The 54769-nt window shown below is 68.3% G+C and carries 59 protein-coding genes and 2 pseudogenes (1 of these 61 cut by a window edge); 44 read left to right on the forward strand and 17 right to left on the reverse strand.

What is annotated here, in order from left to right; translation table 11 throughout:
• The 7 genes and pseudogenes from BMX29_RS18800 to BMX29_RS10015 form a co-directional block, all read left to right on the forward strand.
• A pseudogene (locus BMX29_RS18800) lies at positions 1 to 168 on the forward strand (S-(hydroxymethyl)glutathione dehydrogenase); the annotation flags it as partial.
• A gap of 85 nt (positions 169 to 253) precedes the next feature.
• Positions 254 to 1084, forward strand: coding sequence for an S-formylglutathione hydrolase (fghA, locus tag BMX29_RS09990; protein WP_092812376.1), 831 nt, complete (start codon positions 254 to 256; stop codon positions 1082 to 1084).
• Positions 1085 to 1107: 23 nt separating this feature from the next.
• Complete coding sequence (locus BMX29_RS09995) at positions 1108 to 1566, forward strand: c-type cytochrome (RefSeq protein ID WP_092812378.1); 459 nt, start codon at positions 1108 to 1110, stop codon at positions 1564 to 1566.
• A gap of 130 nt (positions 1567 to 1696) precedes the next feature.
• A complete protein-coding gene (locus BMX29_RS10000; protein ID WP_043845268.1) occupies positions 1697 to 3526 on the forward strand; it encodes a methanol/ethanol family PQQ-dependent dehydrogenase in 1830 nt (609 codons plus the stop codon).
• A 107-nt stretch (positions 3527 to 3633) separates the two neighbouring features.
• Entirely contained in the window at positions 3634 to 4167 is a 534-nt protein-coding gene (locus BMX29_RS10005; RefSeq protein WP_043845266.1) for a c-type cytochrome, methanol metabolism-related, read from the forward strand.
• Positions 4151 to 4993 (forward strand): substrate-binding domain-containing protein, encoded by an 843-nt coding sequence (locus BMX29_RS10010; protein ID WP_092812380.1) that lies wholly within the window; start codon positions 4151 to 4153, stop codon positions 4991 to 4993. The genes BMX29_RS10005 and BMX29_RS10010 overlap by 17 nt, the downstream gene beginning before the upstream one ends.
• Positions 4990 to 5529, forward strand: a complete 540-nt coding sequence (locus BMX29_RS10015) for a PQQ-dependent catabolism-associated CXXCW motif protein (RefSeq protein WP_092812382.1) — start codon at positions 4990 to 4992, stop codon at positions 5527 to 5529. The genes BMX29_RS10010 and BMX29_RS10015 overlap by 4 nt, the downstream gene beginning before the upstream one ends.
• Before the next feature lie 63 nt (positions 5530 to 5592).
• On the opposite strand, the gene BMX29_RS10020 is transcribed toward BMX29_RS10015, so the two are convergent.
• Genes BMX29_RS10020 through BMX29_RS10035 form a run of 4 tightly spaced genes read right to left on the reverse strand, consistent with a single transcriptional unit; the run spans position 5593 to position 8387 of the window.
• A complete protein-coding gene (locus BMX29_RS10020) occupies positions 5593 to 6393 on the reverse strand; it encodes a quinoprotein dehydrogenase-associated SoxYZ-like carrier (protein WP_092812384.1) in 801 nt (266 codons plus the stop codon).
• Positions 6390 to 7337, reverse strand: a complete 948-nt coding sequence (locus BMX29_RS10025; RefSeq protein WP_244889205.1) for a YncE family protein — start codon at positions 7335 to 7337, stop codon at positions 6390 to 6392. The genes BMX29_RS10020 and BMX29_RS10025 overlap by 4 nt, the downstream gene beginning before the upstream one ends.
• Positions 7321 to 7872 carry an SRPBCC family protein gene (locus BMX29_RS10030; protein WP_092812386.1) on the reverse strand — a complete coding sequence of 184 codons (552 nt, stop codon included), beginning with the start codon at positions 7870 to 7872 and terminating at the stop codon, positions 7321 to 7323. Before BMX29_RS10030 ends, BMX29_RS10025 begins: the two co-directional genes overlap by 17 nt.
• On the reverse strand, positions 7869 to 8387 hold the full coding sequence (locus BMX29_RS10035) for a DUF3280 domain-containing protein (RefSeq protein ID WP_043845259.1): 519 nt from the start codon (positions 8385 to 8387) through the stop codon (positions 7869 to 7871). The genes BMX29_RS10030 and BMX29_RS10035 overlap by 4 nt, the downstream gene beginning before the upstream one ends.
• Positions 8388 to 8550: 163 nt before the next feature.
• On the opposite strand from BMX29_RS10035, the gene BMX29_RS10040 reads away from it, so the two are divergent.
• From BMX29_RS10040 to BMX29_RS10075, 8 genes are all read left to right on the forward strand, one after another.
• The gene (locus BMX29_RS10040) at positions 8551 to 9699 is read left to right on the forward strand and encodes an ABC transporter substrate-binding protein (RefSeq protein ID WP_092812742.1); all 1149 of its coding nucleotides are present in this window, start codon (positions 8551 to 8553) and stop codon (positions 9697 to 9699) included.
• A gap of 7 nt (positions 9700 to 9706) precedes the next feature.
• Positions 9707 to 10681, forward strand: a complete 975-nt coding sequence (locus tag BMX29_RS10045) for a YVTN family beta-propeller repeat protein (protein ID WP_092812388.1) — start codon at positions 9707 to 9709, stop codon at positions 10679 to 10681.
• A gap of 39 nt (positions 10682 to 10720) precedes the next feature.
• Positions 10721 to 10984 carry a PepSY domain-containing protein gene (locus BMX29_RS10050; RefSeq protein WP_092812390.1) on the forward strand — a complete coding sequence of 88 codons (264 nt, stop codon included), beginning with the start codon at positions 10721 to 10723 and terminating at the stop codon, positions 10982 to 10984.
• Between the two features lie 114 nt (positions 10985 to 11098).
• Positions 11099 to 12073, forward strand: coding sequence for an ABC transporter substrate-binding protein (locus tag BMX29_RS10055; protein WP_092812392.1), 975 nt, complete (start codon positions 11099 to 11101; stop codon positions 12071 to 12073).
• A gap of 10 nt (positions 12074 to 12083) precedes the next feature.
• Positions 12084 to 12833, forward strand: coding sequence for an ABC transporter permease (locus BMX29_RS10060; RefSeq protein ID WP_092812394.1), 750 nt, complete (start codon positions 12084 to 12086; stop codon positions 12831 to 12833).
• Positions 12830 to 13453, forward strand: coding sequence for an ABC transporter ATP-binding protein (locus tag BMX29_RS10065; protein ID WP_092812745.1), 624 nt, complete (start codon positions 12830 to 12832; stop codon positions 13451 to 13453). Before BMX29_RS10060 ends, BMX29_RS10065 begins: the two co-directional genes overlap by 4 nt.
• On the forward strand, positions 13450 to 13881 hold the full coding sequence (locus BMX29_RS10070) for a cupredoxin domain-containing protein (RefSeq protein WP_043845251.1): 432 nt from the start codon (positions 13450 to 13452) through the stop codon (positions 13879 to 13881). The genes BMX29_RS10065 and BMX29_RS10070 overlap by 4 nt, the downstream gene beginning before the upstream one ends.
• Before the next feature lie 163 nt (positions 13882 to 14044).
• On the forward strand, positions 14045 to 15235 hold the full coding sequence (locus tag BMX29_RS10075; protein ID WP_043845249.1) for an MFS transporter: 1191 nt from the start codon (positions 14045 to 14047) through the stop codon (positions 15233 to 15235).
• Between the two features lie 7 nt (positions 15236 to 15242).
• On the opposite strand, the gene BMX29_RS10080 is transcribed toward BMX29_RS10075, so the two are convergent.
• From BMX29_RS10080 to crtD, 4 genes are all read right to left on the reverse strand, one after another.
• The gene (locus BMX29_RS10080) at positions 15243 to 15959 is read right to left on the reverse strand and encodes an LrgB family protein (RefSeq protein WP_092812396.1); all 717 of its coding nucleotides are present in this window, start codon (positions 15957 to 15959) and stop codon (positions 15243 to 15245) included.
• Entirely contained in the window at positions 15952 to 16323 is a 372-nt protein-coding gene (locus BMX29_RS10085) for a CidA/LrgA family protein (RefSeq protein ID WP_092812398.1), read from the reverse strand. Before BMX29_RS10085 ends, BMX29_RS10080 begins: the two co-directional genes overlap by 8 nt.
• Positions 16324 to 16394: 71 nt before the next feature.
• The gene (gene crtC, locus BMX29_RS10090; protein ID WP_092812748.1) at positions 16395 to 17270 is read right to left on the reverse strand and encodes a carotenoid 1,2-hydratase; all 876 of its coding nucleotides are present in this window, start codon (positions 17268 to 17270) and stop codon (positions 16395 to 16397) included.
• Positions 17234 to 18766, reverse strand: a complete 1533-nt coding sequence (gene crtD, locus BMX29_RS10095; protein WP_342342389.1) for a 1-hydroxycarotenoid 3,4-desaturase CrtD — start codon at positions 18764 to 18766, stop codon at positions 17234 to 17236. Before crtD ends, crtC begins: the two co-directional genes overlap by 37 nt.
• A gap of 149 nt (positions 18767 to 18915) precedes the next feature.
• Between crtD and BMX29_RS10100 the strand changes: the two genes are divergently transcribed.
• The 12 genes from BMX29_RS10100 to pufC all read left to right on the forward strand — a co-directional run bounded on the left by BMX29_RS10100 (position 18916) and on the right by pufC (position 30042).
• On the forward strand, positions 18916 to 19791 hold the full coding sequence (locus tag BMX29_RS10100; protein WP_092812402.1) for a polyprenyl synthetase family protein: 876 nt from the start codon (positions 18916 to 18918) through the stop codon (positions 19789 to 19791).
• Between the two features lie 88 nt (positions 19792 to 19879).
• Positions 19880 to 20962, forward strand: coding sequence for a methyltransferase (locus BMX29_RS10105; protein WP_092812751.1), 1083 nt, complete (start codon positions 19880 to 19882; stop codon positions 20960 to 20962).
• A 105-nt stretch (positions 20963 to 21067) separates the two neighbouring features.
• Positions 21068 to 22009, forward strand: coding sequence for a chlorophyll synthesis pathway protein BchC (bchC, locus tag BMX29_RS10110; RefSeq protein ID WP_092812404.1), 942 nt, complete (start codon positions 21068 to 21070; stop codon positions 22007 to 22009).
• On the forward strand, positions 22006 to 23007 hold the full coding sequence (locus BMX29_RS10115; protein WP_092812406.1) for a chlorophyllide a reductase iron protein subunit X: 1002 nt from the start codon (positions 22006 to 22008) through the stop codon (positions 23005 to 23007). The genes bchC and BMX29_RS10115 overlap by 4 nt, the downstream gene beginning before the upstream one ends.
• Positions 23008 to 23076: 69 nt before the next feature.
• Positions 23077 to 24654 (forward strand): chlorophyllide a reductase subunit Y, encoded by a 1578-nt coding sequence (bchY, locus tag BMX29_RS10120; RefSeq protein WP_092812408.1) that lies wholly within the window; start codon positions 23077 to 23079, stop codon positions 24652 to 24654.
• 121 nt (positions 24655 to 24775) lie between these two features.
• Positions 24776 to 26242, forward strand: coding sequence for a chlorophyllide a reductase subunit Z (bchZ, locus tag BMX29_RS10125; protein ID WP_092812410.1), 1467 nt, complete (start codon positions 24776 to 24778; stop codon positions 26240 to 26242).
• The gene (pufQ, locus tag BMX29_RS10130; RefSeq protein ID WP_043845231.1) at positions 26239 to 26460 is read left to right on the forward strand and encodes a cytochrome PufQ; all 222 of its coding nucleotides are present in this window, start codon (positions 26239 to 26241) and stop codon (positions 26458 to 26460) included. The genes bchZ and pufQ overlap by 4 nt, the downstream gene beginning before the upstream one ends.
• 123 nt (positions 26461 to 26583) lie before the next feature.
• Positions 26584 to 26733, forward strand: coding sequence for a light-harvesting antenna LH1, beta subunit (pufB, locus tag BMX29_RS10135; protein WP_037259290.1), 150 nt, complete (start codon positions 26584 to 26586; stop codon positions 26731 to 26733).
• 13 nt (positions 26734 to 26746) lie between these two features.
• Positions 26747 to 26908 (forward strand): light-harvesting antenna LH1, alpha subunit, encoded by a 162-nt coding sequence (gene pufA / locus BMX29_RS10140; RefSeq protein WP_037259287.1) that lies wholly within the window; start codon positions 26747 to 26749, stop codon positions 26906 to 26908.
• Positions 26909 to 27072: 164 nt separating this feature from the next.
• On the forward strand, positions 27073 to 27918 hold the full coding sequence (pufL, locus tag BMX29_RS10145; protein WP_043845229.1) for a photosynthetic reaction center subunit L: 846 nt from the start codon (positions 27073 to 27075) through the stop codon (positions 27916 to 27918).
• Positions 27919 to 27921: 3 nt separating this feature from the next.
• Positions 27922 to 28923, forward strand: a complete 1002-nt coding sequence (gene pufM, locus BMX29_RS10150; protein ID WP_092812412.1) for a photosynthetic reaction center subunit M — start codon at positions 27922 to 27924, stop codon at positions 28921 to 28923.
• A gap of 3 nt (positions 28924 to 28926) precedes the next feature.
• Entirely contained in the window at positions 28927 to 30042 is a 1116-nt protein-coding gene (pufC, locus tag BMX29_RS10155; RefSeq protein WP_092812414.1) for a photosynthetic reaction center cytochrome PufC, read from the forward strand.
• Positions 30043 to 30249: 207 nt separating this feature from the next.
• Here the strand turns inward: pufC and trhO are convergent, their stop codons facing one another.
• Complete coding sequence (trhO, locus tag BMX29_RS10160; protein ID WP_092812416.1) at positions 30250 to 31158, reverse strand: oxygen-dependent tRNA uridine(34) hydroxylase TrhO; 909 nt, start codon at positions 31156 to 31158, stop codon at positions 30250 to 30252.
• Positions 31159 to 31270: 112 nt separating this feature from the next.
• Here trhO and pncA point away from each other — a divergent pair, with 112 nt between their 5' ends.
• From pncA to BMX29_RS10190, 6 genes are all read left to right on the forward strand, one after another.
• Entirely contained in the window at positions 31271 to 31870 is a 600-nt protein-coding gene (gene pncA / locus BMX29_RS10165; protein ID WP_092812418.1) for a bifunctional nicotinamidase/pyrazinamidase, read from the forward strand.
• A gap of 88 nt (positions 31871 to 31958) precedes the next feature.
• Positions 31959 to 33251, forward strand: a complete 1293-nt coding sequence (gene pncB, locus BMX29_RS10170) for a nicotinate phosphoribosyltransferase (RefSeq protein WP_092812420.1) — start codon at positions 31959 to 31961, stop codon at positions 33249 to 33251.
• Positions 33252 to 33338: 87 nt separating this feature from the next.
• Positions 33339 to 34424, forward strand: a complete 1086-nt coding sequence (gene hisC / locus BMX29_RS10175; protein ID WP_092812422.1) for a histidinol-phosphate transaminase — start codon at positions 33339 to 33341, stop codon at positions 34422 to 34424.
• The gene (locus BMX29_RS10180; RefSeq protein ID WP_092812424.1) at positions 34421 to 35344 is read left to right on the forward strand and encodes a prephenate/arogenate dehydrogenase family protein; all 924 of its coding nucleotides are present in this window, start codon (positions 34421 to 34423) and stop codon (positions 35342 to 35344) included. Before hisC ends, BMX29_RS10180 begins: the two co-directional genes overlap by 4 nt.
• A 2-nt stretch (positions 35345 to 35346) precedes the next feature.
• Positions 35347 to 36327, forward strand: a complete 981-nt coding sequence (locus BMX29_RS10185) for an extensin-like domain-containing protein (protein ID WP_092812426.1) — start codon at positions 35347 to 35349, stop codon at positions 36325 to 36327.
• Positions 36324 to 37469, forward strand: a complete 1146-nt coding sequence (locus BMX29_RS10190; RefSeq protein ID WP_092812428.1) for a class I SAM-dependent methyltransferase — start codon at positions 36324 to 36326, stop codon at positions 37467 to 37469. Before BMX29_RS10185 ends, BMX29_RS10190 begins: the two co-directional genes overlap by 4 nt.
• Positions 37470 to 37481: 12 nt before the next feature.
• Here BMX29_RS10190 and BMX29_RS10195 read toward each other — a convergent pair whose 3' ends face one another.
• On the reverse strand, positions 37482 to 38057 hold the full coding sequence (locus BMX29_RS10195; protein ID WP_244889207.1) for a TlpA family protein disulfide reductase: 576 nt from the start codon (positions 38055 to 38057) through the stop codon (positions 37482 to 37484).
• Between the two features lie 25 nt (positions 38058 to 38082).
• Between BMX29_RS10195 and argH the strand changes: the two genes are divergently transcribed.
• Genes argH through BMX29_RS10215 form a run of 4 tightly spaced genes read left to right on the forward strand, consistent with a single transcriptional unit; the run spans position 38083 to position 40263 of the window.
• Positions 38083 to 39474: an argininosuccinate lyase gene (gene argH / locus BMX29_RS10200; protein ID WP_092812430.1), complete on the forward strand. Its 1392-nt coding sequence runs from the start codon at positions 38083 to 38085 to the stop codon at positions 39472 to 39474.
• Positions 39453 to 39638 (forward strand): hypothetical protein, encoded by a 186-nt coding sequence (locus tag BMX29_RS19205; protein WP_092812432.1) that lies wholly within the window; start codon positions 39453 to 39455, stop codon positions 39636 to 39638. Before argH ends, BMX29_RS19205 begins: the two co-directional genes overlap by 22 nt.
• The gene (locus BMX29_RS10210) at positions 39635 to 39943 is read left to right on the forward strand and encodes a hypothetical protein (RefSeq protein ID WP_092812434.1); all 309 of its coding nucleotides are present in this window, start codon (positions 39635 to 39637) and stop codon (positions 39941 to 39943) included. The genes BMX29_RS19205 and BMX29_RS10210 overlap by 4 nt, the downstream gene beginning before the upstream one ends.
• A complete protein-coding gene (locus tag BMX29_RS10215; protein WP_280513621.1) occupies positions 39940 to 40263 on the forward strand; it encodes a DUF2834 domain-containing protein in 324 nt (107 codons plus the stop codon). Before BMX29_RS10210 ends, BMX29_RS10215 begins: the two co-directional genes overlap by 4 nt.
• 117 nt (positions 40264 to 40380) lie before the next feature.
• Here BMX29_RS10215 and recQ read toward each other — a convergent pair whose 3' ends face one another.
• Positions 40381 to 42432: a DNA helicase RecQ gene (recQ, locus tag BMX29_RS10220; protein WP_092812436.1), complete on the reverse strand. Its 2052-nt coding sequence runs from the start codon at positions 42430 to 42432 to the stop codon at positions 40381 to 40383.
• A 150-nt stretch (positions 42433 to 42582) separates the two neighbouring features.
• On the opposite strand from recQ, the pseudogene BMX29_RS19810 reads away from it, so the two are divergent.
• Positions 42583 to 43449: pseudogene (locus tag BMX29_RS19810) on the forward strand (NAD(P)-dependent oxidoreductase).
• Between the two features lie 13 nt (positions 43450 to 43462).
• Here BMX29_RS19810 and BMX29_RS10235 read toward each other — a convergent pair.
• The gene (locus BMX29_RS10235) at positions 43463 to 43759 is read right to left on the reverse strand and encodes a YggT family protein (protein ID WP_043845206.1); all 297 of its coding nucleotides are present in this window, start codon (positions 43757 to 43759) and stop codon (positions 43463 to 43465) included.
• A 136-nt stretch (positions 43760 to 43895) separates the two neighbouring features.
• Here BMX29_RS10235 and BMX29_RS10240 point away from each other — a divergent pair, with 136 nt between their 5' ends.
• The 6 genes from BMX29_RS10240 (at position 43896) to arfB (ending at position 49162) form a co-directional block, all read left to right on the forward strand.
• Positions 43896 to 44432 (forward strand): acyl-CoA thioesterase, encoded by a 537-nt coding sequence (locus tag BMX29_RS10240; RefSeq protein ID WP_092812442.1) that lies wholly within the window; start codon positions 43896 to 43898, stop codon positions 44430 to 44432.
• A 126-nt stretch (positions 44433 to 44558) separates the two neighbouring features.
• Positions 44559 to 45893, forward strand: coding sequence for an MFS transporter (locus tag BMX29_RS10245; RefSeq protein ID WP_043845203.1), 1335 nt, complete (start codon positions 44559 to 44561; stop codon positions 45891 to 45893).
• Positions 45890 to 46828: a penicillin-insensitive murein endopeptidase gene (gene mepA, locus BMX29_RS10250; RefSeq protein ID WP_092812444.1), complete on the forward strand. Its 939-nt coding sequence runs from the start codon at positions 45890 to 45892 to the stop codon at positions 46826 to 46828. The genes BMX29_RS10245 and mepA overlap by 4 nt, the downstream gene beginning before the upstream one ends.
• Entirely contained in the window at positions 46801 to 47691 is an 891-nt protein-coding gene (locus BMX29_RS10255; protein ID WP_092812446.1) for an esterase-like activity of phytase family protein, read from the forward strand. Before mepA ends, BMX29_RS10255 begins: the two co-directional genes overlap by 28 nt.
• A 105-nt stretch (positions 47692 to 47796) precedes the next feature.
• The gene (locus BMX29_RS10260; protein WP_092812448.1) at positions 47797 to 48426 is read left to right on the forward strand and encodes a queuosine precursor transporter; all 630 of its coding nucleotides are present in this window, start codon (positions 47797 to 47799) and stop codon (positions 48424 to 48426) included.
• Positions 48427 to 48739: 313 nt separating this feature from the next.
• Positions 48740 to 49162 (forward strand): alternative ribosome rescue aminoacyl-tRNA hydrolase ArfB, encoded by a 423-nt coding sequence (arfB, locus tag BMX29_RS10265; RefSeq protein ID WP_092812450.1) that lies wholly within the window; start codon positions 48740 to 48742, stop codon positions 49160 to 49162.
• A 15-nt stretch (positions 49163 to 49177) separates the two neighbouring features.
• Here arfB and BMX29_RS10270 read toward each other — a convergent pair whose 3' ends face one another.
• The 5 genes from BMX29_RS10270 to BMX29_RS10290 form a co-directional block, all read right to left on the reverse strand.
• Entirely contained in the window at positions 49178 to 49699 is a 522-nt protein-coding gene (locus BMX29_RS10270) for a MarR family winged helix-turn-helix transcriptional regulator (RefSeq protein ID WP_081749792.1), read from the reverse strand.
• 288 nt (positions 49700 to 49987) lie between these two features.
• Positions 49988 to 51301 carry a TRAP transporter large permease gene (locus BMX29_RS10275; protein ID WP_092812452.1) on the reverse strand — a complete coding sequence of 438 codons (1314 nt, stop codon included), beginning with the start codon at positions 51299 to 51301 and terminating at the stop codon, positions 49988 to 49990.
• Positions 51298 to 51882, reverse strand: a complete 585-nt coding sequence (locus BMX29_RS10280; protein WP_092812454.1) for a TRAP transporter small permease — start codon at positions 51880 to 51882, stop codon at positions 51298 to 51300. The genes BMX29_RS10275 and BMX29_RS10280 overlap by 4 nt, the downstream gene beginning before the upstream one ends.
• Positions 51883 to 51970: 88 nt before the next feature.
• On the reverse strand, positions 51971 to 52999 hold the full coding sequence (locus BMX29_RS10285; protein WP_043845195.1) for a TRAP transporter substrate-binding protein: 1029 nt from the start codon (positions 52997 to 52999) through the stop codon (positions 51971 to 51973).
• A gap of 293 nt (positions 53000 to 53292) precedes the next feature.
• A protein-coding gene (locus BMX29_RS10290; protein WP_244889209.1) for a TIGR02302 family protein crosses the window boundary here: on the reverse strand, positions 53293 to 54769 show its 3' portion. The gene runs 1166 nt beyond the window's last position; 1477 of the gene's 2643 nt are visible here — the last part of the coding sequence; its start codon lies beyond the right edge, outside the window; it ends in the stop codon at positions 53293 to 53295.

The following is a 54769-nucleotide window of genomic DNA, read 5'->3' on the forward strand; positions in this document are numbered from 1 at the left end:
GGCGGCGCCAAGGGCCGCACCGACGTGCCGAAGATCGTCGACTGGTACATGCAGGGCAAGATCGAGATCGACCCCATGATCACCCACACCATGCCGCTCGAGAAGATCAACGAGGGCTTCGACCTCATGCACGAGGGCAAGTCAATCCGCGCCGTCGTCACCTTCTGACGGTGCACACGGGGCCGCGCGGGGAGGCGCGGGTCCGGACGTGAACGACAACACCGGCACCGGGGCAGGAGGAGGCCCGCACGCCATGGATATCGTCTCGCAACATCGCAGCTTCGGAGGGGTGCAGGCCGTTTACAGCCACCCGTCGAACACCTGCGGCTGCGAGATGCGTTTTGCCGCCTACCTGCCGCCCCAGGCCGCGGACCGCGACGTGCCCGTGCTGTGGTACCTCTCGGGCGGGGCCGAGGGCTTTGACGCGGCTGTGGCGCGTGCGGGCTTCCAGGAACATGCCGCGCGGCGCGGCCTCGCGGTGATCTTCCCCGACGTGGCGCCTCGCGGGGACAGCGTCGCCCGCTGCGGCACGGTCGCGGACGACCTTGGTGCAGGGGCGGGCTTCTACGTCAACGCCACCCGCGATCCGTGGCGGCCGAACTACCGGATGTACGACTACATCCTGCACGAGTTGCGCGGGCTGGTACTGGATCACCTGCCTCTCGAGGACCGCCACGGCATCACCGGCCACGCCGCCGGGGGCCACGGCGCGCTGACGCTGGCGCTCCGGAATTCCGAGATGTTCGAGTCGGTTACGGCGCTGGCGCCCGTGGCCAACCCGACCTCGTCCGAGTGGGGCCGCCGGCAGCTGTCCACCCTGCTGGGGTCGGATGAAACCACGTGGTCGGTGCACGATGCGACGCTACTTCTCGACGAGCTGGGCTGGAAGGGAGACATCCTGGTGGATCAGGGAGGCGACGATGCATTTCTCGACCTTCTGCGTCCGCAGGCGCTTGCCGCCACGATGGCCCGGCGTCGTCAACCTGGTCAGGTCCGGATCCAGAAGGGTTATGACCATTCATTCTACTTCGTTAACACTTTCGCGGGTGACCACGTACAGTGGCACGCCGAGAGGCTGAATTGACGATGCTCAAAGGAAGGAAAGACATGCTTCAGAAACTGCTCGCCGTCACCGCGATCGTGACACTGCCAGCCGGTTTCGCATTCGCTGCGAGCCACGAGTCCGACGACTCGTCCGGCGCTTCGATGGAGATGGAGATCACCGGCGATGCCGAGGCCGGCGAACAGGTCTTCCGCAAGTGCCAGGCCTGCCACATGGTCGGCGAGGACGCACAGAACCGCGTCGGTCCCGTGCTGAACGGCGTTGTCGGACGCACCGCCGGCACGCTGGAAGGCTTCAACTATTCCGACGCGATGGTCGCCAAGGGCGAAGAGGGGCTCGTCTGGAACCCCGAGACGCTGGCGGCCTATCTCGAGAATCCGCGCGGCTACGTCGAGGGCACCAAGATGTCCTTCGCCGGTCTCCGCAAGGAAGAGGAGCGCGCGAACGTGATCGCGTACCTCGCCCAGCATTCCGAAGACGGAACCATGGGCGAAGGCTCCTGAACGAAGTTCCGCGTCGCATCCGCCGGGGAGGAGAGACCCGATAGCGGCTGATGCGGTGCGAACGACCCGAGGGGCGCCGGTTGCTCGCGCGCCCCACGGGGAGACGACGTGTCAACAAGGGAGTTGGACAATGAAAAAGCTGACGCTTCTGACGTCAGGCCTCGCGCTCACCGCCTCCATGGCGGTCGCGAACGAGGACCTCATGAGCCAGATGGACGACCCGAACCAGTGGGCGATCCAGACCGGCGACTACAAGAACCAGCGCTATTCCGAGCTGGACCAGATCAACGCCGAAAACGTGGGCGACATGCAGGTCGCATGGACGTTCTCGACCGGCGTTCTGCGTGGTCACGAGGGTTCGCCCCTCGTGGTGGGCGACACGATGTACCTGCACACGCCGTTCCCGAACATCGTGTACGCGCTGGACCTCGCGAACGAGGGCCGGATCAAGTGGAAGTACGAGCCGCAGCAGGACCCGGACGTCATCCCGGTGATGTGCTGTGACACCGTGAACCGCGGTGTGGCCTATGCCGACGGCAAGATCTTCCTGCACCAGGCCGACACCAAGGTCGTCGCGCTGAACGCCGAGGACGGCTCGGTCGCATGGGAAGCCACCAACGGCGATCCCTCGAAGGGCGAGACCAACACCGCGACCGTGCTTCCGGTCAAGGACAAGGTCATCGTCGGCATCTCGGGCGGCGAGTTCGGCGTCCAGGGTCACGTGACCGCCTACAACATGGAAACCGGCGAGCAGGAATGGCGCGCCTACTCCGTGGGTCCGGACGACCAGATCCTGTTCAACCCCGAAGAGACCACCTCGCTCGGCGAGCCGGTCGGTGCCGACAGCTCGCTGAACACCTGGGAAGGTGATCAGTGGATGATCGGTGGCGGCACGACCTGGGGCTGGTACGCGGCCGACATGGACGAGAACCTGTTCTATTACGGTTCGGGCAACCCCTCGACATGGAACCCGGCGCAGCGCCCCGGCGACAACCGCTGGTCCATGACCATCTTCGCCCGTGACATCGACACCGGCGAGGCCAAGTGGGTCTACCAGATGACGCCCCACGACGAGTGGGACTACGACGGCGTCAACGAGATGATCCTCACCGAGCAGGAAATCGACGGCGAGGAGCGCAAGCTGCTCACCCACTTCGACCGGAACGGCCTGGCCTACACCATGGACCGCGTCTCGGGCGAACTGCTCGTGGCCGAGAAGTACGACCCGGTCGTGAACTGGACCACCGGCGTCGACATGGACCCCGAGTCGGACACCTACGGTCGTCCGGAAGTGGTGGCGCAGTACTCGACCGAGCAGAACGGCGAGGACGTCAACACCACCGGCGTCTGCCCGGCGGCTCTTGGTACCAAGGACCAGCAGCCGGCGGCCTACTCGCCCAAGACCGAGACGTTCTACGTCCCGACCAACCACGTCTGCATGGACTACGAGCCGTTCCGCGTCGCCTACACCGCGGGCCAGCCCTATGTCGGTGCGACCCTGTCGATGTACCCCGCGCCGGACAGCCATGGCGGCATGGGCAACTTCATCGCCTGGGACAACATCAACGGCGAGATCAAGTGGTCGATCCCCGAGCAGTTCTCGGTGTGGTCGGGCGCTCTGGCCACCGCGGGTGACGTGGTCTTCTACGGCACGCTCGAGGGCTACCTGAAGGCGGTCGACGCGGAATCGGGCGACGAGCTCTACCGCTTCAAGACCCCGTCGGGGATCATCGGCAACGTGATGACCTACATGCATGACGACAAGCAGTATGTCGGCATCCTGTCGGGCATCGGCGGCTGGGCCGGTATCGGTCTCGCGGCCGGTCTGACCAACCCGAACGACGGTCTCGGCGCCGTGGGCGGCTATGCCGCGCTCAGCGACTACACCGCGCTCGGCGGTCAGCTGACCGTGTTCTCGCTGCCCGACTCGGCAAGCTCGTCCTCCTCGTCGGAGAACTGAGACACGTGATCCAGGGGGGCCGGCACGCCTTGCCGTGCCGGCCCCCGCTGTCCCGGTCCCCGGATCAGATCTTCAGAACAATTCGAACTCGAAAGGCACGTCCCCACATGACGCGTTCCGCCACTCCGTTCCTCGCTGCCGCGGCGCTTGCGCTCGCCGTTCCGGGCGCCGCCCTGGCCTGGAGCGACCAGCCCGTCGATCCCTCGGCCGAGCATCCGCAGGTGCCCGTCGATTACGAGGAAAACGGCCGTTACTATACCGAAGAGGGCATCCCGACCTACGAGATCGACGAGGACGGCACCGTAGACTGGCTGACGTTCTCGGGCTTCCGGCGCTACCACGCCGAGTGCCACACCTGCCACGGACCGGACGGCGAAGGCTCGACCTACGCGCCGAAGATCAAGAACTCGGCCGTGAACATGGATTACTACGATTTCTACGCGACCGTCGTGAACGGCCGGCACAACGGCAACTCCGTGATGCCCTCCTTCGGCGAGAACCCGAACGTGATGTGCTACCTCGACGACATCTACGTCTACCTCAAGGCCCGCGGCATGGATGCGGTGGCACGGGGCCGTCCGTCCAAGAAGGACCCGAAATCCGATGCAATCTCCGAGATGGAAAATGCCTGCATGGGATAAAGCCCTGGGCGTCGGGCTGGCCCTGCTTCTCTCCCAGGCGGGGCCGGGGTCGGCGCAGACCTCGGACCTGGTGTCTCAGAACGCCTTCCGGGTCTGCGCCGACCCAGCGAACTACCCGGTTTCGGACGACCAGGAACGCGGCTACGAGAACCGCATCGCCGAGCTGTTCGCCGAGGCGCTGGACCGCGAGCTGCAATACGAGTGGTATCCCATGGCCACCGGCTTCATCCGCAACACGCTCGCCGCGAACCGCTGCGACGTGGTGATCGGATACGCCCAGGGCCACGAGATGGTGCAGAACACCAACCACTACTTCACCTCGGTCTACACCCTCGTGGTGCCGCAGGAGTCGGAGCTTTCGGACGTGGAGGCGCTGACCGACGAGGCGCTGAAGGGCGCGCGGATCGGGGTGGTTGCGGGCAGTCCGCCGGCCACGCACATGGCGCGCAACGGGCTGATTGGCGACGCGAAGTCCTACAGCCTCATGGTCGACCGCCGCTACGAGAGCCCAGTGGTCGACATCCTCGACGACCTCGAGTCCGGCGAAATCGACGCCGCGGTGATGTGGGGTCCGATCGCGGGTCCGCTGGTGAAGGCGGATTATCCCGACCTGACGGTGATCCCGCTTCTGAACGAGGCGGCGTCCCCGAGGCTGTTCTTCCGCATCACCATGGGCGTGCGGCGCGGCGAGGATGTCTGGAAGCGCGAGCTGAACTCGCAGATCCGGCGCAACCAGGACCGGATCAACGAGATCCTCGAGGAGGCCGGCGTGCCGCTGGTCAACGACATGGGCACGGAGATGCTCGCCGCCGAGACCGGACAATGAGGGCGGGGGCGCTCGCGGCGCTCGTCCTTTGCATGTCGGGCGCTGCCTGGGCTGCGCCCGACGAACCATCCGATTACCGCATGGACGAGTACCGCGCGCCGGTGCCGGCGACGCTTGAGGGTGCGACCGTGGTCGGGCCCGAAGACGCGCACGCGCTGTGGGAGCGCGGCGACGTCGCTTTCGTCGATGTCCTGCCCCGCGCCCCCAAGCCCGAGGGACTGCCGGAGGGCACGATCTGGCGCGAGAAGCCCCGCAACTCGATTCCCGGTGCGATGTGGCTGCCGAACGTGGGCTACGGTGCGATTGCCGAGGAAACGGCGGACTATTTCCGCGCCGGGCTGGACGTGGTGACCGAAGGCGATCCGGACCACGCCGTCCTGTTCTTCTGTCTCGAGAATTGCTGGATGTCCTGGAACGCCGCGAAGCGCGCCTTGGAATGGGGCTACTCGGAGGTCTACTGGCTTCCGGAAGGCACCGACGGATGGGCGCTCTGGGATTATCCGCTCGAGCCGGTGGTGCCGCAGGAATTTAACTAAATTCCTGCGCGGCGGGGGCGACGGCCTCGGAAAATTAGTTAATTTTCCGAGGCGCGGGCCGTGTCAGTAGCCCGGCAGGCGGGTTTCGGCGTGGGTCGTGGTGCCGTCGGTGTCGGTCATCGTCACGCCGACGTGCTGGGTGTTTCCCGGGATCGACAGCGCCAGGTCGGGGTTTTCCGACAGCGAGATCGATCCGGTGACGTCCACGTAGTTGCCGCCGTCGAGGTCGATGGCCAGGTCGGCGACGTAGCGCATGGGGATATAGAGAAGCGAGATCTGGTCGCGCTGCATTCCGGAATGCGACGGGTGAGACAGCTCCACATCGAGCCGGCGCTGCATCCGCGACAGGCGGTCGAGCGCGCCCGCGCCGGGCACCCCATCCTCGACCCGCAGCACCATGTCGCCCAGCGTCGCAAGCGCCAGGTCCGGGTCGGTGCCGGGGGGGGCCGCGCAGGCCCCTTGTCCGGAGGTCTTCACGAAGCTCTCGGCGGCCCAGAGCCGACCGTCGGTGGTCTCGGCGACCACGTGCAGCGGCGTCGGGCCGTTCACCCGCATGGTCACGTCGAAGAAGAACCGCTCCTGCGGTTCGGCCAGGGTGAACACCGCCGACACGGGCATCGGGTTCTCGTCCAGGACCACGGTGACCTCGCCAATACGCAGTCCCGGCGGCGCGGCGACCTGCGCTGCCACCTGCGTGCGGGCGTCGTCCTCGGTGCGGTAGGGTGCGTCGATCGCCACCACGTCCGACCCGTCGCCGAGCGCACGATCGGGCCAGATGGACGACGCGAGTCCGTCCCAGGTGCTTTCGGCCAGCGCGGGGCCGGCGCCCAGCACCAGGCACAGGGCTGCGGATCTCAGGATCATGGCGTCTCTCCTCCCAGGATGAACTCGCCGAAGGCGCGCGGCCCGTCCCCGGTGGCGATCTCCTCCATCACCTCCAGCGTGGCCGCGTCGATCAGGCTGACGCTGTTGTCGAACCAGTTCGCCACCACGATTATGGCACCGTTTTCCGCGTCGTCCACGCCTTCGGGATATTCGCCCGCGTTCAGGGTGGCGACGGTGTCCAGCGTGTCGAGCGCGATAACGCTGATCGTGCCGGCATACTGGTTGGTCACGAAGGCGCGTCCCTGCGCGAAGGCGACGCCGTAAGGGCGTTCGCCGACGGGGACGGTGGCGGTGACGGTGCCTGCCTCCGGTTCGATCACGCTGAGGTCGTTAGTTCCGACATTGCCGACGAAGAGCCGCCCGTCCGGCGCGAACCGCAGGCCGTAGGGCCGGGTGCCGACGGAGATGCGGGCGTGCGGCTCCAGCGTGCCGGCGTCCCAGAGAGTGACGCGATCGGCGTCGCGCTCGGCCGCGGCGAGCCAGCGGCCGTCTGGCGACAGGGCGAGCCCGGCAGGGGCCGCGGCGGTTTCGAGTTCGGCTTCGACCTCCAGCGTCTCGGCATCGAGCGCCCAGAGCCGGGCATTGTACCAGTCCGACACGAAGACCCGGCCGCGGGATGCGTCGTAGGCGATACCCGTGGGGCCCCCGTCCAGCCGTACCTCGGCCAGCGCATCGCCTGTCTCCGGATCGAGGCGGCGCACGGTCTTGCTGTCGGGGGACACGGTGTAGAGCCTGCCGTCCGGGCCGGCAGCGATGCCTGCGGGCTGGCCCGGCAGGTCAAAGCGCAACACTTCGGTGCGCGTGGTGAGGTCCAGAACGGAGAGCGAGTCGCCGTTCTGGTTGGTGATGTAGGCCATGTCGGCCGCGGTCCCGGCCGGAACCGCGAGCGACAGGATCAGCGCGAGATCACGAGCCCGGCGCACCGAATTCCTCGACCAGAGCCTCCATCCCGGCCTCGTAGATGCCGGTGACCGCGGCGACCGCCGCCTCGTCGTTCAGCTCTTCCGGGGGATCGTTGTTCGGGTAGCCGCGGTAGAATGCGCCGCGCCATTCGACCAGCGACCCGCCGCCGTCGAGCGGCTTCACCGTCAGGTGGGACGAGTAGTTGGTGACCGGCAGCACCTCCACGTCCACGTCGGTGATGCGGTAGGAGTAGGTCATCTTCTCGTCGTCATACTTGTAAAGCACTTCCGAGATGATCGGCCCGTCGGCACCCTGATCGCTCAGGTGCAGCACGCGGGTGGCGTCGATCTCGTTACCGCCCTCGCCGGACTGGGAGACGACGGCGGGATGCCACGTCAGGTCCTGGAAGTCCCCGATGTAGTCCCAGACCTCGGCGGGCTCGGCCGCGACTTCGGTGGTCACGGTGACCTTCTGGCGCGTGGGTCCGTGGGCCAGGGCCATCGCGGGCACGAGAGCCGACACCGCCAATGCGGCGCCGAATGTACGTCGTTTCATTCTTCCTCCTCCATGAAGAACGTGTTTCTGAGGATGTAGTCCATCCCCCGCCGCCACGCGGCGTCCGAGTTGTCGCGAATGTCCACGACCCGGCCGCGCACCATCTCGCCGGTCTCGGCGTCGCGCAGCTGCAGGTTCATGGACAGGATCAGGTTCGAGACCTTCTGCACCTCGCCGACGAGGCTGTAATCGGCGCCAAGCTCGGCAGCGGCGCGGGTGTCGCAGCCATAGCACTTGGCCGGGTTCACCACGTTTTTCACCTGCCCCTCGACCTCCGACGTGTCGAGCATCTCCATTCCGCTCGCGGAGAAACGGTCGGTCACCATGGTCTCCAGCATCTCGATCCGGTCGAGTTCGGCAGGGTCTTCGCCGAGCATTTCGGTCTGCAGCGACTCGTCCAGGTAGGTGATTCCCCAGAACGCGACGGACCCCTCGGGCACTGGTTCGCGGGCCGGCTGGGCGGCCGCCGTGGTGGCGATCACAGAAATTAAGAGTGGAGCGAACAGCTTTGACATGGCCCGAATGGTGCGAGTTCGAGGCTTTCGGCGGCAACTGATCCAAAGGTCGGCATTCCCTCCGCGGGGTGCGCTGCCAAGGTCCGGAAAAGGGCCCGGACGAACCGGGGAACGGGAGGAAAATGTGCTGAAATTCAATGCGCTGCTTGCTGCGGTGACCGGCATGGTCGTCTGTGCCGGCCCGGCCGCCGCGGTCGACGTGAAGGCGGCCGTGCTGCGGATCGACTACGACACGCTGCTGCCCATCTCGCGCTACGAGTACCCGGCCGAGGACCTCGGGTTCGCCGGTGCCGCGCTTGCCGATCAGGACAACGGGACCACCGGCCAGTTCATGGGCCACACCTTCGAGACCGAGACGGTGGCGGTCGCACCGGACGGGGCCGACAGCGCTCTTGCCGACCTGCTGGAGGGCGGCACGCGGCTGATCGTCGTGATGGCCGAGGCCGAGGACCTGTTGCGCCTGACCGACGCCGCCGAGGCCGAGGGCGCGCTCGTGTTCAACGCGCTCGCGCAGGACACGGCGCTGCGGGGCGACCAGTGCCGGGGCAACCTGCTGCACACCGCGCCGTCGAACGCGATGATGGCCGACGCAGTCATGCAGTTCGCGGTCTGGAAGAAGTGGACGGACCTTTTCCTCGTCGCCGGCTCCAACCCGGAGGACGAGGCGCTCGCCGAGGAATACCGCCGGGCCGCGACCAAGTTCGGCGCCGAGATCGTCGAGGAGCGCACCTTCGAGGACACCGGCGGCGCGCGGCGGACCGACTCGGGCCATGTCCTCGTGCAGCGGCAATTGCCGGTCTTCATGCAGGATGCCGAAGATCATGACGTGGTCATCGCGGCCGATGCGTCGGACGTGTTCGCGGAATACCTGCCCTATCACCTGTGGACGCCGCGCCCGGTCATGGGCTCGGGCGGTCTGGTCCCGCGCACCATTCACGGCGCGCATGAGGCCTGGGGCGCGACGCAGTTCCAGAATCGGTTCGAGGAACTGGCCAACCGCTACCCCCGCGATGCCGACTATGATGTCTGGCTCGCGCTGCGGGTTGTGGGCGAGGCCGTGAGCCGCACCGGAAGCGCCGACCCCCAGCAGATCCGCGATTACGCCTTGTCCGACGCGTTCGAACTTGGCGCCTTCAAGGGTCAGCCGCTCACGTTCCGCACCTGGAACGGCCAGATGCGCCAGCCGATCCTGCTCTATGACGGGGCGATCACCGTCAGCGTGAGCCCGCAGGAGGGCTTCCTGCACCAACGCTCGCCGCTCGACTCGATGGGACTCGACCAGCCCGAATCCGCCTGCACCGCCTTCAACTGAGGACGACATGAAACAGCTTCTGCTTTCCGCCGCCCTGACCGCCCTCGCCGCGTCGCCGGCGCTTGCCAACAAGGTCTTCGTCTCGAACGAGCGGGGCAACACCGTCACGGTGATCGACAGCGAGACGTGGGAGGTGCTCGAGGAGTTCGACGCCGGAAACCGTCCACGCGGCATCACAATCGCGCCGGATGGCTCCGAGCTTTATGTCTGTGCGTCCGACGATGATCTCGTGCGTGTCTTCGATCCGGAGACCTACGAGGAACTTCACACGCTGCCCTCCGGACCGGATCCCGAGCTGTTCGTGATCCATCCATCGGGCAACCCGCTTTACATCGCGAACGAGGACGACAACCTCGTGACCGTCGTGGACACCGAGACGCACGAGGTTCTGGCCGAGGTGCCCGTGGGCGTGGAGCCCGAGGGCATGGGGATCAGCCCCAACACCCAGTATGTCGTGAACACGTCCGAGACGACGAACATGGCGCACTTCATCAACACGGAAACCTACGAGATCGAGCACAACCTGCTGGTGGACCAGCGCCCGCGTTACGCGCAGTACACCGCCGACGGCACCCGCCTGTTCGTCTCGTCCGAGATCGGGGGCACGGTCAGCGTGATGGATATCGCCGAGGACGGCACGCCTACGCTGGTCGAGAAGATCGAGTTCGAGGTGCCGGGGGTGCTGCCCGAATGGCTTCAGCCCGTCGGCGTGAAGGTGACCGAGGACGGCAGCCGCATCTTCGTGGCCCTCGGGCCCGCAAACCGGGTGGCGGTAATCGACGGCGAGAGCCTCGAAGTGCTCGACTACATCATCGTCGGCCAGAGGGTCTGGCAGCTCGCCTTCACCCCGGACGAGCGGTACCTCATCACCACCAACGGCAACTCCAACGACATCACCGTGATCGATGTAGAGGCCGAGGAGGCGATCCAGACCGTTCAGGTGGGCCAGCAGCCCTGGGGCGTCGTGGTGGCGCCGGACTGACCCGAGACTTCGATGCGTGCATGAGGAGGAGACCCGACCATGAAGATACTGATGACCAGCCTCGCGGCTCTCGTGCTTTCCGCGCCGATCGCGTTAGCGCAGGAGGACGACGCTCCGTCGCAGGACACCGTCGATGCGATCATGACGATGCTCACCGACATGAGCTGCGAGATGGACCCTGACGATATCGAGGTGGAAGACGAGGGCGGCTACGACCTCGATGACGTGATCTGCCAGGGTGAGGGGCAGATGGACATCGAGCTCGACGACGATCTGAACATCGTCGAACGCCGGATGGAGTGATCCCGGCCCGCTGCGCCCCGACCATCGTCTACTCGACGAAAGTCGGAGGCGGCCTCAGGTTTCGGACAGGAGACGCCGCGGGCGATCGGCCCCGCGGCGAAGGGAGGAGAGACCATGAGACAGACACGTTTCGCGGCCCCGCTGGCCGCTGCACTCGCTTTCGCGCTGCCCGCGTTCGCGCAGGACGACATGCCCACGATCCGCGCCGCCGTCCTCGAGATAGGCACGGTGAACTGGGAACTTGCGACGATCACCGAGAATAACCTGGACGAGAAGCACGGCTTCGAACTCGAGGTGCAGCCCTTCGCCGACAACGGCGCGACCCGCGTCGCGGTCGAGGGGGGCGAGGCCGACATGGCCGTGGCCGACTGGATCTGGGTCGCGCGCCAGCGCGCGGCCGGCAAGGATTACGTCTACATTCCGTATTCCAAGGCCGTGGGCGCGCTGCTGGTGCCCGAAGGCAGCGAGGCGCAGTCGCTTGCGGACCTTTCCGGCGGCCAGGTCGGCATCGCCGGAGGCCCGCTCGACAAGTCGTGGCTGATCCTGCGCGCCTATGCCCAACAGGAAGAGGACTTCGACCTCGCCGCCGAGACCGAACAGGTCTACGGCGCGCCGCCTCTGATCTTCAAGAACGGGCTCTCGGGCGACGTCGACGGCGCAATCAACTACTGGCATTTCCTCGCCAAGATGAAGGCTGGCGGCATGCGCGAACTGGTGAATGTCGAGGATGCGGCCGTGGCTCTGGGCCTGAATCCCGAAACGCCTCTGCTCGGCTACTTCATGAAGGAGGAGTTCATCGCCGAGAACCCGGACATCGCGCAGAAGTTCTACGACGCGAGCCAGGAGGCCAAGGCGCTTCTCGCCGAAAGCCCGGAGGAATGGGAAAAGCTGCGCCCCCGGATGAACGCCGCCGACGATGCCCAGTTCGAGCAACTCAAGGCCGACTGGCTGGCCGGTGCGCCCGAGCGCGGCCCGATCGACGTGGAGGGGGCGAGCGCCTTCCTCGCGCTGATGCACGATCTCGGCGGGTCCGAGCTGGTCGGCGAAGCGACGGAGTTGCCTGACGGCCTCTTCGCGGACGTGGAGTGATCGGTGGCGCATGACCGATACGCGCGTTGTCACGACACTCTCGCTGCTCGGTCTGCTGGTCCTCTGGGTCGTCGCGGCGGCGCTGACCGCCGATCCGCAGATCCTGCCCTCGCCGGTCTCTCTGATCGGGCCGTTCTGGCAGGAGCTGCGGTCGGGGCAGTTGCTCTATCACCTGTCGCAGACCCTGATCCGCGTGATCTGGGCCTTCGCACTGGCGATGATCCTCGGGCTGGCGCTGGGCCTTGCCATGGGCCGGTCGGAGCGGCTGAACCGCTGGCTCGATCCGTGGCTGGTGGTGTTCCTGAACCTGCCCGCGCTGGTTCTGATCGTGCTGTGCTATCTGTGGATCGGCCTGAACGAGACGGCGGCGATCGTCGCGGTCACGCTCAACAAGGTGCCGAACGTCACGACCGTGATCCGCGAGGGTGCGCGGGCCACGGACCCGGATCTCGACGCGATGGCGCAGGTCTATCGGATGTCGTTGCTTGCCCGGCTTCGCCACGTCACGCTGCCGCAACTCGCGCCCTTCATCGCGGGCGCGGCGCGCTCGGGCGTGGCGGTGATCTGGAAGATCGTGCTGGTGGTCGAGTTCCTCGGCCGCTCGTCCGGCATCGGCTTCAAGATCCACATGTTTTTTCAGCTCTTCGACGTGGCGATGGTGCTGGTCTACGCGCTGTCGTTCATTGCCGTGATGCTGGTGGTCGAATGGGCGATCCTGCAACCGTGGGAGCGGCGCGTGCGGCGCTGGCGGACGGCATGATCCGGGTCAACGTGCGTTCCAAGCGGTTCGGCGGCACCGAGGTCCTCGGCCCCGTCGCCTTCGAGATCGCCGACGGCGAGACGGTAGCCATCCTTGGTCCTTCGGGCATCGGCAAGTCCACCCTGCTGCGCATCGTCGCCGGGATCGACACCGATTTCGAGGGCCGCGTCGAGCGCCCCGAGCGCATGGCCATCGTGTTCCAGGAGCCGACGCTGTTGCCGTGGCGCACGGCGCTGGCCAACCTGACGCTGATCCACCCGGAATTGCCCGAGGCCGACGCCCGCCGGATGCTCGATCGCGTGGGGATCGCCGAGCGCGCGGACGCCTTCCCGACGCAGATGTCGCTGGGCCAGCAGCGACGGCTGGCGCTGGCCCGGGCCTTCGCCGGGCAGCCCGAGCTTCTGATCATGGACGAGCCGTTCGTGTCGCTCGATCCGGCGACGGCGGACACCATGCTCGGCCTGACCGAGGACCTGATTGCCGAGGCGCGTCCCGCGACGCTCTTCGTCACCCATGCGCGCAGCGAGGCCGAACGGCTGGCGACCCGCGTGCTGGAACTCGGGGGACGGCCCGCGCGGCTGCTCCCGGCACCAAGCGACCCAAAGGGAGGATCATCTTGAAACGATTTGCACTGACCGCCGCCGCCGCGCTGATCGGCACCGCCGCCTCGGCACACGATTTCGGTTTTGCCGGCATCCTGTCCAACACCAACCAGGGCGAGGAACTCCCGACCCTGATCCTGGCTACGGGGCAGCCGGTCGCGGAGGGGCCGATCACGCTGGAATCGGGCAAGGTCTACGAGCTCGAGATCGAGGCCGACGGCTCCGCCGAGCTTGCGCTTACCGGGCCGGCCTTCTTCCGGAACGTCTGGGTGAACGAAGTCGTGATCAACGGGCTCGAGGTGCGTCCCTTCGGCCTTGAAAGCGTGGAGTTCGACCAGGCCGGCACGATGGAGATCGAGTTCATCGCGATCCGTCCGGGCCAGTATGAGCTGAAGATCCCCGGCTCCACCGGTGACAGTCAGCGGGTGCAGATCACCATCCAGTAACGCCTGCGGGCAACCGTTCGCCCGTATCAGCATTGCGCGTCGCACAGGCCGGGCTTGCGCGCGCGCATCTTGCCGCACCCCGGGGCAAGGGTCAGGTTCGCGCTAACGCCGCGCCGCGGCACGCCACCCGAGATCCGACGACTCACCCGCCCCGGAGGCCGCCATGACCACCGAACCGACGACCCGTCTTGCGCCCACGCTCATCGCGCTGGGCCTCGGCGCCTTTGCCATCGGCGTGTCCGAGTTCGCGGCGATGGGCCTTCTGCCTTACTACGCCGACGGCTTCGGCGTGTCCGAGCCCGCCGCCGGCCATGCCATCAGCGGCTATGCTCTGGGCGTGGTGATCGGCGCGCCGGTGCTGGCGGTGCTCCTGGCGCGCTTCCCGCGCAAGGCGGTTCTGGCGAGCCTGATCGCGGTCTTCGGCATTGCGAACCTGCTGGGCGCGATTGCCCCGTCGATGAACCTCCTGACCACCACCCGCGTTCTGTCGGGCTTGCCCCACGGCGCTTATCTCGGCATCGCCATGCTGTTCGCCGCGGACCTTCTGCCCAAGGGGCAGCGCGCCAAGGGGGTGGCCCGCGTGCTTCTCGGCCTGACGCTCGCGAACGTGATCGGCGTGCCGCTCGCCTCGGCCATCGGGCAGAGCATAGGCTGGCGTTCGCTCTTCGTCATCGTCGCGGTGCTTGCGGCGGCGTCGGCCACGATGATCCTGCGCGTGGCACCAGACCCGGCCCCGGCGGAGGGCGCGAGCCCCATGCGCGAACTGGCCGCGCTGAAAAACCGTGCGGTCTGGCTCACGCTGGCCGTGGGGGCCGTGGGCTTTGGCGGCGTGTTCGCAGCCTATTCCTACTTCTCGGCCGCGATGATCGAATCCGCCAGCGCCCCCGCCTGGGCGATCCCGCTGGGCCTGTCCGCCTTCGGGGTCGGGGCCACCTTCGGCAACGAAATCGCAGGCCGGCTGGCCTCGTGGTCGCGCATGGGCGGCACGCTGGTTCTGCTGTCCGGCATGGTCGCGACGACGCTGCTTTATGCCGCCGTGATGGGGAACTGGCCGCTCATGGTCCTGTCGATCCTGCTGCTGGGCTCGACCGCGGGTCTGGTGGTGCCGCTGCAAATGCGGCTGATGGACGTGGCAGGCGAGGCGCAGACCCTCGCCGCCGCCCTCAATCACGCGGCATTCAACTTCGCCAACGCGCTCGGACCGTTCGCGGCGGGGCTCGCCCTGTCGGCCGGCATGGGCTGGAGCGCCACGGGCCTCGTCGGGGCTACGCTGTCGGCGCTGGGCATCGTCGTGCTGGCAATCGCCTGGACCGACGGCAAGCGGCAGGGCGGCCTGGCCGTCCCTGCCGAGTGACACGCGACTAGAGAAGCAGGCCCACCACGAGAGGGGCGAGGATCGCGGTCAGCACCGCGTTCAGCCCCATCCCGATCCCCGAGAATGCCCCGGCGGTCGAGTGCACGCGGAACGCCTGCGCGGTCCCGATCCCGTGCGCGGCCACGCCCACCGCAAAGCCGCGCGCGCGCCAGTCCCGGATGCCGAGCGCGTTCAGCATCGGCGTGGCAACGACCGCGCCCGTGATCCCCGTGAGGATGACCAGAACCGCCGTCAGTGACGGTTGGCCGCCCACCGCCTCGCTGACGCCGAGGGCGACGGGGGCGGTGGCCGACTTCGGCGCAAGGGACACCAATACCTCTCCCCGCACGCCGAGCGCCCAGGCGATCCCCAGCGCCGAGAAGATCGCGGTCAGCGACCCGGCCACCAGAGCCGCCGCCATGGGCAGCAGCGAGGCCCGCACCCGCGCGAGGTTGTCGTAGAGCGGCAGCGCCAGCGCCACCGTTGCCGGGCCGAGCATGAAGTGCACGAACTGCGCGCCCTCGAAATAGGTGGCATAGGGCGTTCCGGTGGCGGTCAGAAGGGCCGCCAGCAGGATCACCGCGATCAGCACCGGGTTGGCGAGGGGATGCCGTCCGGCCATCTCGGACAGGCGTTCGGCCGCGATGTAAGCTAGCAGAGTGGCGGTGAGCCAAAGCATGGGATCGCGTGCGAGGTAGGACCACAGGTCGACGGCTTCATCCATCGGAGGGCTCCTCCGCGGCCTCGGAACCGGTCAGCTGCGCGACCGCGAGAAAGGCGAAGACCCCCGCAAGGATCGCCAGCACCGTGCTGCCCACCAGCGCGGCCAGAAGCGCCGGCCCGTCCGCGCCGAACGTCGTCAGGTGCGCGGTCACGCCCACGCCCGCCGGCACGAAGAGAAGCGACAGGTGCCCCAGAAGCCCGCGGCAGGTCTCGCGCATCCGGTCGGCCACCGCGGGACGCAGCGCGAAGAGCGCGAACAGCCCGGCAAGCCCGAGAACAGGCCCCGGCACCGTGAGGCCGAGCCCGCGCGCAAGGGTCTCTCCCGCAAGCTGAAAGACGAGCAGAACGGCGATGTTGCGGATCATGGAGCCTCCCCGGTGCGGTGCCCGGCCACGCTAGCGGCCCGGACGCGGGGCGCAAGCGGCGCTGGCCGCACCTAGTCGGGGAAGGTCCAGCCCCGCCGGCGCGGGACGCGCAGCGCGATCATCGGCTTGAGCCATCGGCTGCCGTAGCGGTCGAGGTCGAGCGCCTCGTGCACGCCCGTCCGGGTCACGCCGTCGAGCGCCGTCTCGACCACCGAGCGGCTGTAGAAGGGCGCGTCGAGCATGGGCTTCACCTGCCGGGGCCGGCTGTCGGTATCGCCATGCGCGGTGCGCCGGACACCCCAGAGGGTCCGCCGCATGGGGCGTTCCGGCGGAGGCGTCTCTAGGGTGGCATGGCCATCGGCGTCGAACCGCGCGGCGACGTTCAGCGGTCCCTCGGCGCGGCGCTGGGCCGAGTAGAAGCAGCGCGCGCCGTCACCGTCCGGAAAGCGCGCCCATGTCCAGTGCGAGAAATCCGCCTCGAGCGGTCGGGTCCCGAAATTGGCATCAAGGTAGCCGTGCCCGTTCCACTGCCAGCCGGTTGCCTCCAGGTCGACCTCGATGCGGGCCGCGGGGGCGAAGGGGCGCCAGACATGCGCGCCGTCTTTGGTAAGCGGCAGCTCCACCCCGGTCACGAAGGACGGCGTGAGCCGGACGTAGCCGCGCACGCGCGTGGGCCGGGGCAGGGCGGAGATCTCGTCGATCTCGGTCACCAGCTGGGTGCCGTTCCAGCCTATCGAGGATGGGCCGATCCGCATCCGCTGCGCGCTCTGGCGCAGGGCCGCGCGGCCACGGTCCGTCATGGCGAAACGCCCGCCTCGGCCATAGGTCGCGACGTTGAGGCAGACGTGGTTCTCCGGATCGCCCCGGCCGGACCACGCGTACCACGGCGAGAAGACCGAGCCGATGAACGCTATGATCGAGATCGCGCGGGTGCCGTCGTCGCTGATCCCGTCGACATACCACCAGGCATACCCGCCCGGCGGGACCGCGAGAGCGAAGCACGGTCCGTCGTGATCGCCTCGGCCGCGCGCATCCCGGAAAGCGCTGCCATCGGCACTCCCGGTCCCGGATGCACCCCGCCCCCGGCCAGGTAGAGCCCCGGCACCGCGCTGCGTGCCGTCGGGCGCGAGAATGCCGCCATCGGACCGTGCGGGCTCTGCCCGTAGAGGGAACCGGCGCTCCCCGGAGACAGGGCCTCGAAGTCCTTTGGCTTTGTCAGTGCGTCGGGTCCCGGTGTCGGCGAAATCGTCGCCCCGAACCTCTCCAGATGTCCAAACGTCCGCATTCGACATTCCCGGAACTCCTTTCGCTCCGACGGTGTCTGCGTGAGGGGCGACGCATTCACGATGATCTCGAACCTGTCCAACTCGCACGGGGGCTGTCCGAGGCCACGATCCTCGGCGCAGAGATACAAGGTCGGGTCGGGTGCCGTGGCACCCCCGTCCAGCGCGCGGAATTCCGGCCTGGGATCGTCGCGGAAGAAGACGTTGTGGTGGGCGAGATTGGGGCCATGCCAACGGCCCCGGACGCTCCAGACCTCGGCCGAAAGCGACCGCGCCCGGCGCAGCGCCTGCGGCGCGGCGGCTTCGACAGCGGGGCCGAGGAGACCAAGCCCGAGCGCGCGCGGGTCGCCGTTGAAGATCACCGTCCCGGTCGCGATCTCGGTCCCGTCGTCGAGAGCGACTCCGATGACCCCGGCGCCGTCGGTCCGGATCTCGCGTACGCCGGTGCCGAGGCGCAGAGTGCCGCCAAGCTCGGAGAAACGGTCCCCGACGGCCTGCGCGAGCGCGGTCAGCCCGCCCTCGACCGCCCAGACGCCCGCCGCCTCCGCCTCCCAGATCAGGGACAGCAGGGCCGGCGTCCGGTGTGGCAGTCCGCCCACGTAGGTCGCATACCGCCCGAAGAGCTGCGCGAGGCGCGGATCGTCGAAGCTGCGCTGCAGGAGGCCATCGAGCGACGTTCCCGGCGCCATGGCGCGCATCAGCCCCGGATCGCGGATCAGGGCGCGGGTGATCCCCGCGGGATCGGGGCGAGGCGCGCGCATCACCGGGTCGAGAAAGCCGTCGAACAGCCGCCGCGCCCGGTCCGAAAAGGCGCGGAACTGCGCCTCTCCGCGCGCGCCGGCCATGTCGCGGATCGCGGCGGCGCTGGCCTCGGGGTCGGCGTGGAGGTCGAGCGTGGTGCCGTCGCTCCAGAAGTGCCGCGCGAGGATGTCGAGCGGAGTCAGGCGCACCCGGTCGGAGAGCCGCGCGCCGGCGGTCTCGAACAGCGCCTCGAAGACCCAGCGCAGGGTGAGGACCGTGGGTCCGGCCGCCGCGCCGTTGACCCGCCGGATCTTGCCGCCGGGATGCGTCGCGCGGTCGGTCACGATCACCTCGCGCCCGCTCGCGGCAAGGCTCAGCCCGGCCGCCAGTCCACCGATCCCGGCGCCGGCGACGATCACCGGCCCGGCTCCCGGCGCGACGCGAAGGGCTGTTCCCAGGGGCATGAGGTCAGTGTTGACTCGGCCTGACGTGGTGTCCAGTATTCTTTACACACGCTGTAAGTCGCGGACGACATTCCCGGGCTTGCACATCGCGAAGGGGAACGGCCATGCCCATGTCCACGCGAATAGACAGCGCCATTCATGCGGCGCTGGCCCGAACGCGGACCGGGGGAAGCGCCCCAGCGAAGCTTTCCGACGCGCTGCCTTACGCCTGCACACCGGGCGGCGCGCGCATCCGCCCGACGATCCTCGTCTCGGTCGCGCTGGCCTGCGGCGACGAGACCCCCGCGATCACCGATGCCGCGGCCGCCGCGCTGGAGCTCATGCACTGCGCGAGCCTCGTGCACGACGACCTGCCGTGCTTCGACGACGCCGACACCCGGCGCGGAAAGCCCTCCGTGCATCGCGCCTACTCCGAGCCGCTGGCGGTCCTGACCGGCGACGCGCTCATCATCCTCGCCTTCGAGACGCTGGCGCTGTCGGCGGCGTCGCACCCGGCGCGGGCCGCCGCGCTGGTGGCGCTGCTGGCCCGACAGTCGGGCATGCCGCACGGGATCTGTGCCGGGCAGGGCTGGGAAAGCGAGACGCAGATCGACCTGTCGGCCTATCACCGCTCGAAGACCGGTGCCTTGTTCATTGCGGCCACGCAGATGGGTGCGCTGTCGGCGGGGCAGGACCCCGAGCCCTGGACGGAACTCGGCGCCCGCATCGGCGAGGCGTTCCAGGTCGCCGACGATCTGCGCGACGCGCTGTCGGACGAGACCGAGACCGGCAAGCCCGCCGGACAGGACGCGCTTCACTGCCGTCCGAACGCGGTGGCCGAACTGGGCGTCGACGGTGCCGTGACGCGGCTCAAGGATATCCTCTCGGGGGCCATCGCCTCGATCCCGTCATGCCCGGGCGAGGCCGCGCTGGCCCAGATGGTGCGGATGCAGGCCGAACGCCTGACACCAGCCTTTGCCCGAACGCGGGCGCGGGTGTGAAGTGACGGCGCCGGCCGACACCGTCCCCCCGGCGGGGACCGGTGCGGGCCTCCGGGCGCGCCTGTTGCGCGCCTTGTCCCATCCTTCGATGCAGGCGCGAGCGGCGCGTCTTCCCTTTCTGCGCCGCAAGGTCCGCCGCGAGGGAGAGGCGCTTTTCGATCTCGTGCAGGGGTTCGTGAGCAGCCAGGTCCTGCTGGCCGTGGTGGAATTGCGTCTCTGTCACAGGCTGATGGAGGCCCCAGCCCACCCCGCCGATCTCGTGGCCACCACCGGCATCCCCTGCGATCGGCTGACGCAACTGTTCCAGGCGGCGGCGGCCGTGGGGCTTCTTCGCCGGCGGCGCGACGGCCTGTTCGACGTGACACCGCGCGGCGCAGCCCTGACCGGGGTGCCGGGGCTTGAGGCGATGATCTCGCACCACGGGGCCTTTTACCGCGACATGGGGGATCCGCTGGCGCTTCTGCGCGGCGACGGTCCGACGGAACTGGCCGAACTCTGGCCCTACGTGTTCGGCCACGGGCGGGACGAGGATCCGGCCCGCGCCCGGCGCTATTCCCGCCTGATGGAGGACAGCCAGGCGCTCGTGGCCCAAGACACGTTGTCGGCCGTATCCCTGTCCGGAGTGCGGCGGCTTCTCGACGTGGGCGGGGGCACGGGCGTCTTTGCCGAGGCGGCGGCGACCGTCACACCCGGCCTGCGCGCCACGGTGTTCGATCTCGCCCCGGTGGTCGACGCGGCCCGCGAACGGCTCGACGCGGGCGCCCATGCCGGGCAGATCGAGACGGTTGCGGGCTCGTTTCGCAGCGATGCGTTGCCCGACGGACACGATGCGGTGTCGCTGGTCCGGGTGCTTTACGATCACCGGGACGACACGGTTGCCGAGCTTCTGGCCCGGGTGCGCGACGCGCTGCCGCCCGGAGGCCGCGTGATCGTGTCCGAACCGATGTCCGGCGGCGCAGTGCCGGATCGTGCCACGGACGTCTACTTCGCCTTCTACACCATGGCCATGGGCACCGGCACGGTCCGGTCGCAGGCCAGGATCGCCGCGATGTTGCGTGCCGCGGGCTTCGAAAAGGTCCGCCGGCACCGCTCTGGGCGCCCCTACGTCACCTCCGTGGTCGAGGCGCGGCGGCGATCAGGCGACCCGGCGTCAGGAATCGTTGACAGATGAGACTGTCCGAGTAATCTGACATTAGATTGTAAACCGGACTAGACATCGAATGCCCCGGAAGGGCGATCGATTGCCGAAGACGGAGGGACAGGAGGGAGACAGCTCATGCGCACGCACGCCGTGGTCCTGACGCGCCCTCGCGACCTTGCCCTCGCGGAGCTGACGCTCGCGACCCCGTCCGACACCGATATCGTCGTCGACATCGCCTGGTCCGGGATCTCAACCGGCACCGAGCGGCTGTTCTATACCGGGGAAATGCCCCCCTTTCCCGGTATGGGCTACCCGCTTGTCCCCGGCTACGAGGCCGCGGGCGAAGTCGTGGCCGCCGGGCCCGAGAGCGGCCTCGACGTGGGCGACCACGTCTTCGTGCCCGGCGCGAATTGCTACAATGATGCCTACGGACTCTTTGGTGGGGCGGCACGCCGTCTCGTCACCGATGGACGCCGGGCGATCCGGATAGACGCCGCCCTCGGCCGTGAGGGGGCGCTGATGGCGCTCGCCGCGACGGCCCGTCACGCCGTTGCCGGCCCCCACGCCGAACGGCCCGACCTGATCGTGGGGCACGGGGTTCTCGGACGCCTGATGGCCCGGCTCTGCGTGGCCGATGGCGGCCCCGCGCCGACGGTGTGGGAGGTCGATCCCGACCGTCGCTCCGGCGCCGCGGGCTACGAGGTCATCGACCCCGAGACCGACACGCGACGAGACTACGCCGCGATCTACGACGCGTCCGGCGACGCGTCCCTGATCGACACCCTGATCGGTCGGCTGGCCCGCGGCGGCGTCCTGACGCTGGCGGGGTTCTACAGCACCGATATCCGTTTCGCCTTCCCGACCGCCTTCATGAAGGAAGCGCGGCTGCGCGTCGCGGCGGAATGGACCCGAGACGACCTCGAGGCGACACGAGCCCTCGTGGAGACCGGCGCGCTGTCGCTCGGCGGTCTCGTCACCCACAGCGCCACGGCGGCGGATGCGGCGGCGGCCTACGCCACTGCCTTCGGCGACCCGGCCTGTCTGAAGATGATGCTCGACTGGAAGGACATGGCATGAAGGACGAAGTTCCCAACCTGAAGGACTTCGACCAGCGGCTGCGCGACGAGGCCAACGAGGACCTCGCCGACGTGATCCCGCAGGAGGCCACGAAGGACACGCAGATCATCGCGATCTACGGCAAGGGCGGCATCGGAAAGTCGTTCACGCTCGCCAACCTCAGCCACATGATGGCCGAACAGGGCAAGCGCGTGCTGCTGATCGGCTGCGATCCGAAATCCGACACGACCTCGCTGCTGTTCGGGGGCAAGGCCTGCCCCACGATCATCGAGACCTCGACCAAGAAGAAGCTCGCCGGCGAGGAAGTGCAGATCGGCGACGTCTGCTTCAAGCGCGGCGGCGTGTTCGCGATGGAACTGGGCGGGCCCGAAGTGGGCCGCGGCTGCGGCGGGCGCGGTATCATTCACGGCTTCGAGCTGCTCGAGAAGCTGGGCTTCCACGACTGGGACTTCGACTACGTGCTGCTCGACTTCCTGGGTGACGTGGTCTGCGGTGGCTTCGGCCTGCCGATCGCGCGGGACATGGCGCAGAAGGTGATCCTGGTCGGATCGAACGACCTCCAGTCGCTGTATGTCGCCAACAACGTCTGCTCGGCGGTCGAGTATTTCCGGCGCCTCGGTGGCAATGTCGGCGTCGCGGGACTGGTCATCAACAAGGACGACGGCTCGGGCGAGGCGCAGGCCTTTGCCGAGGCGGTGGACATCCCCGTCCTCGCCGCGATCCCGCAGGACGACGACCTGCGCAAGAAGTCGGCCAATTACCAGATCGTCGGCACGGCGGAGTCGCGCTGGGGATCCCTGTTCGCGGGCCTCGCGGAGGCGGTGTCGCTTGCGCCGCCGGTCCGCCCGGCACCGCTCGACCAGGACGGGCTGCTGAACCTGTTCGACGGCTCGGACACCGGCGCCGGCGTGGTGCTGGAGCCCGCGACCGACGCGGACATGCGCGGCAAGAACGCGACCCCGAAAGAGTCGCTCGAGGTGATCTACGACGAGGCCTGACGGAGAGGCCGGGGGCGCCGCCCCCGGACCGCCGGGGACATTTTGACCAAGAAGAAGCGAGGAGTCGCTTTGACCAGGGAAGCCACATACGACGACGCCGGCGACGCCGAGGTGATCCGGGCGGAGGCGCAGGACGCACCTGCGGGGACTGCGCCCGAGGCTGCCACCGGAACCGACGGTCTGGGCTGCCATTCCGGCGACGAGTTCGAGCGCGCGGCGCGGGCCGCCGGCCAGTCCGAGCTGCTGGACCGCTATGCCGAGGACTATCCGCAGGGCCCCCACGACAAGCCGCAGAGCATGTGCCCGGCCTTCGGGTCCCTGCGCGTGGGCCTCCGGATGAAGCGGGTGGCGACGGTCCTGTCGGGCTCGGCCTGCTGCGTCTATGGCCTTACCTTCGTGTCTCACTTCTACGGCGCGCGGCGCTCGGTCGGCTATGTGCCGTTCTCTTCCGAGACGCTGGTGACGGGCAAGCTGTTCGAGGACATCCGCGAGAGCGTGCACCAGTTGGCCGATCCGGCGAAGTACGATGCCATCGTCGTGACGAACCTCTGCGTTCCGACCGCGTCCGGTGTGCCGCTGCGACTGCTGCCGAAGGAGATCGACGGCGTGCGCGTGGTGGGCATCGACGTGCCTGGCTTCGGCATTCCGACCCATGCCGAGGCCAAGGACGTGCTGGCGGGCGCCATGCTCGACTATGCCCGCGAGGAGGCGGCGGCAGGTCCGGTGCCCGCGCCGGAGCACCGTGTCAGCGACCGGCCCACGGTCACGCTTCTGGGCGAGATGTTCCCGGCCGACCCGATGACCATCGGCGCGATGATCGAGCCGCTCGGACTTGCGACCGGCCCTGTGGTGCCCTGCCGCGAGTGGCGCGAGCTCTATGCCGCGCTCGATTGCGGGGTCTGCGCGGCGATCCACCCGTTCTACACCGCCGCCGTGCGGGCGATGGAGAAGGCCGGACGCCCTGTGATCGGCTCGGCCCCGGTGGGGGTCGAAGGCACGCGGGCCTGGCTCGCGGCGCTGGGTGCGGCCTACGGCCTGCCGGAAGAGCGGATCGCGGCGGCCCAGGATGCGGTTCTCCCCGGAATCCGGGCGGCGCTGGAAGCGGCCCCGGTCGAGGGGCGGATCACGCTGTCGGGCTACGAGGGATCGGAACTGCTGGTCGCGCGCCTGCTGATCGAGAGCGGCGCGGAAATTCCCTATGTCGGCACGGCCTGTGCCAGGTCGCGGTGGTCCGAGGAGGACGCCGCCTGGCTGGAGGCGCGCGGCGTCGAGGTGCGGTTCCGCGCCTCGCTGGAGGACGACCTAGCCGCGATGGAGCGGCACGCGCCCGACCTCGCCATAGGCACGACGCCGGTGGTGCAGGCGGCGAAGGAACGCGGCACCCCTGCGCTCTACTTCACGAACCTCATCTCGGCGCGGCCGCTGATGGGGGCGGCCGGGGCCGGGTCGCTGGCCGAGGTGGTGAACGCGGCCATCGCCGGCAAGGACCGCATGGACCGGATGACCGAGTTCTTCGAGGGCGTCGGCGCGGGCGATACCGCGGGCGTCTGGGAGGGCGATCCGAACGTGCGCGAGGACTTCCGCCGCCAGCAGCAGAAGAAGCTGGACAAGGCCGAGAAGGCCCGCAAGGCGCAGGAGATGATCTGAGGATGGTTTGTCTCCGCACATCAGAGCGGCGCGCGAGCGCGGGGGGCGCTGCCCCCGTCGCGGCCTCCGCCGCGCCTCCCCCGGAGTATTTTCACCGAGAAGAAGCGCGGAGGGACCTGTCATGCTGATCCAGGACCACGACCGCGCGGGCGGATACTGGGGGGCGGTCTATGCCTTCTGCGCCGTGAAGGGGTTGCAGGTGGTGATCGACGGGCCGGTGGGCTGCGAGAACCTGCCGGTGACGAGCGTCCTGCACTACACCGACGCGCTGCCGCCGCACGAGCTGCCGATCGTGGTGACCGGTCTTGGCGAGGAGGAGCTGGGCCGCGACGGCACCGAGGGGGCGATGAAGCGGGCCTGGGGTACGCTCGACCCGGCGTTGCCGGCGGTGGTGGTGACCGGCTCGATCGCCGAGATGATCGGCGGGGGCGTCACGCCGCAGGGCACGAACCTGCAACGGTTCCTGCCGCGCACGATCGACGAGGACCAGTGGCAGGCGGCCGACCGGGCGATGACCTGGCTGTTCACCGAGTTCGGCATGACGAAGGGCCGGATGCCCCCCGAGAAGAAGCGCGCCGAGGGCGACAGGCCGCGCGTCAACATCCTCGGGCCGATGTATGGCACGTTCAACATGCCCTCGGACCTGGCCGAGATCCGGCGCCTGGTCGAGGGGATCGGCGCCGAGGTCAACATGGTGATGCCGCTGGGTGCGCACCTGGCCGAGATGCGCGGGCTGGTGAACGCGGACGTCAACGTTTGCATGTACCGGGAGTTCGGCCGCGGGCTCTGCGAGGTGCTGAACAAGCCCTACCTGCAGGCGCCCATCGGGATGGAGTCGACGACGTTGTTCCTGCGCAAGCTGGGTGAGCTGACGGGTCTCGACCCCGAGCCGTTCATCGAGCGGGAGAAGCATTCGACGCTGAAGCCCGTGTGGGACCTGTGGCGGTCGGTGACGCAGGATTTCTTCGCCACGGCGTCCTTCGCGATCGTGGCGAACGAGACCTACGCACGGGGCATCCGCAAGTACCTCGAGGGCGATCTCGGGCTGCCCTGCGCCTTCGCCGTGGCACGGGTGGCCGGTCAGAAGACCGACAACGACGCGGTGCGCGCGAAGCTGGCGCAGCACCGGCCGCTGGTGGTGCTCGGGTCGATCAACGAGAAGATGTACCTCGCGGAGGCACGCTCCGGGCACGGGCCGCAACCGGCCTTCATTCCAGCAAGCTTTCCAGGCGCGGCAATCCGGCGGGCCACGGGCACGCCGATGATGGGCTACGCCGGGGCGACCTACCTGCTTCAGGAGGTCTGCAACGGGCTTTTTGACGCGCTCTTCCACATCCTGCCGCTGGGCAGCCAGATGGATGCCGGTCCCGCCACGCCGACCCCGATGCGGCGCGACATGGCCTGGGATGCCGACGCGCAGGCCGAGCTCGACCGGATCGTGGCCACCCACCCGATCCTGACCCGCATTTCCGCCGCCAAGCAGTTGCGCGACGCCGCCGAGGCGGCCGCGCTGGAACAGGGCGCGTCGCGCGTGGTGCGCGAGACCGTCACATCTCTCGACCCAGCCAGAGGAGGACAGACCTCATGAGCGACTTCACCAGCGACATGCCCCGCCGGCGCCACGCGGCGAAACGGGGGACCGAGTTCTTCATCTATTTCAGCCTGATCTTCGTGCTGGCGATCCCCTTCGCCACGGCGTTCTGGCTTCTGGAGGTGTTCCAGAAGCAGACGCTGAACCTGCACGGACCGCTCGCCCGGGCCTGGGCCGAGGCGGACCGGATCACGCCGATCCTGTTCTCGGCGTAAGCCGGGCAAGAGACTGACCGCCCCTCGGCTCGGGGGCGGACAGCCCTTCGGGCGCGTCAGCGTCCGCGGGGACCCGGCCGCGAGGGTGTCGCGGCGTCAGCATAACGTTCCGGAGGAAAGTTCATGGCTGATCCGACCGACCTGTCCTTCACAGGTCTCACCGACGAGCAGGCGCAGGAACTGCATTCCGTCTACATGAGCGGCCTCTGGCTGTTCTCGGCGGTGGCAGTTGTGGCCCACCTGGCCACGTTCATCTGGCGTCCGTGGTTCTGAGGGAGGCAACGAAATGGCAAAGTTCTACAAGATCTGGCTCATCTTCGACCCCCGCCGCGTCTTCGTGGCGCAGGGCGTCTTCCTCTTCCTGCTCGCCGTCATGATCCACCTCGTCGTTCTGTCGAACGGCGTGAACTGGTTCGAGACGGCCGCCGCCGCCGGCGGCGCAGGCTGATGGTGCCGGCACGCGGACCCCGCGTGCCGCGCCATCGCACCGACAAGACCGCCGCGGGCGGGATCCGGGTGCCCAGGCACCGGCCCGGCCGCGGCAAACGCAAGTAGGGAGCGACGGCCCCCGGCGCACGCGCCGGACGCGGCCGCCAAACGCGGAGACGGACGATGGCACTGCTCACCTTCGAAAAGAAATACCGCGTCCGCGGAGGGACGCTGATCGGCGGCGATCTGTTCGACTTCTGGGTGGGGCCTTTCTATGTGGGCTTCTTCGGTGTCACGACCGCCTTCTTCGCCTTGTTGGGCACGATCCTAATCTTCTGGGGCGCGGCGCACCAGGGCACGTTCAATCCCTGGCTCATCAACATCGCGCCGCCGGACCTCAGCTACGGTCTGGGCGCCGCGCCGCTGATGGAGGGCGGGCTGTGGCAGGTCATCACGATCTGCGCCATCGGCGCCTTCTGCAGTTGGGCTCTGCGCGAGGTCGAGATCTGCCGCAAGCTGGGCATGGGCTATCACGTCCCGTTCGCCTTCAGCGTCGCGATCCTCGCCTACCTGACCCTGGTGGTGTTCCGTCCGCTTCTCATGGGCGCTTGGGGCCATGCCTTTCCATACGGCATCTTCGCCCACCTCGACTGGGTGTCGAACACCGGCTACGCCTACCTGCACTTCCACTACAACCCGGCGCACATGCTGGCGGTGACGTTCTTCTTCACCACCACGCTCGCGCTCGCGCTGCACGGCGCGCTGATCCTCTCGGCGGCGAACCCCGAGAAGGGCGAGACCATGAAGACCCCCGACCACGAGGACACGTTCTTCCGGGACTTCATCGGCTACTCGGTCGGCACGCTGGGCATCCACCGCGTGGGCCTTCTGCTCGCGCTCAACGCCGGCTTCTGGTCGGCGGTCTGCATCATCATTTCGGGACCGGTCTGGACCAAGGGCTGGCCCGAGTGGTGGAACTGGTGGCTCGAGATGCCGATCTGGGGTCCGGTCGCCAACGGGGGAGTGTGAGCCATGACCTGGAAGGTGGAATACCAGAACATCTTTACCCAGACCCAGGTGCAGGGCACCCCGGAATGGGGGATGAACGACAACGGCCAGATGATGGAAGAGCGCACGCTGCCGCCCTTCTTCTCGACCCTCGCGGGCTGGTTCGGCAACGCGCAGATCGGGCCGATCTACCTCGGCTGGACCGGCATGGTGTCGGCGGCGACATTCCTGATCGCGCTGAACATCGTCGGCTTCAACATGCTGGCGCAGGTCGACTGGTCGATCCCCGAGTTCATCCGTCAGGGCTTCTGGCTGGCGCTCGAGCCGCCAAGCCCGGAATACGGCCTGAAAATCCCGCCGCTCTATGACGGCGGCTGGTACATCATCGCCAGCTTCTTCCTTCTGGTGTCGGTGATGACGTGGTGGGCGCGATCCTACCTGCTGGCCAAGGAACAGAAGATGGGCAAGCACGTCTTCTGGGCGTTCGGCTCGGCGATCTGGCTGTTCCTGGTGCTGGGCCTCTTCCGGCCGATCCTGATGGGGTCGTGGTCCGAGGCGGTGCCCTACGGCATCTTCCCGCACCTCGACTGGACCACGGCGTTCTCGATCCGCTACGGCAACCTCTACTACAACCCGTTCCACTGCCTGAGCATCGTGTTCCTCTACGGCTCGGTGCTGCTCTTCGCGATGCACGGGGCGACGATCCTTGCCGTCACCCGCTACGGCGGCGACCGCGAGCTCGAGCAGATCGTCGACCGCGGAACGGCGTCCGAACGCGCCGCCCTCTTCTGGCGCTGGACCATGGGCTTCAACGCCACGATGGAGGGCATCCACCGCTGGGCGTGGTGGTTCGCGGTCCTCACCCCGATCACCGGCGGCATCGGCATCCTGCTGACCGGCACGGTCGTCGACAACTGGTTCGTCTGGGCGCAGGAGCATCACTTCGCCCCCACCTATGACGGCGCCTACGGATACGAAGCCTACGGCTACGACTACCAGGGCTTCATCTCGCAAGGGGGGGACTGAGCCATGCTTCCGAAGTGGTTCACCAACTGGAACCGGGACAAGCCCGTCGACATCTACGGCCCGGCGGTTCTCGTCGGCGCCGTGGGCGGCGCGGTCCTGGTGGCGGCTCTGCTGATCTCGGCGGGACAGCCGTTCAAGACCAAGTCCATGCAGACCGGCCCGCGCGGGACCGGCATGGTCCAGCCCGAGTTCGTGTCCGAAGTCACCGACATCGATCCGACCATCGCCAACTACTACAGCGATGAGCCGTTCCCGGTGTCTGCCGACGACCCCCGGGCATCGGAGGTCTACGAGAACGTCCAGGTTCTCGGCGATCTGACCGAGGACAACTTCAACCGGCTCATGGCGGCGATCACGCAATGGGTCGCGCCCGAGCAAGGCTGCGCCTACTGCCACGGCAACGGCGGGATCGAGACCTACGCTTCGGACGACCTTTACACGAAGGTGGTGTCGCGGCGGATGATCGAGATGACCCAGAACATCAATGAGGCGTGGGCCGGTCACGTCCAGGCCAACGCCGAGGTCGGGGTCAACTGCTACACCTGCCACCGCGGCCAGAATGTCCCGTCCGAGATCTGGTTCAGACAGACGCCTCTCGGCGACACGATGGAGGGCTGGGGCGCGGTGCAGAACCGTGTGACGGTCCAGTCGCAGTATACCTCGCTGCCGTCGGATGCGCTCGAGACCTACCTGCTGTCGGACGGCCCGATCGGGGTCCACGACTTCCAGAGCCACGTCGACGCGCGGCCCTGGCAGGAGGACACCGCCACCTGGCAGGACGCAGAGCGGACCTACTCGCTGATGAACTACGTCTCGAACTCGCTGGGGGTGAACTGCACGTTCTGCCACAACACCCGCGCGTTCTACGATGGGGGGCAGGTCACGCCGCAATGGGCGACGGAAAGCCTCGGCATCGCGATGGTGCGGGAGATGAACCAAGAGTACCTGGTCCCGCTGCAAGACGTGTATCCCGAGATCCGTCTCGGACCGCTGCACGGCGACGCACCCAAGGCCGCGTGCAAGACCTGTCACAAGGGCTATCAGCAGCCGATGCAGGGTCTGAACGTGATCGGTGACTGGCCCGAGCTCGCGACCACCGGATCGCCGGTCTACGACTGACGCACGCCGGCCCCCGCCGACGAGGGCGGGAGCCGGTCAGCCCGGATCCGCGGCCGCTGTCTTCCCAAGTGGGTCGCGGATACGCGGGGCAGGCTCGCCCCGCGATCGTTCCTGTTGGCTACAGGACCGGCGCCACGCCTCCCGGCGCATCCGGGGGCGTGGCGCCAATCTTACCACGAAAGTGGATCGGGCGGCGCGCAAACAGCGCTAATCGTCCCCGGCCAGATGGGTTTCGCCCCGCGCGCGGGCTAGCGCGATCTGCTTCTGCCGCTCGCGGAAGCGCGCCTTGTCGGCCTCGGTGGTCTCGTGCGCACACTGGTGGCAGGCGACACCCTCCTCGAACTCGGGGCGGGCGCGATCCTCGGGCCTGATCGGGCGGCGGCAGGCATGGCACAGCAGATGCGGCCCTTCGCGCAGGCCGTGGCCCACGGACACCCGCCCGTCGAAGACGAAGCACTCGCCCTGCCACGCGCTGTCGGCCTCGGGCACGTTTTCGAGGTAGTTCAGGATGCCGCCCTTGAGGTGGTAGACCTCCTCGACTCCTTGCGACATCAGGTAGTTCGTCGACTTCTCGCAGCGGATGCCGCCGGTGCAGAACATCGCGATCCGCTTGTTGTGAAAGCGGTCCTTGTTCTTCTCCCACCACGCGGGGAAGTCACGGAAGCTCTTGGTTTCGGGGTCGACCGCGCCCTCGAAGGTGCCGATGGCGACCTCGTAGTCGTTGCGGGTGTCGATCACCGCCACGTCGGGCTGGCGGATGAAGTCGGTCCACTCTTCGGGTGTCACGTAATGGCCGGTGGCCGCGCGCGGGTCGACGCCGGGCTGGCCGAGGGTGACGATCTCCTTCTTGAGCCGCACCTTGAGGCGCGCGAAGGGCCGGTCTTCGGCGGTGGAATACTTCACCTCGAGTTCCGTGCAGCCGGGCAGGGCGCGGATGCGGTCGATCAGTCGCGCGATGCCGTCCTCGGGTCCGGCGACCGTGCCGTTGATCCCCTCGTGCGCCAGAAGCAACGTGCCGGTGACGCCGCATTCGCGCGCACGGGCCTCGAGCCCCGGCTGCAGGGCGGCGGGGTCCTCGAACGGGGCGAACTGGTAGAGCGCGGCAACGGTATACATGGCGGCGAAATACGGAGCGCGCCGCCCGCGATCAAGAGGCGCGCGCCGGGGTTGCGGCCGGGTCGCACGAGGCTAGGCTCTGCCGCGACACCGGACAGGACGGAGATGCACCATGCAGGCGCTGATCGTGATCGACGTGCAACGGGATTTCTGCGGCGGCGGAGCGCTGGCCGTGCCGGACGGCGACGCCGTGGTCGCGCCGATCAACGCGCTGATGGACGAGGCCGGCGCCGTGGTCCTGACGCAGGACTGGCACCCCGAGGGCCACTCGTCCTTCGCCTCGCAGCACGCGGGCAAGGCGCCGCTCGAAACGGTAGACATGCCCTACGGCACGCAGGTTCTCTGGCCCGACCATTGCGTGATCGGCTCCGACGGGGCCGATTTCCATCCCGATCTGCGCACCGACCGGGCCGAGATGATCGTCCGCAAGGGCTTTCGCCGCAACGTCGACAGCTACTCGGCCTTCTTCGAGAACGACCACGAAACACATACCGGCCTTGCTGGGTACCTGCGCGAGCGGGGCATTGCCGAGCTGACCTTCGTGGGGCTCGCGCTGGACTTCTGCGTCGCGTGGTCGGCGCAGGACGCGCGTCGGCTGGGCTTCGAGGCGACGGTGCGGACGGATCTTTGCAGGGCGATCGACGTCGACGGTTCGCGCGCCGCGGCCGAGGCGGCGATGACGGAGGCCGGGGTGAAACTGGCCGCCTCCTGACACCTGCATCGGCCCGGAACGGGGGTGGCGCCCTTGTCTTTGCTCGGTGCGGCCTCTTTAAACGGGGGAATTGCCGCAGGAGGTGCCCTTGGTCGACATCGCCACACGAGTCTGGAACCACAAGTGGAAGATCGACCCGATCGTCCGCTCGCTGATCGATACGGACTTTTACAAGCTGCTGATGTGCCAGTCGGTGTTTCGCAACAAGCCCGACACGCAGGTGACCTTCAGCCTCATCAACCGGACGACATCGGTGCCGCTGGCCAGGCTGATCGACGAAGGCGAGCTGCGCGAACAGCTCGACCACATCCGGTCGCTGTCGCTGACGCGCGGGGAGTCGACGTGGCTGCGCGGCAATACCTTCTACGGCAAGCGCCAGATGTTCCGCCCCGACTTCATGGAGTGGTTCGAGAACCTGCGCCTGCCAGCCTACCACCTCGAGCGCGTGGGCGATCAATACGAGCTGACCTTCGAGGGCGCGTGGCCCGAGGTCATGCTGTGGGAGATTCCCGCGCTTGCCGTGCTGATGGAACTGCGGGGCCGCGCCGTGCTGCACGACATGGGCCGGTTCGAGCTTCAGGTGCTTTATGCCCGCGCGATGACCAAGCTGTGGGAGAAGATCGAGCGCCTGCGCGAGATCGAGGGTCTCAAGATAGCCGACTTCGGCACCCGGCGCCGGCACTCGTTCCTGTGGCAGGACTGGTGCGTCCGGGCGATGAGCGAAGGGCTGGGTTCGAACTTCACCGGCACGTCGAATTGCCTGATCGCGAAGAACCGCGACCTGGAGGCCATCGGCACCAACGCGCACGAGTTGCCGATGGTCTACGCCGCGCTGGCCGATGACGACCAAGCGCTCGCGCGCGCGCCGTACGACGTGCTGGCCGACTGGCACGAAGAGCATGACGGCAACCTTCGGATCATCCTGCCCGACACCTTCGGGACCGAGGGCTTCCTCGAACGAGCGCCGGACTGGCTGGCGGGCTGGACCGGCATACGCATCGACAGCGGCGACCCCGCCAAGGGCGCCGAAGCCGCGATCCGCTGGTGGAAGGACCGCGGCGAGGACCCGCGCGAGAAGCTGGTGATCTTCTCCGACGGGCTGGACGTTGACCGGATCGAGGCCCTCCAGGCGCAGTTCTCGGGTCGTGTGCGGACCTCGTTCGGCTGGGGGACCCTGCTGACCAACGACTTCAAGGGTCTCGCCCCGGACGACCGGCTCGCGCCGTTCAGCCTGGTGTGCAAGGCGGTCGCGGCGGATGGTCGTCCCACGGTCAAGCTGTCGGACAACCCCGAGAAGGCGATGGGCCCGGCCGACCAGATCGAGCGCTACAAGCGCGTCTTCGACGTCGGCGCGCAGGAGCGGTTCGCGGTTGAGGTCTGAGCCGCGCCATGCCGCCCCGGACGCGCGTGGCCATTGACGCTTTTCCTCCGGCGGGGCGGCTAGTATGACGGCCCGAGGAGACCGCCCATGACCGTGATCGCGCCGCAGCCCGGCATCCTCGAGATCTCTCCCTACCAGGGGGGCAAGTCCGGCGTTGCCGGGGTCTCGAACGTCGTCAAGCTCAGTTCCAACGAGAACCCGTTCGGCCCCTCGCCTGCCGCGCAGGAGGCAGTGCGCCGGGTGTTGCACGAAATGCATCGTTACCCGCCGACCGATCATGCCGCGCTGCGCGACGCGATCGGCGAGGTTCTGGATCTCGATCCCGCGCGGATCGTCTGTGGCGTCGGGTCGGACGAGATCCTGCACCTGCTGTGCCAGGCCTATTGCGGGCCCGGCGACGAGGTGATCCACACCGAGCACGGCTTCGCCATCTACCGCATCGGCGCGCTGGCCGCCGGTGCGACACCGGTCGAGGTGCCCGAGGCCGAGCGCGTGACCGATGTCGACGCGATCCTGTCGGCCTGCACCGAACGGACGCGGCTGGTGTTCATCGCCAATCCCAACAATCCCACCGGCACGATGATCGGCACTGCCGAGATCGAGCGGCTGGCGGCGGGCCTGCCCGAGCGCGCGATGCTGGTGCTCGATGGTGCATATGCCGAGTTCGTCGAGGGCTACGACGGTGGCGCGGCGCTGGTCGAGGCGCTTGACAACGTGGTGATGACGCGGACCTTCTCGAAGCTCTACGGGCTTGGCGGGATGCGCGTCGGCTGGGGTTACGCGCCCGCCCACGTCATCGACGTGCTGAACCGCATCCGGGGACCGTTCAACCTGTCCGGCCCGGCACTTGCCGCCGCCGAGGCGTCGATCCGCGACACCGAGTTCGTCGAGCGGTGCCGGGCCGAGAACACCCGACTGCGGACATGGCTGGCCGAGGCGCTGATGGCGCACGGGGTGCCGTCCGACACGTCCTGCGCCAACTTCATCCTCGCGCGGTTCCACGACCCCGAGGAGGCCGCCGCCTGCGACGCCTTCCTGCAATCGGAGGGCATCATCGTGCGCGGCGTGGGCGGCTACAAGCTGCCCGCCGCCTTGCGCATCACCGTGGGCGACGAGGCGTCATGCCGCCGGGTCGCCCATGCCATCGGCCGCTTCAAGGCGGGGGAGCGATGAGAGGAGAAGTTTACGGCAAGGTCGCGCTGATCGGCCTCGGGCTGATCGCCTCGTCGATGTTCTGGGCCACGCGCCGCGCGGGGCTCGCCGGGCACGTGTCGGGCTATGCCCGGTCCGAGGCGACGCGCGAGACCGCCCGCCGCATCGGGCTCTGCCACGAGGTCTGCGAGAGTGCAGCCGAGGCGGTGGCCGACGCCGATCTTGTCGTGCTGGCGGTTCCGGTGGGCGCGATGGCCTCCGTCGCGGCCGAGATCGCCCCGCACCTGAAGCCGGGCGCCACGGTCACCGACGTGGGTTCGGTCAAGCGCCGGGTGATCGATGACGTGTCCCCGCACCTGCCCGAGGGCGTGCATTTCGTGCCCGGCCACCCGCTGGCGGGGACCGAGCATTCCGGCCCCGAGTCCGGCTTCGCGACGCTGTTCGAAAACCGCTGGTGCCTGCTTGTGCCCGTCGAGGGCACGGACGCAGACGCTAGCGCCCGGCTGCGGGCCTACTGGGAAGGCATGGGCGCCAAGGTCGACGAGATGGACGCCGACCACCACGATCTCGTGCTTGCCGTGACCAGCCACACGCCGCACCTGATCGCCTACACGATGGTGGGTGTCGCCGACGACCTGCGCCGGGTCACCGACAGCGAGGTCATCAAGTATTCCGCCGCCGGTTTCCGGGACTTCACGCGCATCGCGGCCTCGGACCCGACCATGTGGCGCGACGTGTTCCTCACCAACAAGGACGCCACGCTCGAGATCCTCGGACGTTTCACCGAGGAACTGTTCGCGCTGCAACGCGCGATCCGCACCGGCGACGGCGAACAGCTCTTCGACTACTTCACCCGCACCCGCGCGATCCGGCGCGGCATCATCGAGGCGGGGCAGGATACCGATGCGCCGGATTTCGGGCGCGCCAAGGTGGAGAGATAAAGATGATCCGGCTGGTCCTTCTGTCGCTCGCGCTGGCCGGACCGGCCGCCGCCCTCGCTCCCGACACCTCGCTGCGCCCCGCGGCGCGGGCGGACTATTCGGACGAGGGCACCAATGCCGCCGCGGACAGCACCGAGGGCAAGGCCGTGTCTGTCCCGCCCGAGGACGACGCCGCGCCCCGGCGGACCATCGTCGCGCGCCTGTCTGCCGCAAACCGCCCGGCCGCCCGCCCCGACAGCGTGGACGAGGCCGTCATCGCCGCGCAGTTGCTGCAGAGGTGGGAGCGGATGGAGCCGGTGCCGCGCGCAGATCCGATCGAGGAGTTCCCGGGATACGAGGGCGTGGACGTCCGCGCCTTCGCGCAGGCCAGTCCTCAGGCAGTGGCGACAGCGCTGCGCCCGATCCTGCGCACCAAGGAACTGGTTCAGAAAGCGATGGCCCGCCAGCAGGAGCGCCGCCGCGGTCAGATTTGCGGCGACCCGGCGATCCAGGGCGAGGCCGTGGGCTACGTGCCCGGCCGGATCAACGCCTGCGGAATCGCCGACGGCGTGAAGGTGCGCGCGGTCTCCGGCATCCCGCTCAGCCAGCAGGCGCTGATCGATTGCACCACGGCGCGCGCTCTCAAGTCGTGGGTGGATCGCGGCCTGAAGCCCGCGGTCGGCAATGCCGGCGGTGGCGTGGCCGAGATCCGCATCGCGGCGCATTATGCCTGCCGGACGCGCAACAACCAGCCCGGCGCCAAGGTGTCCGAACACGGCAAGGGCCGTGCCATCGACATTTCTGCGATCCGACTGCGCGACGGCACGAACATGACGGTCCTGGGCGGCTGGCGGACCCAGAACCAGGGGCCGATCCTGCGCCGGGCCTATGGCGCCGCCTGTGGTATCTTCGGCACCACCTTGGGGCCGGATTCGGACCGGTTCCACCAGGATCACTTCCACTTCGACACCGCGCGCTACCGCAGCGGCTCGTACTGCCGATGAGCCTCATCAAAGCGCCCGTCTACGAGGTCAAGCCGGCCTTTGCCCGTGCCGACGGGCCGGATCCGCTTCTGCCCGCCGACGAGGTCGCGCGGCTTCTGGACGAGGTGGGCGACCGGCAGGTCAACGCGCTGCCGCCCGAGACCTCCGTGTGGTCGGTTCACGCGGCAAACCATCAGGCCGGGTTGGCCGAAGCCGTAGGCGCGCAGGATGCAAGGGTACTGGGGGAAGAGCTGTCGCGGCTGCATCTCGGGCAGGTGGTGAAAGGCTTCGACCAGGCCGCGACCGAGACGCAGAGGCTCGATACCGACAAGATGCAGCGCAACGCGAGGGCACGGCTCGGCTACCACGCGCTGATGCGGCTCGCGACGGGGCTCGGAGTGCGGCGCGCCTGGAATCCCGCGCAGAACGAGAACTTTCCCTACCTGGCCGAGGACCAGACCGCCGAAACGGTCGACGGCGTGCGCATCGCGCTGGGCATCGACAGGCCGTTCCCGGTCTCGGGAAAAGGGGCGTGGGGTCTAGAGACAGAGCACGGACTGCTGGGCTACCGGCAGATCCAGACGCTTGGATACCTGCGGGAGGTGCTGGCCCACCGGCTTCGGACCGGGCGGGACTACGAGCGGCTGGTCGAGATCGGCGGCGGGCTGGGCCGGATGGCGTGGAACGTCGCTGTGCGGGCCGACATGCCCTACACGCTGGTCGATCTGCCGATTGTTGGCATCGTGCAGTGTGCGTTCCTGCGGGCGAACGGCATCTCGTGCGCGCTCTGGCCCGAGAAACTGTCGGACGCGCCCGGTCATGTCGACCTCGTGTCGGCCTTCGACCTCGGCGCGCTGGACGATCTCGACCGTGCGCTCGTGCTGAACTGCGACGGTCTGGTGGAGATGTCCCGCGAGACGCAGAACGACTACTTCGACCTGATCGCACGGTCGCACTCGGACCTTCTGTCGATCAACCACGAGGCCGCGCGCACGACCGGGCTCGGGCAAGTGCAGGAATGGGAGATCGCGCGGATCACCGACTGGGGCCTGACCGCCCATCCGCGTGCCGAGTTCCTCGAGCGGCAGGGCTACATCGCGCAGTCGTTCCTGTCCCCGCGCGGCGGGGCCAGGTCGCTGCTGTCGCGTCTTCTCAAACGGTAAGCGCGGCGGGTTTCAGCCCTCGCCGCCGTCGCCCTCGTCGGCCCCGATCAGCGTCTCGATCACAGCCGTAGCGCTGTCCGACGACCAGTCCGCATCGCCCTGGAGCCGCGCGACCTCCTGCCCTTCGGGGTTCAGTATGACGGTGATCGGCAGGCCCAGCACCGCCATCTCGCGCCCGAGGCCGGATTTCGGATCGCGCAGCATCGGCAGGTTGTCGACGCCGATCTCGTCGAAGAACGACTGGATCGCCGGCTTGGGATTGCGGCCGGTCGCAATGGTCACGACCTCGAAGTCGTCGCCGCCCAGTTCGGCCTGGAGATCCGACAGCATCGGCATCTCTTCGCGGCACGGCGCGCACCATGTCGCCCAGAAGTTCACCAGCGCCCACTTGCCCTCGTAATCGGCCAGCGAGGCGGCCTCGCCCTCGAAGGTCTCGATCTCGGAGGTGCCGGCGGGCTTGGGCTCGGCGTGGAAGGTCAGCTTCTTCATGTCACCTTCGCGCAGGGCCGCCGCGGCGTCGGTGTCGGCCGCCGCCGGAATTGCAAGAGCGCCAAGCGCGGTATAGAGCGCCACGAGACCGTATTTCATCGTTCCTCCGACGGGTGTTCTGACCATGACCGACGCGACCTCGAACCAGATGTGGGGCGGCCGCTTCGCCGCCGGGCCGGACGCGATCATGGAGGCGATCAACGCCTCGATCGGGTTCGACAAGCGGCTGGCGGCGCAGGACATCGCCGGCTCGAGGGCCCATGCCGCCATGCTGGCTGCCACGGGCATCGTGAAGGCTAGCGACGCCGAGGCGATGAGGGAAGGCTTGCTCACCGTGTTGTCAGAGATCGAGGGCGGTGACTTCGCGTTCTCCGCGGCGCTCGAGGACATCCACATGAACGTGGAGGCGCGCCTGAAGGAGATCGTCGGCCCCGCCGCCGGGCGTCTGCACACGGCTCGGTCGCGCAACGACCAGGTGGCGACGGACTTCCGCCTTTGGGTGCGCGATCAGCTGGATGCGGCCGACGCCGGACTGACCGCGCTGATCCGCGCGCTTCTGGTGCAGGCCGAGGCCGGGGCCGACTGGGTGATGCCCGGCTTCACCCACCTCCAGACCGCGCAGCCGGTGACCTGGGGCCATCACATGATGGCCTATGTCGAGATGTTCGGCCGCGATCGCGCCCGGGTTCGCGACGCACGCGCCCGGATGAACGAAAGCCCGCTGGGCGCCGCCGCATTGGCCGGTACGTCGTTCCCGATCGACCGTCACATGACCGCCGAGGCGCTGGGCTTCGACCGGCCCTGCGCCAACTCGCTCGATGCGGTGTCGGATCGCGACTTCGCGCTCGAGTTCCTGTCGGTCGCGTCGATCTCGGCCATGCACCTCTCGCGGTTCGCCGAGGAGCTGGTGATCTGGTCGTCGGCCCAGTTTCGCTTCGTGGCGCTGTCGGACCGGTTCTCGACCGGCTCGTCGATCATGCCGCAGAAGAAGAATCCCGACGCGGCCGAGCTGATCCGCGCCAAGATCGGGCGCATCTTCGGCGCGCAGGTGGCGCTGATGACGGTGATGAAGGGTCTTCCGCTGGCCTATTCCAAGGACATGCAGGAGGACAAGGAGCAGGTCTTCGACGCCGCCGACAACTGGCTGCTGTCGCTTGCGGCGATGGAAGGCATGGTCGGTGACATGACCGCCAACCGCGATGCGCTGGAGGCTGCGGCGTCCAGCGGATTCTCGACCGCGACCGATCTGGCGGATTGGCTCGTGCGCGAACTGGATCTACCTTTCCGCGAGGCGCACCACGTGACCGGATCGCTCGTGGCGCTGGCCGAAGGCCGGGGCTGCGACCTGCCGGACCTCACGCTGGCGGACATGCAAGGGGTGCACGGCAGCATCACCGAGGGTGTGTTCGACGTGCTGGGTGTGCGCAATTCGGTCGCCAGCCGCACGAGCTACGGCGGCACGGCGCCGGAGCGGGTAAGGGAGCAGATCGCACGATGGACGGACTTGCTGGACTGAGGGCGGCGCTCGCCCTGACGACCGCGGGCGCGCTCGCCGCCTGCGGCGCCGATGGCGAGCCGGTGCCGCCTGCGCCCCGGGGCGCACCTTCGGCGACAGAGTCGGCTGCGGCCCCGCAGGTCGAGGTGACCGATCCGGACGGCACTCAGGAGGTGGCGGAATGAGACCGGCAGCGCTGGTCGCGCTGGTGGCCCTCGGCGCGCTGGCTGCCTGCGGCGGACCCAAGAGCATCGCCGGCCGCGAGGCGCCCTCGGCAGAGGCACGCCTGCCGAACCGCATCCTCAACGACGACGCCCCGGCCCTGCGCCGCCAGCGCGCCGAACGCGACGGTGAGGTTCTGCCTGCCGACCCCGACGGCGGCGTCGCGACCACGGGATATGTGGAGATGGGCGTAGGTTCGGGCGGGGCCACCGGCAGTGGCGGCGTGCTGATGCGGCGCGGAAACTTCACCTTCGGTTTCGAACTGTGAGCCTGCGCGCGCTCTGGCTGGCGCTGGCGCTGTGGGGCGCGGTGCATCCGATGTACTGGTTCGTGACCTACCTCGCCGGCAACGGCTGGGATTTCGGCGCGATGATCGACGCGTGGTACGTGAATGCCTCGACCACCGGCTTGACCTGGGACCTGACAATCGCGGCGATTACCCTGACGGTCTGGATCGTCGCCGAGGTCGCCGTGCGCCGGAACTGGGTCGCGCTGCTGGCGATCCCGGCGACCTTCTGCATCGGTCTGAGTTGCGGCCTGCCGCTCTACCTCTGGTTCCGCAGCCGCCCGGTCCAGCCCGCACCCTGATCCCGGCGGAGCGCACCGCGCGCTCCTTATCCGGGGGCCCGGCCGCCTGCGCCGGGGGCGCTGCCCCCGGACCCCGGAGTACTTCGGACGAGAAGAAAGACGTGGCCCGGCGAACGGTCAGTCCGAGAGGACGCCGAGGAAGGCGGTGCCGAAGCGGTCGGCGCGCTTGTCGCCGAGGATGCGGGCGAGGGCGTCATGGTCGCGCGGCCGGGCCTCGGCCACCCGGGCAAGCTGTGCGGCGGAGCAGGAAAGCGGCTTGTCGGTGCCTTCCGGGCCACGGGCGAGCGCGGTCTGCATGGCGTGGAGGCGGTCGAACAGCGTTCCCTCCTCGCGGCCGGCGAGGCGCTGGCGGGCGGGATGCATGTCGTCCACTTCCCCTGCGATCACCTCGAGGAAGGCGCGGCCGTAGCGGTCGAGTTTCTTGGCGCCGACGCCGGAAATGCGCGCCATGTCGTCGAGCGTCTCGGGGCGGGCCTCGGCCATCTCGATGAGGGTGCGGTCGGGGAAGATGACGTAGGCCGGGACGCGCGCCTCTTCTGCCAGCGCGCGGCGGCGGGCCTTGAGGGCGGCGAGCATCGGTGCGTGTTCCTCGGATACCAGGGCCTTCGCCTGTGGTCGCGTGGCCTTGGCGCGGTCGATCGTATCGCGGCGCAGGCGGATCGTGTCCTCGCCGCGCAGGATCGGGCGGGCGGCCTCGGTCATCCAGAGCGCGCCGTGGCGTTCGGGATCCGGGCGCATCAGGTCGCGGCCCATGATCTGGCGGAACACGGCCTGCCACTGCCCGCGCGAGAGGTCGCGGCCGACGCCGAAGGTCGGCAGGCTCTCGTGACCGCGCTGGCGCACCTTGTCCGTCTCGTTGCCGATGAGGATGTCGATCAGGTGCCCCGCGCCGAAGCTCTCGCCGGTGCGGAGCGCGGCGGAGAGCGCCTTGCGGACGGCCTCGGTGCCGTCGAAGGTCTCGGGCGGGCTGTCGCAGAGGTCGCAGCCGCCGCAATCGCCGGGATGGTCCTCTCCGAAATAGTGCAGCAGCGACTTGCGCCGGCATTCCATCGCCTCGGCGAGACCGAGGAGCGCGTTGAGGCGGCCGTGATCGGCGGCGCGGCGCTCGGGCGGGGCGTTGCCCTCGTCGATCTGCGAGCGGCGCAGGCGGATGTCCTCGGGGCCGAAGAGGGTCAGCGTTTCGGCCGGCGCGCCATCGCGGCCGGCGCGGCCGATCTCCTGGTAGTAGGCCTCGATCGACTTGGGCAGGTCGGCGTGGGCCACCCAGCGGATGTCGGGCTTGTCGACGCCCATGCCGAAGGCGACGGTCGCCACGACGATCAGTCCGTCCTCGGTGGCGAAGCGGTCCTCGACCCCGCGGCGGTCTTCCGGGTCCATGCCGCCGTGGTAGCTGAGCGCGGGGTGCCCGTCCTCGCGGAGCGCCTGGGCCAGCGTCTCGGTCTTTGCGCGGGTGCCGCAATAGACAATGCCCGACTGGCCGCGACGGGCGGCGGCGAAGGCGAGGATCTGGCGGCGCGGGCTGTCCTTGGGCTGGAAGGCAAGGTGCAGGTTCGGACGGTCGAAGCCGCGCAGGAAGGCGCGCGGCGCTTCGCCGTCGAAGAGCCGGGTGACGATCTCGTCCTGCGTCTCGGCGTCGGCGGTGGCGGTGAAGGCGGCCAGCGGCACGTCGAGCGCGCGGCGCAGCTCTCCGATCCGGAGATAGTCGGGGCGGAAGTCGTGGCCCCACTGGCTGACGCAGTGCGCCTCGTCGACGGCGATCAGGCTGACCCCGGCATTGGCGAGCATCCGCTGGGTGCCACCGGAGGCGAGCCGCTCGGGGGCGAGGTAAAGGAGCTTCAGCTCGCCCGCCGACAGCGCGTCCCAGACGGCGTCGGTCTCTTCGGGTGTATTGGCCGAGGTCAGCGCCCCGGCGGCGACCCCGGCCTCGCGCAGGCCGCGAACCTGGTCGCGCATCAGCGCGATCAGCGGCGAGACCACCAGCGTGACCCCGGGCCGCAGCAGGGCGGGAAGCTGGAAGCACAGCGACTTGCCGCCGCCCGTGGGCATGATGGCAAGGACGTTCTCGCCCGCGGCGACAGCGTCCACGATCTCTTCCTGGCCGGCGCGGAAGGCGTCGAATCCGAATACGTCGCGCAGAAGCGCGGGGGCGTCGGCCATGTCGCGGGGCATTGGGGGCAGAAACCTGCGGATGTTCGTTGAACTGCTCTTAGAGCGACAGTCGCACACTAAGATTCGGTGAACAAGTCCGCGGCCCCGGCCGTTGTCCCAGTGCGGCGGCAGGCCGCGCGCCTGCCTACGGGCTGCAAACGGAGAAACGAGATGAAGCTGGCATTCCTCGGCCTTGGCGCGATGGGATCGCGCATGGCCATGACATTGGTGAAGGCGGGTCACGACGTGGCTGTCTGGAACCGCTCGGACGGCAAGGCGGAGGCGCTGGTCGATGCCGGCGCCACGGAAGCCGAAACCCCGCGACAGGCCGCCGAAGGCGCGGCCGTCGTGGTGTCGATGGTGATGGATGACGATGCGTCCGCGGCGGTGTGGACCGACAAGGACACCGGAGCGCTGGCCGGCATGGAGAGCGGCTCGGTCGCGGTCGAGTGCTAGACCGTGTCGCCCGCCTGGATCGCGGCGCTGGCGGGTGCGGCGGACGAGGCCGGGGTGCGCTTCATCGACGCACCGGTCGCGGGGACACTCCCGCCTGCCGAACAGGGCGAGCTGGTGATGCTGGTCGGGGGCGACGCGAAGGACATCGACACGGCACGGCCGGCCCTCGACGCGATGGGCAAGGCGACGCACCACGCGGGGCCGGTCGGCGCCGGCATCGCGACCAAGCTGGTGGTGAACGGGATGCTCGCCGCGCAGGAGGCGGCCCTGGCCGAGTTGCTGGCGACGGTGGAGGCGCTGGGACACGACCGCGCCCGTGCCTTCGAGATCCTGTGCGAGACGCCGATCGCGAGCCCGATGCTGAAGAATTACGGCAAGCTGATGCTCGACGGGACCGACGACGTGCTGTTCCCGGTGGACGGCATCCTCAAGGATCTCGGTCTGATCGCCGATGCGGCAGGCAAGGCCGAGCAGCCGGTTCCGGTGACGCGCGGGACGCATGACGCCTTCACATTGGCTCAGGACGCCGGGCTCGGCGACCGCAACCAGACGGAAATCCTGCGGGTCTACGAGAACAAGTGAGCGTCGCGGGGCCTCAGTAGGCCCCGTAGAACGCCCCGGCATTGTTGGCGAGGATGATGCGCAGCGCGTAGATCGCCACCAGAGCGACAAGCGGCGCGAGGTCCAGCCCGCCCATCGGCGGCAGAATCCGGCGGATGCGGGAATACATCGGCTCGAGCAGGCGGTTCAGACCGTCCCAGATCTGCGCCACCAGCGGCTGGCGCAGGTTCAGCACCTGGAAATTGATCAGCCAGCTCATGATGACGTGGGCGATGATGAAGAACCAGACGATGTCCAGGATCAGCATCAGGATCTGAAAGAGCGATTGCATCGGCCGGCTCCGGTCCTTGGGGCTTGGTCGCACGAGACCTATGCGGCGGCGGACGCGAGGGCAAGAGTGCCGCGAGGTTCCGGGTTGACGTGTGGGTCATGCGGCGTGATGCCCGGCGCGGCAGAAGGAGATATGCATGTATCCCTACATTCGCATGGCCAAGGAGCTTTTCGTTCACCGCAACGACCCGCCGATCGCCGTGGGCGAGGCGCACGTGTCGCAGCACATGTGCTGGCCGTGGGACATCGATCCTTGGAAAGAGCTGAACAACGGCCGGACGCTGACGCTCTACGATCTGGGGCGGATTCCGATGGCCCGGCGTGCGGGGCTGGTGCCGGCGCTGCGGCGCAACGGTTGGGGCATGGCCATCGCCGGTGCCTCGGTGCGCTATCGCCGCCGCATCCACATGTTCGACCGGATCGAGATGCGGTCTCGGGTCAGCTGCTGGGACGCGCGGTTCATCTATGTCGAGCAGTCGCTGTGGAAGCAGAACGGTGACTGTGCGAGCCACGCCCTCCTGCGGACTGCGGTGACCAGCCGGGAGGGAATTGTCGCGCCCGAGCGGCTCATCAAGGCGATGGGCCAGAGCCTGCATGCCCCCGCGATCCCCGACTGGATTGCCGCCTGGATCGAGGCCGAGGACACCCGGCCCTGGCCGCCCATGGGCGACTGAGGTCCGGCGGGGACTGCGGCACTGCCGCACGTCTCTGTCGCCAACCTGTCCGCTGCCTGCCGCCGGCGCTTGCCGAACGCGCGGCGGCGCTGTTCAAGTGACCCCGGACACGGGCGGGGTGACGACATGAGCGGCGGCAAACGGCGGCGGATCTGGGGCTGGTTCTTCTTCGACTGGGCCAGCCAGCCCTACAACACCCTTCTCATCACCTTCATATTCGCACCCTACGTGCAGGAATTGCTAGGCGATGGCAGCGCCGCCCAGACCGCCTGGGCCACCGGGATCGCTCTGGCGGGCGTGGTGATCGCGCTGCTGGCGCCGCTTCTGGGGGCCATGGCCGACACCGGCGGCAACCGGTTGAGGTGGATCTGGCTGTTCTCTGCGCTCTACGTGGCGGGCTCGGGGATGTTGTGGTTCGCCGAGCCGGGCGACTTCGACCTCTGGCGGACGTTGTTCTTCTTCGCCATTGGCCTGATCGGGATGGAGTTCGCGACGATCTTCACGAACGCCATGCTGCCCGACCTCGGCAGCCGCGAGGAGATCGGGCGCATCTCGGGGAACGGTTGGGCCTTCGGTTACGTGGGCGGGCTGGTGACGCTGGTGCTGATGCTGGTCTTCTTCGCAGAGAGCGGCGACACCGGCACCACCTTCGTCGGCCTCGACCCGGCCTTCGGTCTGAATCCCGAGACACGGGAAGGCACGCGGTTCGTCGGGCCGCTGACGGCATTGTGGTATGCCGTGTTCATGATCCCCTTCTTCCTGTGGGTGCGCGATCCGCGCAGCCCGCGCGCGCCGCGCGGCGCCGTGCGCGCGGCGCTTCTCCAGCTGCGCAGCACCCTGCGCGAGCTGCCGCAGACCCCGTCGCTGCTGGCCTACCTCGCCTCGTCGATGTTCTACCGCGACGCGCTGAACGGGATGTATGCCTTCGGCGGAATCTACGCCTCGGGCGTGCTGGGCTGGTCGGTGGTCGACACCGGCATCTTCGGCATCCTCGCCATCGTCTCGGGCGCGCTGTTCGCATGGCTCGGCGGCATGGCGGATGCGCGCTTCGGTCCCCGGCCGGTGATCGTTGCCTGCATCCTCGCGCTCACGGCGGTGGCGATCTCGATCGTCATGGTCAGCCGCGAGAGCCTGTTCCTGATCCCGCTGGCCGAGGGCTCGTCCGCCCCCGACATCGCCTTCTACGTCTTCGGCGCGACCATCGGCGCAGCGGGCGGAGCGCTGCAATCGGCGTCGCGCACGATGATGGTGCGTCAGGCCCGCAGCGATCGCATGACCGAGGGGTTCGGCCTCTATGCACTGGCGGGCAAGGCAACCTCGTTCCTCGCCCCGGCGCTGATCGCGCTGGTCACGTGGGCGTCGGGCTCGCAGCAGGTCGGGGTGTCTCCGCTCATTCTTCTTTTCGCGGTGGGGCTCGGTCTGCTACTCTGGGTCAAACCCGACGGAGATCGAGCAGCATGATCCGCCCCATCCTGACCGCCACGCTCGCGCTGGCGCTCGCCGCCTGCGGCGGGTCCAACCGGTCCGCGAACCTCGACGCCGCCACCAGCGGCATGCCTCCGGCGACGGCACAGCCCGTCTCGGCCGTGATCTCGTCCAAGAGCGCCAAGCAGCTCTTCGGGTACGAGGCCACGGCGTCCGCGCAGCGCTCGGAGCCGCTGGGCTTCTATTCCAAGGGCTGCGCGGCCGGCAACGTGCAGCTGCCCGAGACCGGACCGACCTGGCAGGCCATGCGCCTGTCGCGGAACCGCAACTGGGCGCAGCCGATCACCGTCGACTTCATTCAGGACCTGTCGCGTTTCGCCGCCCAGCAGCCGGGCTGGGCCGGGCTTTACGTTGGCGACCTGAGCCAGCCCAAGGGCGGGCCGATGCTGACCGGTCACGCGAGCCACCAGATCGGCCTCGACGCCGACATCTGGATGCTCCCGCCGCAACGGCTGAACCTGTCGACCGCCGAGCGCGAGTCGATCTCCTCGATCTCCATGCGTCGCACCCGCGGCGCCTACGTGAACTCGAGCTGGACGCAGCAGCATCACGAGATACTCAAGCGCGCGGCCTCCGATCCGCGGGTCGAGCGGATCTTCGTCTTCCCCGGTGCCAAGGTGCAGATGTGCGACGACGAAACCGGCGACCGCGCTTATCTGCGCAAGATCCGTCCGTGGTACGGGCATCACTACCATTTCCACGTCAGGCTTTCGTGTCCCGAGGGCGCGACCAACTGCGTGGCGCAAGACCCGGTGCCGCCGGGCGACGGCTGTGCCGATGCGCGCGCCTGGCAAAACAACATCCTGAACCCGCCGCCGCCCGATCCGAACGCGCCGGCTCCGACGCCCAAGCGTGACCTGACCCTCGCAGACCTTCCCGCGCAATGCTCCGGCGTTCTGGCCTCGCGCTGAGCGCGGGCCTCGTTGTCGTCCTTGCGCTGTCGTCCTCCGCCGCTCCGACCGGCGAGGCCGAGCTTGTGTCGACGCAGCGATGGTCCAGTGATCACGACGCGTTCGGCGGAATCTCGGGGCTCGACCTGTCGGCGGACGGGCGGCGGTTCATGGCCATCGGGGACCGCGGCATCGTGTTTGCGGGGGAGTTCCGGCGCGACGCGGACGGCCGGATCGAGACCATCGCCAGAGGCCGCCTGCGTCGCCTGCGCGATGCCGAGGGCGCACCGCTGAAGCAGCAAGACGTCGACGCCGAGGGCCTCGCCTGGACCGAGGGCGGCCGCGCCTACGTGTCGTTCGAGGGAGATCACCGGGTCGCCCGGCTGGGCAAGGACGACCGGACCACGCCGCTGCCCGGCCCGCCCGCCTTCGATGAGCTTCAGAGCAATTCCGGCCTCGAGGCGTTGGCGGTGGATGAGGCCGGCGCGGTCTACGCCATCCCCGAACGGTCGGGGCAGGTGACGCGGCCGCTCCCGCTCTGGCGCTGGGACGGCACGGCATGGTCGGTCGCGGGCCGCGTGCCCCGGCGCGGGGGCTTCCTGCCGGTGGGTGCGGATTTCGGGCCGGACGGGCGCCTCTACCTGCTGGAGCGGGTCTTCACCGGCCTCGCCTTCCGCAGCCGCGTGCGGCGCTTCGCGCTGACCGAAGAGGGGCTCGCCGAAGAGACCACCCTGCTCGAGACCGCCGCCCACGTGCACGACAATCTCGAGGGGCTGTCGGTCTGGCGCGACCGGAGCGGCGCGATCCGCCTGACGATGGTGTCCGACGACAACTTCAACTTCCTCCAGCGCACCGAGGTCGTGGAGTATCGCGTCCGCCCCTGAGGCGCGCGGGACTTGCGTGACGGGCCTGCGGGCGCTATGGCCCGCGCTGTTCCGGGCATCGGCCCGGCACCAAGTCCCCGCCACCTTGCAAAAACGGGAAGTCCCATGACCCGCGCCCATATCCCCGGCATTCTCGCGATGGCGATCGTCGTCGTCGCCTCGAACATCCTCGTGCAGTTCCTCCTCGGCCAGTGGCTGACATGGGGGGCCTTCACCTACCCGATCGCGTTCCTCGTCACCGACGTGATGAACCGTGTCTACGGCCCCGGCCCCGCCCGCAAGGTGGTGATCGCAGGCTTCGTCGTGGGTGTCGTCTGCTCGTTCATCGGCACGCAGATCATGGGCGAGTTCGGCCCTCTGGTGACCTTCCGCATCGCGCTGGCCTCGGGCGCGGCGTTCCTGACCGCGCAGCTTCTGGACGTGGCCATCTTCGACAGCCTCCGTGGTGGCCGCTGGTGGCGTGCGCCGCTGGCCTCGACGCTGGTCGGATCGTCGGTCGATACCGCGATCTTCTTCACCGTGGCGTTCTCGGGCGCGCTGACCTTTCTCGAGCCGTCGAACGATGTGAGCTGGGCCGGCGAAGCGCTGCCGCTTCTGGGGGTCGGGCCGACCGTGCCGCTCTGGGTGTCGCTGGGCTTTGCGGACTGGCTGGTAAAGCTGTCGCTGGCGCTGCTGGCGCTGGTGCCGTTCCGTGTGATCGTCTCTTGGGCACAATCCCGGCAAATCGCGGCCTGAGCACGAATCTTCATTTGACGACAAGGAATTCCGTGCCAACCTCAAACTTGCGTTTTCAACAGCAGAAAGGAGGTGATCCAGTGTCGAGAGAAGCATTGGAGAAAGGTGTCGGAACAGCATGGAGGATTGCCGGCTAGGGCAGCCCCTGACCGGATAATGGTCCATGTTGGCGGATGTCTAACCGATCCCCGCCTCCTAATTCTCGAAGGGTCGCCCATGCTCCGGGCGGCCCTTTTCATTTTCACCGTGCCCGGCGCGTCGCGGTGTCGTGGCATCTGGCCAGAGAGCCGGGGCCGGACTAGGGTCCACCGCCATGACGCTGCGCATCAATCACGCCATCGCCCTCGAGGACTGGGAAATCACCGAGCAGTTCGTGCGGTCCTCGGGGCCGGGCGGGCAGAACGTGAACAAGGTCTCGACCGCGGTCGAGCTGCGCTTCGAGGCCGAGCGGTCGCCGAACCTGCCGGGCCCGGTCAAGGCGCGGCTGCGGCGGCTGGCCGGTCGACGCGGGACCAAGGACGGCGCGCTGATCCTGCAGGTGGACGACACCCGCAGCCAGGCGCGCAACCGTGAGATCGCCCGGGACCGGCTGGCCGAGCTTGTGGCCAAGGCCTTGGAAAAGCCCAAGCGGCGCATTCCCACCAAGCCTACCCTGGGCTCCAAGCGGCGGCGGATCGAGGGGAAGAAGGCGCGCGGGCAGGTGAAGGCGCTGCGCGGAAAGGTCGACCCGGACTGAGAGCCGCGCGGTCGCTCAGGCGCCGGCGGCGTCCCGCACACGACCGAGAAGAGACAGCAGCTGCGCGCGTTCTTTGGCGTCGAGGTCACCGAAGAACTTGCGCTCGTGCTCGTCCGCGGCCTCCAGTGCCCGCTCGGCCAGCCGTTCCCCGGCACGCGTGGGCGTGAGGGCGTAGGCCCTGCGATCGGTGGGCACACGGGTCCGCAGAACGAGGCCGCGACTTTCGAGCTCGTCGAGTATAGACACGAGGTTCGGACGCTCGATCGACAGCGCGTCGGCAAGCTGAGACTGGCGAAGTCCGGGGTGATCGACGATCACGACAAGGACCGACATGGTGATGATCCGCAGGTCCAGGTCCTTGAGAACACGGGCAAGATCCGCTTGCACCAGGTTCGTGACCCGTCGCATGTGATAGCCGACGAGGCCCTGCAGCGCAGCGTCGTCCACCACCTCGTGCGTGTCGACCCGCGGGGCCGCGTCGGGCGCCGCTGCGAGCGCGGGAGCCGCGTTCTTGTTCGACGAACTTACCTGCGCCATGCTTCCAAACCAGCTCCCGTTTCGCGTTGCCGTCCGCACGGTCGGCCCGAATACGGCCGGTCCTGCGGCCCGTGCCGGTCCCGGTCGATGCGCGGCCGGGGTTGGGATCATGTCCCTTCCGCCCGGTTCCGCGCACGCTGATCGAGCCCTGCGCCACGGTATGGATCATCACGACCCGTTGAGGCGATGATTGCATACTACAATGATTTCGCCCATCGGGATAATAGCGCAAAGTTTGGAAAAAGCCGCAAAGACGGATTTACGAAATTAGAACACCGGCTGGTTTCCTCATGGGATCAGGAACAGCGTGATCGCCGGAAACAGGACCAGGATCACCACACGGACGATGTCCGAACCCACGAACCACATGACCGCCTTGTAGGTTTCGACCATCGGCGTCTCTCGATCCATCGAGTTGATGATGAAGAGGTTCATGCCCACGGGTGGCGTGATCAGTCCGACCTCGACAACGATCAGCACGAGGATGCCGAACCATATCGCCATGTGCTCGGTCGACATGCCGAAATCGAGCTGCGAGATCACCGGGAAGAAGATCGGGATCGTCAGCAGGATCATCGACAGGCTGTCCATGAGACAGCCGAACACGAGGTAGAACAGCAGGATGAGCGTGAGCACGGTCCACGGGCTGAAGCCCTGTCCGACGACCCAGGCCGACAATTCCTGCGGCACCTGGCTGAGGGCGAGGAACGAGTTGTAGAAACCCGCGCCCAGCACGATGAAGAAGATCATCGCGGTCGCGGTGGCCGTGGCGATGATGCTCTCGCGGAACACGCGCCATGTCAGGTTCCCCGACACCAGGGCCGCGAAGCCGGTGCCGGCGGCGCCCACTGCCGCGCCCTCGGTCGGGGTGAACCAGCCAAGGTAGATGCCGCCCACCACCAGCAGGAACACGATCAGCACCGGCCAGACATTGGCCAACGCGCGCCAGCGCTCGCCGTAGGGCATGGCCTCGCGGGTGCCCGCGCGATCCGGGTAGAGCCGCACGTAGATCGAGATCGCGATGATGTAGCCGACCGCCGCCAGCACCCCGGGCACGAAGGCCGCGAGGAAGAGCTTGGCGATGTTCTGCTCGGTCAGGATCGCGTAGATCACGAGGATCACCGACGGCGGGATCAGGATTCCCAGCGTGCCGCCCGCGGCCAGTGTCGCCGTCGAAAAGCCCCCGTCGTAGCCGTAGCGCCGCAGCTCGGGCAGGGCCACGCGGGACATGGTGGCTGCGGTCGCCAGCGACGATCCGCAGATCGCGCCGAAGCCCGCGCAGGCGCCCACGGCGGCCATCGCGACGCCGCCCTTGCGGTGGCCAAGCCACGCTTCGGCGGCCTTGAAGAGCGACGTGGACATGCCCGACAGGGTTGCGAACTGTCCCATCAGAAGGAACATCGGGATGATTGTCAGCGAGTAGCTCGAGAACGTGGTGTAGGTCTCGGACTTGAGCTTGGACATGAACATCGCCGGGGCGCCGATGGTCAGCCACAGCCCGCCGATCCCGCACAGCAGCATGGCAAGCCCGATGGGCGCGCGCATGAAGATCATCACCAGCAGAACGGGGAAGCTGGCGTAGCCCAGTTCGAGGCCGGTCAATGCTCCGCCTCCACTTCGTTCGGCAGCGGGGTGTATCCGGTGGCGACCCCGATGATCCGGGCGACCGCGCAGTAGATGCCGACGACCGAGGCCACCACGGCGCCCACGAGGCTGGCGGCGTAGGCCCACCAGACCGGGAACTGCAGCAGGAAGGTCGTCTCGCCGTAGCGCATCTTGTCACCCATCCCGACGAAAAGCCGCCAGGTGATGAGGACGATGGCCCCGGCCAGAACCACCTCCCAGAACGCGAGGATCGCGCGGTGGCCGCGTTCGGGCAGGGCCGAGGTGAACAGGTCGACGGTCGCGTGCGCGCCGTAGAGCTGGCAGACCGGCAGGAACGCGAAGATGGCGAAGGCCACACCTGCCTCGACCAGCTCGAAATCGCCGTTGATCGGCCCGACGCCGGTCGCGATCAGCCAGTCGGCAAGGCCGGGCGCCATCGAGGTCAGCGCGTCGGAATGACCAAGCGTGTTCAGACCGCGTCCCAGTACGCTGGCGCAGGTCAGGATCACGAGGAATGTCAGGACCAGCCCGCCGACGATTGCGGCGATACGGGCAAGCCGTTCTATCGAACGTTGCATGAGGGTGTCGTCTTCGTCGTCGGGGTGCGGGTCAGGGGACGGCGGAAAGGTGCGGCGGCGCGCCGGAACGCGCCGCCGCCGGGGCGGATCACTCTGCCGCGTATTCTTCGGTCAGCTCCTGGGCGCGGTCGAACAGCGCCTGGCCGTCCATGCCGCGCTCGTCCATCTCGGCGATCCAGGCGTCGATGGTGGGTTCGGCCGCGGCCTCCCACTCGGCGACCTGCTCGTCGCCGAGCTCGATGATGTTGTTGCCGGCCTCGACCGCGGCTTCCCGTGCCGGGCCGTCCGAGGCCGCCTGCGTTTTGCCCGCGAACCCCGAGAACTCGAGCCCCGAGTTGTCGTCGATGACCTTCTTCAGATCGTCGGGGAGGCTGTCGTAGGTGTTCTGGTTCATCGCGAAGATGAAGGACGTGGTGTAAAGCATCTCGTCGCCGAACTCGGTGTGGTTCTGCACCAGCTCGGGGATCCGCAACGCACTCGTCACCTCCCACGGGATCACCGCGCCGTCGACCACACCCTTCGACAGCGCCTCGGGAATCGCCGGGACGGGCATACCCACGGGGGTCGCGCCGAGACGTTCGAACATCATGTTCGTGGTCCGCGTGGGCGCGCGCAGCTTGACGCCGTTGAGGTCGTCCACGGTCTCGATCGGGTTCTTGGAGTGGATCACGCCCGGCCCGTGGACCCACGCGGCTAGCAGCTTGAAGTCGGCGAAATCCTCGTCGACCATCTCTTCCTGAGCCAGCGTCCAGAACGCCTTGGACGTCGCTTCGGCGTTCGACACGGTGAACGGCAGCTCGAACACCTCGGCGCGGGGGAACCGGCCGGGGGTATAGCCCGCGACGGTCCAGATCACGTCGGCCACGCCGTCGATCACCTGGTCCACCAGCTGCGGCGGCGTTCCGCCAAGCTGCATCGACGGGTAGTGCTGGACGGCGATGCGGCCGTCGGACGCTTCCTCGATCCGCTGCTTCCAGACCTCTAGAACGTGCTGGGGCACGTTGGCCTGAAGCGGCAGGAACTGGTGCATCCGCAGCGTCACTTCCTGAGCGGTGGCAGTGGTGCCGAGGCAAACCAGTGCGGCCGCAACGGCCGCGAATCCTCTGCGCGTGAACATGTTCTTTCCTCCCTGTTCGCCCCGTCCGGGGGCGTCTCGTGACCGCGGCTGCCGCGGTGTCGTCCGGACGGCACGGGTCACGTGTCTCGTCCGCTCCTCTTCCGAGCGAAAGAGTGCAAATTCGCGGCTTCGATGCAAGGTAATTCGCTGACCGAGCGGTCAACAAATGCGGTCGATCTGCACCTTTCGGACTTCACAGTGCCGCCGGGCGAGGCGTGCCGACAGGGACGCCCGCGCCATTCAAGGGGACATTTCGAACACGCCTCCTCGGGGTCGCAGCCGCCGGCCCGGCGTCAGAACCGTTCCAGCAACCGTTCGAGATATTCGAGCTCTTCGTCCGGGCGCTCGCCCTCGCCAGAGCGGCGGCGGATCTCGTCCAGCAGCTCGCGTGCCCGGCGGTAGACATCCTCGCCCTGGAGCATGGTCTCGTCGGTGCCGATCTGCCCGTTGGAGCCGGTGTCGCGACCGAGCGGGTCCTGCTGCTGGCCGGGATCCTGCCCCTGTGCCATACCCTGCTGACCCTGCTGCTGACCGGGTTGCTGGCCCTGCTGCTCGGCCATCTGCTCGCCGAGGTTCCGCATGCCTTCACGCAGGGCCTCCATCGCCTCGGACTGGCGGTCGATGGCCTCGGCGAGGTCGTTCTCGCGCAGCGCCTCCTCGGCCCCGTCCATCGCACCCTCGGCCCGGTCGAGCGCTTCCTCGGCGCGCTGCCCGGCCTCGGAGTCGCCGCCCGGCATGTTCTGACGCTGGCGGTTCAGCTCATCGCGCAGCTGGCCCTGACGTCCGGCCAGGTCCTCTTCGAGCGAGCGTTCGCCGCCCTGGCCCTGCTGACCCTGCTGCTGGCCTTGCCCTTGGCCCTGGCCTTGCTGCTGGCCCTCGGCACGGCCCTCGCCCTGCTGGCCGGGCTGCTGACCCTGTTGCCCTTGCTGACCCTGTTGCTGGCCCTGCTGGCCTTGTTCACCCTGCCGCTGCTGGCCTGGATTGAACTGTTCCTGCAGGTCGCGGAACGCCTGGTCGGACAGCTCCTGCTGGTCGCGCAGGGTCTCGGCGAGGCCTTCCATCGCCTGCTCGCCCTGCGACTGCTGGCCCTGACCCTGCCCCTGGGTCACACGCATGTTCTCCATCATCTGCTGCAGCTCTTCCAGCGCCTGCTGCGCCTCGGCCATGCGGCCCTGCTCCATCAGCTCCTGGATCTTGTCCATCATCTCCTGCAGGTCGTTCTGCGACATCTGCATCATGTTCTCGCCGGGGTTCTGCGGCATGTCCGGGTTTTCCTCGGACTCGCGCTGCGCCTGCTGGGCGAGCTGGCGCATGTAGTCGTCGGTCGCCTGCCGCAGCTCCTGCATGAGCTCGGCAATCTCCTGTTCGGACGCGCCGTTGCGCATGGCCTCATTCAGCCGCTCCTGCGCGCGGGCCAGCCGCTCGCGGGCATCCTCGAGGTCGCCATCCTCCAGAAGGACGGCGAAATCCCACAGGGCCTGCGCGATCTCGTCGCGCTCCTCGAGGCTCAGGCCGTCCTCGACGTAGCCCTCCAGCGACGTGCGGATCGTCTTCATCCGGAGGAAGTGCTTGGCCTGCCGGAACGCGTCGTCCGGCCGGTGGCTGATCGCGCGCAGCAGCATGACGGAACGGTCCGCGTTCTCGCGGTTCCACAGCAGGTCGCGCCGCATCTCGATGATGGCCGCGGCCATCGGGTCGAAGAACCGGCGCCCGGGCAGGGTCAGCACCTCCGGCTCGGACGTGCCGGTCTGGCCGGCGTCGTCGGTCACG

The sequence above is a fragment of the Roseivivax marinus genome, assembly GCF_900109705.1.
GTDB classification, from domain to species: Bacteria; Pseudomonadota; Alphaproteobacteria; order Rhodobacterales; family Rhodobacteraceae; genus Roseivivax; species Roseivivax marinus.

Coding starts and splice junctions, on each gene's coding strand:
- fghA (WP_092812376.1), top strand. CDS start 254: ATGGATATCGTCTCGCAACATCGCAGCTTCGGAGGGGTGCAGGCCGTT.
- BMX29_RS09995 (WP_092812378.1), top strand. CDS start 1,108: ATGCTTCAGAAACTGCTCGCCGTCACCGCGATCGTGACACTGCCAGCC.
- BMX29_RS10000 (WP_043845268.1), top strand. CDS start 1,697: ATGAAAAAGCTGACGCTTCTGACGTCAGGCCTCGCGCTCACCGCCTCC.
- BMX29_RS10005 (WP_043845266.1), top strand. CDS start 3,634: ATGACGCGTTCCGCCACTCCGTTCCTCGCTGCCGCGGCGCTTGCGCTC.
- BMX29_RS10010 (WP_092812380.1), top strand. CDS start 4,151: ATGCCTGCATGGGATAAAGCCCTGGGCGTCGGGCTGGCCCTGCTTCTC.
- BMX29_RS10015 (WP_092812382.1), top strand. CDS start 4,990: ATGAGGGCGGGGGCGCTCGCGGCGCTCGTCCTTTGCATGTCGGGCGCT.
- BMX29_RS10020 (WP_092812384.1), bottom strand. CDS start 6,393: ATGATCCTGAGATCCGCAGCCCTGTGCCTGGTGCTGGGCGCCGGCCCC.
- BMX29_RS10030 (WP_092812386.1), bottom strand. CDS start 7,872: ATGAAACGACGTACATTCGGCGCCGCATTGGCGGTGTCGGCTCTCGTG.
- BMX29_RS10035 (WP_043845259.1), bottom strand. CDS start 8,387: ATGTCAAAGCTGTTCGCTCCACTCTTAATTTCTGTGATCGCCACCACG.
- BMX29_RS10040 (WP_092812742.1), top strand. CDS start 8,551: ATGGTCGTCTGTGCCGGCCCGGCCGCCGCGGTCGACGTGAAGGCGGCC.
- BMX29_RS10045 (WP_092812388.1), top strand. CDS start 9,707: ATGAAACAGCTTCTGCTTTCCGCCGCCCTGACCGCCCTCGCCGCGTCG.
- BMX29_RS10050 (WP_092812390.1), top strand. CDS start 10,721: ATGAAGATACTGATGACCAGCCTCGCGGCTCTCGTGCTTTCCGCGCCG.
- BMX29_RS10055 (WP_092812392.1), top strand. CDS start 11,099: ATGAGACAGACACGTTTCGCGGCCCCGCTGGCCGCTGCACTCGCTTTC.
- BMX29_RS10060 (WP_092812394.1), top strand. CDS start 12,084: ATGACCGATACGCGCGTTGTCACGACACTCTCGCTGCTCGGTCTGCTG.
- BMX29_RS10065 (WP_092812745.1), top strand. CDS start 12,830: ATGATCCGGGTCAACGTGCGTTCCAAGCGGTTCGGCGGCACCGAGGTC.
- BMX29_RS10075 (WP_043845249.1), top strand. CDS start 14,045: ATGACCACCGAACCGACGACCCGTCTTGCGCCCACGCTCATCGCGCTG.
- BMX29_RS10080 (WP_092812396.1), bottom strand. CDS start 15,959: ATGGATGAAGCCGTCGACCTGTGGTCCTACCTCGCACGCGATCCCATG.
- BMX29_RS10085 (WP_092812398.1), bottom strand. CDS start 16,323: ATGATCCGCAACATCGCCGTTCTGCTCGTCTTTCAGCTTGCGGGAGAG.
- BMX29_RS10100 (WP_092812402.1), top strand. CDS start 18,916: ATGCCCATGTCCACGCGAATAGACAGCGCCATTCATGCGGCGCTGGCC.
- BMX29_RS10105 (WP_092812751.1), top strand. CDS start 19,880: ATGCAGGCGCGAGCGGCGCGTCTTCCCTTTCTGCGCCGCAAGGTCCGC.
- bchC (WP_092812404.1), top strand. CDS start 21,068: ATGCGCACGCACGCCGTGGTCCTGACGCGCCCTCGCGACCTTGCCCTC.
- BMX29_RS10115 (WP_092812406.1), top strand. CDS start 22,006: ATGAAGGACGAAGTTCCCAACCTGAAGGACTTCGACCAGCGGCTGCGC.
- bchZ (WP_092812410.1), top strand. CDS start 24,776: ATGCTGATCCAGGACCACGACCGCGCGGGCGGATACTGGGGGGCGGTC.
- pufQ (WP_043845231.1), top strand. CDS start 26,239: ATGAGCGACTTCACCAGCGACATGCCCCGCCGGCGCCACGCGGCGAAA.
- pufB (WP_037259290.1), top strand. CDS start 26,584: ATGGCTGATCCGACCGACCTGTCCTTCACAGGTCTCACCGACGAGCAG.
- pufA (WP_037259287.1), top strand. CDS start 26,747: ATGGCAAAGTTCTACAAGATCTGGCTCATCTTCGACCCCCGCCGCGTC.
- pufL (WP_043845229.1), top strand. CDS start 27,073: ATGGCACTGCTCACCTTCGAAAAGAAATACCGCGTCCGCGGAGGGACG.
- pufM (WP_092812412.1), top strand. CDS start 27,922: ATGACCTGGAAGGTGGAATACCAGAACATCTTTACCCAGACCCAGGTG.
- pufC (WP_092812414.1), top strand. CDS start 28,927: ATGCTTCCGAAGTGGTTCACCAACTGGAACCGGGACAAGCCCGTCGAC.
- trhO (WP_092812416.1), bottom strand. CDS start 31,158: ATGTATACCGTTGCCGCGCTCTACCAGTTCGCCCCGTTCGAGGACCCC.
- pncA (WP_092812418.1), top strand. CDS start 31,271: ATGCAGGCGCTGATCGTGATCGACGTGCAACGGGATTTCTGCGGCGGC.
- hisC (WP_092812422.1), top strand. CDS start 33,339: ATGACCGTGATCGCGCCGCAGCCCGGCATCCTCGAGATCTCTCCCTAC.
- BMX29_RS10180 (WP_092812424.1), top strand. CDS start 34,421: ATGAGAGGAGAAGTTTACGGCAAGGTCGCGCTGATCGGCCTCGGGCTG.
- BMX29_RS10185 (WP_092812426.1), top strand. CDS start 35,347: ATGATCCGGCTGGTCCTTCTGTCGCTCGCGCTGGCCGGACCGGCCGCC.
- BMX29_RS10190 (WP_092812428.1), top strand. CDS start 36,324: ATGAGCCTCATCAAAGCGCCCGTCTACGAGGTCAAGCCGGCCTTTGCC.
- BMX29_RS10195 (WP_244889207.1), bottom strand. CDS start 38,057: ATGAAATACGGTCTCGTGGCGCTCTATACCGCGCTTGGCGCTCTTGCA.
- argH (WP_092812430.1), top strand. CDS start 38,083: ATGACCGACGCGACCTCGAACCAGATGTGGGGCGGCCGCTTCGCCGCC.
- BMX29_RS19205 (WP_092812432.1), top strand. CDS start 39,453: ATGGACGGACTTGCTGGACTGAGGGCGGCGCTCGCCCTGACGACCGCG.
- BMX29_RS10210 (WP_092812434.1), top strand. CDS start 39,635: ATGAGACCGGCAGCGCTGGTCGCGCTGGTGGCCCTCGGCGCGCTGGCT.
- recQ (WP_092812436.1), bottom strand. CDS start 42,432: ATGCCCCGCGACATGGCCGACGCCCCCGCGCTTCTGCGCGACGTATTC.
- BMX29_RS10235 (WP_043845206.1), bottom strand. CDS start 43,759: ATGCAATCGCTCTTTCAGATCCTGATGCTGATCCTGGACATCGTCTGG.
- BMX29_RS10240 (WP_092812442.1), top strand. CDS start 43,896: ATGTATCCCTACATTCGCATGGCCAAGGAGCTTTTCGTTCACCGCAAC.
- BMX29_RS10245 (WP_043845203.1), top strand. CDS start 44,559: ATGAGCGGCGGCAAACGGCGGCGGATCTGGGGCTGGTTCTTCTTCGAC.
- mepA (WP_092812444.1), top strand. CDS start 45,890: ATGATCCGCCCCATCCTGACCGCCACGCTCGCGCTGGCGCTCGCCGCC.
- BMX29_RS10255 (WP_092812446.1), top strand. CDS start 46,801: ATGCTCCGGCGTTCTGGCCTCGCGCTGAGCGCGGGCCTCGTTGTCGTC.
- BMX29_RS10260 (WP_092812448.1), top strand. CDS start 47,797: ATGACCCGCGCCCATATCCCCGGCATTCTCGCGATGGCGATCGTCGTC.
- arfB (WP_092812450.1), top strand. CDS start 48,740: ATGACGCTGCGCATCAATCACGCCATCGCCCTCGAGGACTGGGAAATC.
- BMX29_RS10270 (WP_081749792.1), bottom strand. CDS start 49,699: ATGGCGCAGGTAAGTTCGTCGAACAAGAACGCGGCTCCCGCGCTCGCA.
- BMX29_RS10280 (WP_092812454.1), bottom strand. CDS start 51,882: ATGCAACGTTCGATAGAACGGCTTGCCCGTATCGCCGCAATCGTCGGC.
- BMX29_RS10285 (WP_043845195.1), bottom strand. CDS start 52,999: ATGTTCACGCGCAGAGGATTCGCGGCCGTTGCGGCCGCACTGGTTTGC.